Annotated in this window: 48 protein-coding genes and 1 pseudogene; 16 read left to right on the top strand and 33 right to left on the bottom strand. The window is 36.8% G+C overall.

The genetic code is table 11. From position 1 onward, the window contains the following. From F564_RS0112280 to F564_RS20865, 13 genes and pseudogenes are all read right to left on the bottom strand, one after another. Nucleotides 1–242: pseudogene (locus tag F564_RS0112280) on the bottom strand (hypothetical protein); the annotation flags it as partial. Nucleotide 243: 1 nt separating this feature from the next. Continuing rightward, nucleotides 244–930, bottom strand: coding sequence for a hypothetical protein (locus F564_RS0112285; protein WP_028122623.1), 687 nt, complete (start codon nt 928–930; stop codon nt 244–246). Nucleotides 931–941: 11 nt separating this feature from the next. Then, nucleotides 942–1,610, bottom strand: coding sequence for a hypothetical protein (locus F564_RS0112290; RefSeq protein WP_028122622.1), 669 nt, complete (start codon nt 1,608–1,610; stop codon nt 942–944). Continuing rightward, nucleotides 1,597–4,671, bottom strand: a complete 3,075-nt coding sequence (locus F564_RS0112295) for a TraG family conjugative transposon ATPase (protein ID WP_028122621.1) — start codon at nt 4,669–4,671, stop codon at nt 1,597–1,599. Before F564_RS0112295 ends, F564_RS0112290 begins: the two co-directional genes overlap by 14 nt. After that, nucleotides 4,643–4,957 carry a DUF4133 domain-containing protein gene (locus tag F564_RS0112300; protein ID WP_028122620.1) on the bottom strand — a complete coding sequence of 105 codons (315 nt, stop codon included), beginning with the start codon at nt 4,955–4,957 and terminating at the stop codon, nt 4,643–4,645. The genes F564_RS0112295 and F564_RS0112300 overlap by 29 nt, the downstream gene beginning before the upstream one ends. A 1-nt stretch (nt 4,958) precedes the next feature. After that, complete coding sequence (locus tag F564_RS0112305) at nt 4,959–5,279, bottom strand: DUF4134 domain-containing protein (RefSeq protein WP_371462110.1); 321 nt, start codon at nt 5,277–5,279, stop codon at nt 4,959–4,961. Between the two features lie 135 nt (nt 5,280–5,414). Next, entirely contained in the window at nt 5,415–6,008 is a 594-nt protein-coding gene (locus F564_RS0112310; RefSeq protein ID WP_028122619.1) for a hypothetical protein, read from the bottom strand. Nucleotides 6,009–6,042: 34 nt separating this feature from the next. Beyond that, nucleotides 6,043–6,738, bottom strand: coding sequence for a ParA family protein (locus F564_RS19225; RefSeq protein WP_051259641.1), 696 nt, complete (start codon nt 6,736–6,738; stop codon nt 6,043–6,045). A 48-nt stretch (nt 6,739–6,786) separates the two neighbouring features. Then, nucleotides 6,787–8,274, bottom strand: a complete 1,488-nt coding sequence (locus F564_RS0112320; RefSeq protein WP_028122618.1) for a relaxase/mobilization nuclease domain-containing protein — start codon at nt 8,272–8,274, stop codon at nt 6,787–6,789. Further along, entirely contained in the window at nt 8,271–8,633 is a 363-nt protein-coding gene (locus F564_RS0112325) for a hypothetical protein (RefSeq protein WP_028122617.1), read from the bottom strand. Before F564_RS0112325 ends, F564_RS0112320 begins: the two co-directional genes overlap by 4 nt. 37 nt (nt 8,634–8,670) lie before the next feature. Continuing rightward, entirely contained in the window at nt 8,671–8,994 is a 324-nt protein-coding gene (locus F564_RS0112330; RefSeq protein ID WP_028122616.1) for a bacteriophage spanin2 family protein, read from the bottom strand. Between the two features lie 10 nt (nt 8,995–9,004). Further along, nucleotides 9,005–10,096 carry a hypothetical protein gene (locus tag F564_RS0112335; protein ID WP_028122917.1) on the bottom strand — a complete coding sequence of 364 codons (1,092 nt, stop codon included), beginning with the start codon at nt 10,094–10,096 and terminating at the stop codon, nt 9,005–9,007. A gap of 85 nt (nt 10,097–10,181) precedes the next feature. After that, complete coding sequence (locus tag F564_RS20865; protein WP_028122918.1) at nt 10,182–10,976, bottom strand: hypothetical protein; 795 nt, start codon at nt 10,974–10,976, stop codon at nt 10,182–10,184. Between the two features lie 196 nt (nt 10,977–11,172). Between F564_RS20865 and F564_RS0112345 the strand changes: the two genes are divergently transcribed. The 7 genes from F564_RS0112345 to F564_RS0112380 all read left to right on the top strand — a co-directional run bounded on the left by F564_RS0112345 (nt 11,173) and on the right by F564_RS0112380 (nt 16,914). Next, on the top strand, nt 11,173–11,499 hold the full coding sequence (locus F564_RS0112345; protein WP_002981116.1) for an ArsR/SmtB family transcription factor: 327 nt from the start codon (nt 11,173–11,175) through the stop codon (nt 11,497–11,499). A 55-nt stretch (nt 11,500–11,554) separates the two neighbouring features. Next, nucleotides 11,555–12,028: a DUF6428 family protein gene (locus F564_RS0112350; protein WP_028122919.1), complete on the top strand. Its 474-nt coding sequence runs from the start codon at nt 11,555–11,557 to the stop codon at nt 12,026–12,028. Between the two features lie 52 nt (nt 12,029–12,080). Beyond that, nucleotides 12,081–13,142, top strand: a complete 1,062-nt coding sequence (locus F564_RS0112355) for an ArsO family NAD(P)H-dependent flavin-containing monooxygenase (RefSeq protein WP_028122920.1) — start codon at nt 12,081–12,083, stop codon at nt 13,140–13,142. A gap of 1 nt (nt 13,143) precedes the next feature. Next, on the top strand, nt 13,144–13,917 hold the full coding sequence (locus tag F564_RS0112360; RefSeq protein WP_027381130.1) for a metallophosphoesterase family protein: 774 nt from the start codon (nt 13,144–13,146) through the stop codon (nt 13,915–13,917). An 18-nt stretch (nt 13,918–13,935) separates the two neighbouring features. After that, the gene (gcvH, locus tag F564_RS0112365; RefSeq protein ID WP_028122921.1) at nt 13,936–14,313 is read left to right on the top strand and encodes a glycine cleavage system protein GcvH; all 378 of its coding nucleotides are present in this window, start codon (nt 13,936–13,938) and stop codon (nt 14,311–14,313) included. A gap of 3 nt (nt 14,314–14,316) precedes the next feature. Continuing rightward, complete coding sequence (gene arsB, locus F564_RS0112370; RefSeq protein WP_028122922.1) at nt 14,317–15,348, top strand: ACR3 family arsenite efflux transporter; 1,032 nt, start codon at nt 14,317–14,319, stop codon at nt 15,346–15,348. Nucleotides 15,349–16,008: 660 nt separating this feature from the next. Beyond that, the gene (locus F564_RS0112380) at nt 16,009–16,914 is read left to right on the top strand and encodes a hypothetical protein (RefSeq protein ID WP_028122923.1); all 906 of its coding nucleotides are present in this window, start codon (nt 16,009–16,011) and stop codon (nt 16,912–16,914) included. Nucleotides 16,915–16,938: 24 nt separating this feature from the next. Here F564_RS0112380 and F564_RS0112385 read toward each other — a convergent pair whose 3' ends face one another. From F564_RS0112385 to F564_RS0112425, 9 genes are all read right to left on the bottom strand, one after another. Further along, nucleotides 16,939–17,643 carry a GNAT family N-acetyltransferase gene (locus tag F564_RS0112385; protein WP_028122924.1) on the bottom strand — a complete coding sequence of 235 codons (705 nt, stop codon included), beginning with the start codon at nt 17,641–17,643 and terminating at the stop codon, nt 16,939–16,941. Between the two features lie 28 nt (nt 17,644–17,671). Then, entirely contained in the window at nt 17,672–18,370 is a 699-nt protein-coding gene (locus tag F564_RS0112390; RefSeq protein WP_228373901.1) for a DUF6904 family protein, read from the bottom strand. A 570-nt stretch (nt 18,371–18,940) separates the two neighbouring features. Further along, a complete protein-coding gene (locus F564_RS0112395; protein ID WP_028122926.1) occupies nt 18,941–19,747 on the bottom strand; it encodes a PRTRC system ThiF family protein in 807 nt (268 codons plus the stop codon). After that, entirely contained in the window at nt 19,747–20,469 is a 723-nt protein-coding gene (locus F564_RS0112400) for a PRTRC system protein B (RefSeq protein ID WP_028122927.1), read from the bottom strand. The genes F564_RS0112395 and F564_RS0112400 overlap by 1 nt, the downstream gene beginning before the upstream one ends. Then, nucleotides 20,466–21,632 (bottom strand): hypothetical protein, encoded by a 1,167-nt coding sequence (locus F564_RS0112405; RefSeq protein ID WP_028122928.1) that lies wholly within the window; start codon nt 21,630–21,632, stop codon nt 20,466–20,468. Before F564_RS0112405 ends, F564_RS0112400 begins: the two co-directional genes overlap by 4 nt. A 17-nt stretch (nt 21,633–21,649) precedes the next feature. Then, nucleotides 21,650–21,868, bottom strand: coding sequence for a PRTRC system protein C (locus F564_RS0112410; protein ID WP_028122929.1), 219 nt, complete (start codon nt 21,866–21,868; stop codon nt 21,650–21,652). Nucleotides 21,869–21,901: 33 nt separating this feature from the next. Continuing rightward, the gene (locus F564_RS19230) at nt 21,902–22,459 is read right to left on the bottom strand and encodes a PRTRC system protein E (RefSeq protein ID WP_051259662.1); all 558 of its coding nucleotides are present in this window, start codon (nt 22,457–22,459) and stop codon (nt 21,902–21,904) included. Nucleotides 22,460–22,468: 9 nt separating this feature from the next. Then, nucleotides 22,469–22,900: a hypothetical protein gene (locus tag F564_RS0112420; RefSeq protein ID WP_028122930.1), complete on the bottom strand. Its 432-nt coding sequence runs from the start codon at nt 22,898–22,900 to the stop codon at nt 22,469–22,471. A gap of 25 nt (nt 22,901–22,925) precedes the next feature. Then, nucleotides 22,926–23,321, bottom strand: a complete 396-nt coding sequence (locus tag F564_RS0112425; protein ID WP_028122931.1) for a single-stranded DNA-binding protein — start codon at nt 23,319–23,321, stop codon at nt 22,926–22,928. 549 nt (nt 23,322–23,870) lie between these two features. Between F564_RS0112425 and F564_RS0112440 the strand changes: the two genes are divergently transcribed. Both F564_RS0112440 and F564_RS0112445 read left to right on the top strand, forming a co-directional pair. After that, complete coding sequence (locus F564_RS0112440) at nt 23,871–24,353, top strand: helix-turn-helix transcriptional regulator (protein WP_034981529.1); 483 nt, start codon at nt 23,871–23,873, stop codon at nt 24,351–24,353. Then, nucleotides 24,353–25,009: a nucleotidyl transferase AbiEii/AbiGii toxin family protein gene (locus F564_RS0112445; RefSeq protein WP_228373902.1), complete on the top strand. Its 657-nt coding sequence runs from the start codon at nt 24,353–24,355 to the stop codon at nt 25,007–25,009. The genes F564_RS0112440 and F564_RS0112445 overlap by 1 nt, the downstream gene beginning before the upstream one ends. Here F564_RS0112445 and F564_RS0112450 read toward each other — a convergent pair. The 6 genes from F564_RS0112450 to F564_RS0112480 all read right to left on the bottom strand — a co-directional run bounded on the left by F564_RS0112450 (nt 25,004) and on the right by F564_RS0112480 (nt 31,481). Further along, on the bottom strand, nt 25,004–25,855 hold the full coding sequence (locus F564_RS0112450) for a toprim domain-containing protein (protein ID WP_028122935.1): 852 nt from the start codon (nt 25,853–25,855) through the stop codon (nt 25,004–25,006). The two genes, F564_RS0112445 and F564_RS0112450, sit on opposite strands and share 6 nt — an antisense overlap. Before the next feature lie 431 nt (nt 25,856–26,286). Further along, nucleotides 26,287–27,384 (bottom strand): hypothetical protein, encoded by a 1,098-nt coding sequence (locus F564_RS0112460; protein ID WP_028122936.1) that lies wholly within the window; start codon nt 27,382–27,384, stop codon nt 26,287–26,289. Nucleotides 27,385–27,431: 47 nt separating this feature from the next. Next, nucleotides 27,432–28,145, bottom strand: coding sequence for a hypothetical protein (locus F564_RS0112465; RefSeq protein WP_028122937.1), 714 nt, complete (start codon nt 28,143–28,145; stop codon nt 27,432–27,434). Nucleotides 28,146–28,148: 3 nt separating this feature from the next. After that, nucleotides 28,149–28,400: a DUF3853 family protein gene (locus F564_RS0112470; protein WP_028122938.1), complete on the bottom strand. Its 252-nt coding sequence runs from the start codon at nt 28,398–28,400 to the stop codon at nt 28,149–28,151. A gap of 482 nt (nt 28,401–28,882) precedes the next feature. Beyond that, entirely contained in the window at nt 28,883–29,728 is an 846-nt protein-coding gene (locus F564_RS0112475) for an RteC domain-containing protein (RefSeq protein WP_028122939.1), read from the bottom strand. Between the two features lie 49 nt (nt 29,729–29,777). After that, nucleotides 29,778–31,481, bottom strand: a complete 1,704-nt coding sequence (locus F564_RS0112480; RefSeq protein ID WP_028122940.1) for a helix-turn-helix domain-containing protein — start codon at nt 31,479–31,481, stop codon at nt 29,778–29,780. Between the two features lie 271 nt (nt 31,482–31,752). Here F564_RS0112480 and F564_RS0112485 point away from each other — a divergent pair, with 271 nt between their 5' ends. From F564_RS0112485 to F564_RS0112500, 4 genes are read left to right on the top strand one after another with little or no spacing between them, the layout of a single operon-like run. After that, complete coding sequence (locus F564_RS0112485) at nt 31,753–32,004, top strand: hypothetical protein (RefSeq protein ID WP_028122941.1); 252 nt, start codon at nt 31,753–31,755, stop codon at nt 32,002–32,004. A 34-nt stretch (nt 32,005–32,038) separates the two neighbouring features. Next, nucleotides 32,039–32,203, top strand: a complete 165-nt coding sequence (locus F564_RS20650) for a hypothetical protein (protein WP_154656867.1) — start codon at nt 32,039–32,041, stop codon at nt 32,201–32,203. An 11-nt stretch (nt 32,204–32,214) separates the two neighbouring features. After that, a complete protein-coding gene (locus tag F564_RS0112495; RefSeq protein WP_028122942.1) occupies nt 32,215–33,729 on the top strand; it encodes a MauE/DoxX family redox-associated membrane protein in 1,515 nt (504 codons plus the stop codon). A gap of 32 nt (nt 33,730–33,761) precedes the next feature. Beyond that, nucleotides 33,762–34,028 carry a DUF6520 family protein gene (locus tag F564_RS0112500; protein WP_154656868.1) on the top strand — a complete coding sequence of 89 codons (267 nt, stop codon included), beginning with the start codon at nt 33,762–33,764 and terminating at the stop codon, nt 34,026–34,028. A 29-nt stretch (nt 34,029–34,057) separates the two neighbouring features. Here the strand turns inward: F564_RS0112500 and F564_RS0112505 are convergent, their stop codons facing one another. The 3 genes from F564_RS0112505 to F564_RS0112515 are packed head-to-tail and all read right to left on the bottom strand — an operon-like array spanning nt 34,058 to nt 41,037. Further along, on the bottom strand, nt 34,058–36,565 hold the full coding sequence (locus tag F564_RS0112505) for an alpha/beta hydrolase family protein (RefSeq protein ID WP_084406815.1): 2,508 nt from the start codon (nt 36,563–36,565) through the stop codon (nt 34,058–34,060). Nucleotides 36,566–36,582: 17 nt separating this feature from the next. Next, nucleotides 36,583–37,968: a RagB/SusD family nutrient uptake outer membrane protein gene (locus F564_RS0112510; protein WP_225875416.1), complete on the bottom strand. Its 1,386-nt coding sequence runs from the start codon at nt 37,966–37,968 to the stop codon at nt 36,583–36,585. A gap of 24 nt (nt 37,969–37,992) precedes the next feature. Then, nucleotides 37,993–41,037, bottom strand: coding sequence for a SusC/RagA family TonB-linked outer membrane protein (locus F564_RS0112515; RefSeq protein WP_028122946.1), 3,045 nt, complete (start codon nt 41,035–41,037; stop codon nt 37,993–37,995). 663 nt (nt 41,038–41,700) lie between these two features. On the opposite strand from F564_RS0112515, the gene F564_RS0112520 reads away from it, so the two are divergent. After that, nucleotides 41,701–42,027, top strand: coding sequence for a hypothetical protein (locus tag F564_RS0112520; RefSeq protein ID WP_154656869.1), 327 nt, complete (start codon nt 41,701–41,703; stop codon nt 42,025–42,027). A gap of 166 nt (nt 42,028–42,193) precedes the next feature. On the opposite strand, the gene F564_RS0112525 is transcribed toward F564_RS0112520, so the two are convergent. Further along, a protein-coding gene (locus tag F564_RS0112525) for an IS3 family transposase (protein WP_394330635.1) occupies nt 42,194–43,551 on the bottom strand; the annotation gives its coding sequence in 2 pieces (ribosomal slippage) (nt 42,194–43,213 and nt 43,216–43,551; 1,356 coding nt in all). A 221-nt stretch (nt 43,552–43,772) separates the two neighbouring features. Between F564_RS0112525 and dinB the strand changes: the two genes are divergently transcribed. Both dinB and F564_RS0112540 read left to right on the top strand, forming a co-directional pair. After that, nucleotides 43,773–44,915, top strand: a complete 1,143-nt coding sequence (dinB, locus tag F564_RS0112535; protein WP_028122950.1) for a DNA polymerase IV — start codon at nt 43,773–43,775, stop codon at nt 44,913–44,915. Nucleotides 44,916–44,925: 10 nt separating this feature from the next. Then, the gene (locus F564_RS0112540) at nt 44,926–48,000 is read left to right on the top strand and encodes a DNA polymerase III subunit alpha (protein ID WP_028122951.1); all 3,075 of its coding nucleotides are present in this window, start codon (nt 44,926–44,928) and stop codon (nt 47,998–48,000) included. Nucleotides 48,001–48,074: 74 nt separating this feature from the next. On the opposite strand, the gene F564_RS0112545 is transcribed toward F564_RS0112540, so the two are convergent. Then, nucleotides 48,075–48,308: transposase (locus F564_RS0112545; protein ID WP_028122952.1), on the bottom strand; the 234-nt coding region annotated here is incomplete at its 5' end.

Genomic DNA, 48,308 nt, shown 5'->3' on the forward strand with positions numbered 1-48,308 from the left:
ACATTTTTCAGTTGTTGATAGATGTATTCCTGAATCGCAATGATCTGCGTGATTTTATTGTTGATATCATCATACAATTCTTTTTGCTTTTCATAGGAATCCAGAAAAGCCTGTTCGCTTCCTAATCGAACACCGTGGTTTACGGTGATCTGTGACAGAAGTTTGTCGTTAATCACTATTTGCTGGCTTTTTACAGATGCAACAGAGAAGAAAAAAACTCCGGAAAAAAATAGTTTTTTCATTTTAGAAAGATTTGATGTTATCCATGATGCTTTCAACTACTTGCTTATCCCTATTGACATAATATTGAAAGGCTCTTTTGTTACGTTTTACTTTGGCTTTAATATCTCTTATCTTGAGCAGCATATGCGTAGAATTCCTGCTTATTGCCTTTAGTTCCCCTAAAGCATAGTCCAATAATACTTTACGTTCTGATTTTTCCATTTGGTTGATGGCTCCGTAAGACAAAATGATCCCTGTTACTAACCTTGTTACCATTTGCAGATCATCAACAAATTGAACCTGGGAAGGCAATACCGCAATAATTGAATAAGGAGCATCACTTATTTCATTGATAATAGCAGTCTGATTGTTTGTTATTTTGGTTATTTCCCTGCTCATTGCTATTCCTGTCGGTACAGCTTGAATGGCAAATGAAATAATCCGCAATCTGTCCTGAACTTTGGTAATCTTTTCCTTGAATTGGTTCCATTGGGTTCTATTAGCTGTTTCTACGGTAGCATTGGCAATTTGTTTTTGGCGCATTTCCTTTTGCCTGTCGTGTTCTTTCATAGTGGCATTGATTTCTATATCCATCATCGGAAAAGAAACATTTTCCTGTTGCCAGGCAGGTGTAGAACCGCCACCGGAGGATGTCAACACAAAATAAACAGCCGGAATAAATAGGCTAAGAAGAATCTTCTTTAACATTTTGTAATTTTTTAAAAATTCCGTTTGTACCTGTTCATTATGTTTTCAACAATACCTTTGTCGGTATTGATATACCCTGCAAATGGATTAATTGAATTCCAGAATCCTAATCGATTGGCTTTTTCCAATCGTAACTTTATCGCCAAAAGCCAAAGCTTCAGATTTTTCACATTACCGGAAATATTATGCAGGATTTTATATCGATCTCCTGCAGTAGCAAAATTCAGTTCTCCGGATGCGAGAATATCAGATACATCGGTCACGATCTTTAGACTTTGCTCATAGGTTTTTTGTGAAGCTTTCACTCCGAATATTGCATATTCAGGATGTTCTGATGCTAGTTGTACAACCTGCGATGAATAATTGTAGCATTTATTAAGCTCAGAATAGATTTCCTGTGCCTGAATTCCATTTTGTAAAGTGCCGGAAACTTCTTTTAAACCCTTCAAAATTTTATTCTGAATATCATTAGCTGCAACCATCTGGGTTCCCACCCAGGTTTGTGCGTCCTTTAACTTTGAAGTTTCCTCAATGACTTCGTTCTGTTTGGCTTTCAGATTTTCAGAATAGAGAATCATTGCCGCCGTTACGGTTGGGTCGATGTAGGTGTTTTGAGCGAATGCCATTGTCCCATAAAGTGGGAAAAGAAGCATTACTATTTTGAGACTAAATTTTTTCATATAGCTCTTGTTTTTGGTTGATTAATTCTAAAAAACTGAGATTTCGGTCTTCCAATTCCTGCGAGATGACTTTGAAAACATTCTTTCCTTTGTGTTCTTTTTTCATCATTCTGTAAAAGGAATTGATTTTTTGATCCAGAGGATTTTGATATAAGTTCACGAGTGACACTAAGTTTTCGAGACTATCTCCGAAGGTTTTTAAGTCACCAACTATCCTGTGCAATGCTTCGTCATAGTCTCCATATTGATGCACATAGTACTCAACTGCTGACTTTTCGGGCTTTTCCGTGGTATAGGTCAAATACTGTTCAAGGGACACTTCATTTCCATACACTTCTCCTTTTGAACCTCGTTTCAGATAAAATTCCTTGAATCGGCTCCTCCCGAATTTGTTGTTAAGATTGTTGATCGTAAAAATCTTGTTTTGCTCTACTTTATTGAGCGAAAGCAGTGATGCTATTTTATCAAAGTTGTCTTTGAACTTCGTCTGGTCAAGCAATATAAACGTGTCCGAATTATTGATGATGGAATCTTTAACCACTGCATTTCCAATAATATCATCCAACTCCTGCGTTACCACTACTGCTTCTCCCCAAAATTTCCTTACCGTTTTGTATAAATAAAGAATGTAGCCTCCCATCAGTTTACTCGCAATGGCTTTCCAGGCTTCTTCGATAATCAATGCTTTCCTGCGGTCTTTTCTAAGGCGCATTTTCTGAATAAAAGTGTCCATTATAATGAGTGTTACGATCGGAAAGAGTTTGGGATTATCTTTTACATTATCAATTTCAAAAACAATAAAAGATTCGTCAAACAGCGTATTATCTGCATTTTCATTTAACGTAGTGCCGTACCTTCCGCCTTTGTAAAAATCTTTCAGTACAAATAAAAAAGTGCGCAGATTAAATTCCTTTTCTATAATATTGTGTTTTTTGTTATTCAGGTAGATAGGAAGAAATTGATCACAGTAATCATAAAACCCATTGAACGAAAGTTCTGCTACTGTTAGCTTTTCTTCTAATTCTTTGATTTTTCTGATGATGGCTTTTCTAAAGGATTCATTCCATTCATCAGCTGATCTGGGTTGTCTGATGATGTCATTCGACTTGATTAAAATCAACTGCGTTTCATTGTATATTTTCCTTCTTTCTTCATCGTTAAGCGTGTCATACGCTTCATAAACCTTGTAAAAATTTTCGCTTTCATATTCCGGATTATTGATGTTCTTATCAGGATGATAAAATTTCAACAATTTTCTTCCTGCTTCTTTTATTTCATCGGAACTGGCATCGAAAGTAATTCCCAAAATGTCATAGTAAGTATGCTGTCCTTTGGCTTCATTCTCATATTCAGAAAAAAGATCCTCTTCGTGAATGTTGTATTTACCCAAATATAGAATGAGTTCTTCAGATGTTTTATTTTCATACCACTGTGTTCCCGAGTTGAAATACTGATGGTAATACGACATCAACACATTGTCTAAAATGGATTTTTGTGCGGATGACATTGCAGCATCCGGACCTTGCCAGATCAGGAAGATCAGGTTGGTCAAAAATTCGATTTTTTCGATATTAAATTCTTTCTTATTCATCAGAAAAGGATTCATAGTAATCGGTTTTTCTTCAGTGTATTGGATGTATCTTCCTCCCTTATATTTGCAGGTTCCCGAATAGGAATCTCCCGTATCAACAATGACTACATCATAATTGTAGGTCAAATACTGCTCGATAATATTGTTCATTAAAAAACTCTTGCCTGACCCACTAGGTCCGAGAACGAACTTATTTCTGTTATTAATTCTTCCTATTTTCATCGGTAGATCCGAAGGATCTACTTTTAGTGGAACGCCTTGTCTGTCTGTAAACCTCAGATAGAAATTGGATTCTTCATTGACGGGGTAACTTTCTTTAAAAAAAAAACACAAGGCCGCTTCGCTTGTCGTCATAAACAGATCATACTCCCTGAGTTCTGTTCCATTACCAGGAATGGCTGATCGCCAGAGTTCCAATTGGTTGTAGGCATTTTTTGAAACAATGATTCCTTTTGTGAATAATTTGTTTTCTATCATCGATTGGATGTTCTCCATTTTTTCCAGTGTCTGTGCAGAAAAAAGGATGGAAAAATGAGCGTTAACAACTAGCTGTCCGTCAATGGCTATGTTATGAAGCAGGGTCTGAATCTCGTCTGCTATGATCGCATTGGAAGGAGAATTGTTGGCTGCTCCCTCGTGCTTTTTCTTCTTTTTGTCGAGTTCCCTCTGCTGCTGTGCCTGAAGCGGAATCACAATGATCTGATTATAGACAATCGTTTCGTAGTCTTCCAGTTCATTGATAAAACTAAAATTATCAACCGCCGTCTCAGCTGCCGCGCCATTACCGCCGAGAACAGAATAAGGTTCGATTTCTGAAGGTAAATCGATGTTTTCTACATCCACGTAAGAAATGTTCTTCACGAATCGGTTCCCAATCTGCAAAAATTCGTTGGTGCTTTTGATATTATCAAATAGGGGAGATTCGGAAAACTGCATCGACAAAACACCAGAAATGTAATATTCAAAATCTTTCTCAAACAAAAACTGCGGTTCACAGTCATTCTGCTTCAAAAGCATCAATACTTTTTGGCATTTGTCCCGTAGTTCTTTATAGCTTTTTTCAGAGAAATTGTAATGCTTTTTTTTCTTTTTCAGTTTATCATCAATAATATCTGTAAAGAACAGAACCGTTTCAATGGTTTTGAAAAGCCTGCCGTCAAAATGTTCTGAATATTTTTGTTGTAGAAATTGGTTGGATTGCTCTGCAGTATATTTCTTCTTAGAAAAAATATCGAGCTTCTGAACAATTCTTCCCTCTCCAATGATCGATACCACCTGATTTAACACCGTGTGGAAATTAAGATAGCTATCCGGGTCTGCCGAATATTGCTCTACAATATTTTTTATCTTGATCCCGATAATCGGATTACCATATTGTCCGAAAAGGACATCAAAATCCCAATTGAAATCTTTTCCATAATCATAGCCTATAAATGGGATGCTAAATGCTTGTTTTTTTGTTGTTGCCATTCTTTAAAAGTTTATTACTGTCTAACCTTTTTGGAAAAATTAAGATGTGATCGAAGTTTTTGGTCTTGTCATACAAACCATACTTATCCTGTCTTTTGAAAATGAAGTAAACACCTCCCGCAGTGACTGCAAGACCAAGCAAAGAGCCTAAGAGACCAAACTTCGAGAGTACCAATGCGGAAATGATCCCGCCTCCGATGACGCCGACTGCGTAAAAGATGTATTTCCCTTTGAGTCCGAAGAATACAAGAGGCTTTTTCAGCCCCTTGTAGAGATAGAATCCCATATTAGGCAAAGAATGCTGTTACGAATTCCGGAACTACAATCAGGAATATCATTGCTCCACCATAACCAAGGATCTCTTTGTTGACATCCTGATCACCATTCGTCCATTTGTTGTAAACCCGAAGACCTCCGATGAAACCAACCAATCCTCCTACTGCTTTCAAGATCAGTTTGACCGGATCCCAATAATCAGTGATATCACTTGCTGCATTCGAAATTGCTGTTGCACCACCTTGGGCAAATGCGGGGGTTATCGCCATAATTGCCAAGGCCAGGGTTAGAACTTTTTTTGTTGTCACGTTTTTTGTGAAAAAATTTTTCATCATAATTCAAAAAATTTATAAAGGGTTAATAATCAATTGAGTGTTAAATTTTGGGCATAGAAGTCCCGGACAACGGATGGAAATCCGCTGTTAATTCTAATAATCAGTGCGTTAGATTTTGTTTAAGTTGGCTAACTACATGGTGGATTGATAAACTTTGTATCCATCGTAGTTCGCAACCATTTGAACCAAGGTTTCAGAAAGATTGAGCATCGCCTTCCAATCTTTTATTCTGGAAGTTTTCTGGTCTGCACTAACCGTGATCGGGTTTTCGCTAATCACTTCATTAGGTTTCTGATTTTCCTTTTCGGTTGATATTTTTTCCTTTTGTTCAAAATACTCTTCGCTTGATTCAGCATTTTCAGGATGTGATTGGTTTTCAATTTCGGTAAAATCCTTTTTTGATGGATTATCGAATTCATCCAGATCTTGTTCAGATTCAAATTGTTTTCTTAAATACTCCAGATCTTGTCGTTCTTCATTTCCTTCAGTGATATCAGAATGGATTACATTTTTATTAAAGGACTTGGGAGTGTTGAGATTTTCTACATCTTCAATCCCTATAGTTGCAGTAAGATCTTCGTACTGTTCGGAAATTTCGGACAAAGAAAATTCCTCCGTCTCTTCTTTATAGGTTTCTCTTTCTTTTTTCAGAAACAGATCGTATAAGATATTACCTGCATAATACATCAGATAAACAGCCAGAATGGTAAGTGAGATTTTTATCATTTTTTATTGATTTAGTTGTCAGTCGATCGTTGTTTTATGTTGGTATTGAATCTTTTATTTTTTCCTTCTTTTTAATCACTTGTATTTTGATTTTTGAGGTTTCATTGATGTATTTTATAAGTTCATCGAATGTATGTTCTACTGCATATTTTTGTTTGCTTATCAGGCTTCTGGTATTAATAGTTTGTAGGCAGTTTCTTTTGAATACCGGACTTGGCAGCAGCATTCCATATTTTGCGAGCTCAATGTCCATTGCTTCCTGATTCAGATACTTGTAGCCTTTATCATATTTGGAACGGATAAATACTCTTTCAGCCTCACTTTCCAATAGTCCCAGCATATTGATAAAGACCAAAGTCGATTTTACAGAAACATCGGAATACTCAAAAGGTGTTACGATAAAATCACTGTATATGAGCAAATCACTGTATTTTGCATCGAGCGTTCCGGCCAAATCAAAGAGGTTAATCTCATCGCTTTCTTTTAAATTAATGAGAGTTTCAAAGTCTGAAAAAGGCTGCTCTTCTTCCTCGCCAATAATTTCTACATCGTACAATTTTGGAATGTCCAATAGCTCATCATCTTTCCATTTGTAGTAAAATGATTTCTGATAATCAAAATCGAAAACATTGATTTTCCTTTCTGAAATAGCGGTAATGTAATTGGCAAAAGCTATGGCTAATGTCGTTTTTCCGGTTCCTCCTTTTTGGGTAGCAAATGTGATGATCATAGGTTTTAGTTGATTTTTACTGGACTGAAGACGATTTTTCCATCAACTTTATCGTCTCTTTTTTTGTCTTTTTTTGAGTTCATTTTCGGCAGGGTCTTTTGCAGTTCCAGAACTTTTCATCAACTCAAAAAGAAGTTCGTTGACGGCTTTGTTTAATTCTGTTTTTTCATTATTTTCAGTCCGGTTTTCTGTTTGCACTTCATTTACGCTTATGGGATTCAGAAATTTTTGATATTCCTTTTCTCCGATTAATGGCTGAAGTTCACCCACGTAATGGAACTTGGTATGAACAGCATACAGCTTTCCGTCTTCAGCAGTCGTTATAGAAATATCTTTTTTTTCATCATTTGTGTTTTTGTTATTTCTAATAAAGTCCTTTACTTCAAACTGGACTTTTCGATAGGTTTCCAGATCTTTTTTACCCCGGTTTTCAAAAAGCATAAAGTCCTTGATTTCTGCTTCCGGATTATTCTTCTTAAAAAATTCAAGCAGGATCTTTTTTGTTTCCTGGCTGCGAATATTATAATCCTTCAGGATTTCAAAAGTCTTCTTATCCAGCTTTTCAGAAGTAAATTCAAATACTTCATTCATTTTCAGTAGATCACTACCTTTATATACTTTTTGTGTTTTATGGTCGATTACAGTGTAGCCAAAAGGATTTTTTTCTTTATGATGAAAAACCATATCGATCCCGAAAACATCTCTCAACTTTTTTTGAAGTTCACTTTCAAAAGTGATTTTTACTTTTAAATCATTTTCTTCTAATTTTTCTTTTGGGAGCATCGATTTCAGTTGCCTATCATCTTCTACTTTAAAAACCTTGGTGGAATACAATTCTTTGTATTTGCTTAATATACCTTTGATCTGCTTTGCCCTTTTATCATTTTTGCTGTTATCAAAAACAATCTGACTTCCTGAAAGTGTTTGCTGTATTACCCCGTTTTTTAAAATTTTAAAAGAATTTTCATCATTTGTGTTTTTGCCTATCTTATATCCATTTCTATTGAGTAGAGTTTCCAACTGATTAAGCGAACTTATTTTGTAGTTCAGCAGTTTTTCCAGTTCTTCTTCCGGTTTCTGACCATACAATTTTTCCATTGTAACGCTTAATGCTTTTTGGGCTTTAAGCCTTTCATAACTGTCATTGATCTTTTTCCCTGTCTGTTTATCAACTCGGGTAGAAACTATGTGTACGTGATTATTATCTGTATCCTTATGAAACACCACAATGAAAGGCTGTTCGCCATATTTCATTTCATCCATAAAATTCGCCGCGATCTTAGTCAGCTCTTCTTTCGAATGTCCTTGAAATTTCGTAGAGATCATTGCGTGAAATTGAGGTTTCTGCACTTTTTTGTTCCCAATCGAAATAGCTCTCAAATAGTTTCTTACTTCTTCCTTGCTGCTTGATTCGTTAATGAAGGAAGGAAAATTTTTCATCAGCTTTAATTCTCCGGTTCCATTATCAATTTTCTTATCGTTATAATGAACTCCTGGAAAACTCGGACCTGCCGGATCCATGATCTTAACAATCATTTTGATAGCTTTGCATAGATTTTCATAAATATTTCGTTCTGTTCTTTTTTCAGAATTAAGATCTCTGCTAACTTATCCGAAAAATTTCTGAGCTCTTTTTCGCTGATGAACTTTTGACCATTTGCTATTTTTGCTACCTGATTGATGTTGGTTTCAATTTTCCCGAAAATGTTATCCTGTTTTTCAATGAACGCCAATATTTTTCTCCTCTCATCATTTAAAATCCTGTTCTCAACAGAGTCGATGATTAAGCTTGTCAGAGAAATTTGCTTTTTGGAACAAAGATTTTTCCAGTCTTTCTTTTTTTGACCCTTGATCCTGATCAAAATCACCTCATCTTTTGCTTCATCAGTATTCATCTTTCAAATTCAAATTTGATTTTCTAAATGTTGTTTTCTATATTGGAACAAGGATGACCGTTGCAATTGCCATAATGCCTACAACGATAGAACTCACGACCTTTACTTTTTTCACTTCCCTGATTTGTTTTTTATCGATTGAGATAGTCTCTCCTTTTTTGGAAATGCCATAAATACTTTTATTATCAATTAATGTGATTTTTATTTTGTGGATTTTTGCAGTGAAATCCTGAACTTCATATTTCTGATTTATTTCTAGAGAATTATCTTTTAATGGTTTGCCCGGATTCGAAATAATAGCTCTACAAGATGTTAGCGAAACGATAATTATTAGCGATAAAGATTTAAAAAAAATTTTCATAGTTTTATGATTATGGCGTTACCCAACTTGTTACGCCGTTAACACTTTTCAGAATATATGTTCCGGTAGACGGAGGGTTAGGAACCGTTTCTGTTGCGAAACCAAATGATCCATCAGCTTTGGCAACCACTTTTTTTGTATAGGATAAATCTCCGTCTGCATTGGGCATTTGGGAAGGTGTTACGCTGAGCTTGCCATTGATATTTAACCATCTTTCAGAAAAATCCCCCGAAATCAAAGCAAATTTGTAATCCGTATAATTGTTCGTGATACTATCCCAAAAGCTGGTTGAACTTGTTGTGACGGGGGTTGAATGTATAGCCAGTTTATTACTTATGCTTCTGTTTCCTGTGGCTGGGCTGCCTGCACCAATACCAATGAAAATATTGTTAGATCCTGTTCTGTTTCCTGTTCCTGACAGGTAGCCGATAGATATGTTATCGTTTCCTGAAGTGATGTATGACATGGCTCCAGGACCAATTCCGATATTTCTGCTTCCGGAAATCACTCCATTTAAGATTCCGTTCAATGCTGAAACTCCTGCTCCATAATTAAGTTTACCTGTAATTTCGCCTTGAGACATTGCGTAAGCGCTGGCTGAATTTCCCTTTCCGGACGTTATATTTGAATCGGTGGCAAAAATAGAATTGTAATCACCTATGATTGGACTTCTGGAAATGCCCAGTATGTAATTTTCTTTCTCATCAAAATCAAGATGCAGACTGTTCTTGACAATAAGTTCAACCGTAGAAGTGTTGCCCTTGAGCGCAACTGTATCTAGTGGGTCTTCTTGTATAAATGACTTCCATAGATCACCGTCAAAATAATACAACCCGGACTTTGTGATATGAATGACCTGACCGGATAAATTAGTAGCTGGAGATGTTACAAACACGATCGCTCCTTTTTTTGCAGATGAATATGTTTTTGTTGCGAGTTGGTTTCCTGTAATCCTTGGAGGAATAATCCCGTCATAATGATTGGTGTCATTTGGTTTCCCTACAACTTCTAAAGTAGCCTCGGGCGTCTGGGTGTTGATGCCAATCTGTCCCTGTATTGATATTGCTATGAAAGGCAGAAAAAAATAAATTAATGTTTTCATTTTGTTTTTTTAATTAAAATTCATTTGGTCTTAAGAATCGTATTAACTGTGTATAATTTATATTAATTGCTATAATTTCAGCATCCTATTGTAGATAGGGTCTGATCCAATTTGAGTAGCCCTGAAGTTCTCCATAAGTAAAATATGATGTTGATATTGCGCCTAAAGAAGCTTGAGGAATTTTTATGGTAAAATTTTCAAGCAAGGCAGGAATAAGCATTGTTGAATTCTCAGGATGTAAAAAAACAATCTGGTTAGGAATATACCCTATGTCACTAAAGATGTCCGGAATATTTATAAGTGCGTCTGAAGTAATTGGTTCTGAATCAGTCGACCTGAATATTTGAAATTTTACATTGACGATACCATTAACTTTTCTGAATGATACGGATCCTTTTAAGCCTCCATAATTTTTGGTCCCAATGGTATAGTATTTAGAAGCGGTTAAATAATTATTTGTATTTCCATTATAATTAACCGGAGCGGACCATGTAGAAGTTGCACTAAGAGCCGCAGTGCTGGTATGGTCAAATGTCAATAGAATTCTATATTCAGTGGGTTGCTTTTCTTTTGAAAATGTTTGCCACAAATTGCCATCAAAATAATACAATCCGGGTTCGGTTATTTGAATGACTTGTCCTGATAAATTGGTAGCCGGAGATGTTACAAAGACGATAGCTCCTTTTTTTGTAGATGAATAGGTCTTTGCAGCGAGTTGGTTTCCTGTAATTCGTGGAGGAATAATTCCGTCATAATGATTGACATCATTTGGTTTTCCTACCACTTCTAAAGTCGCCTCTGGAGTTTCGGTATTGATGCCGACCTGACCTTGGATTGATACTACTATTAATGATAGTAGAAGATGACTCAATTTTTTCATTAGTATTTTGATTAAAAATTCTGTGACAAAATTGGGTGTTAAAACCTTCCAAAACAATAGTATTCAAAGGGTTTGGGCTAAATAAGAATAATCTGGATTAGTCTGGAAACTTCAGAAGATTAAAAAAGAATAATCTGGATTAATTTGGATTCTTCAAAATATTAATCGTAATATTGCAATATTAAACATTGCAACTATGGGAGCTACTAAAACAGAACATTTTACAGATAAGCAAAATCAAATTGCAACAATTGCAAAAGCATTAGGGCATCCAGCCAGAATAGCAATTATTGAATATCTGATGAAAGTCAATGAGTGCATCTGTGGGGATATTGTGAACGAATTGCCATTAGCTCAACCAACCGTTTCTCAACATTTGAAAGAACTGAAAAACGCAGGGATTATAAAAGGAAACATTTCCGGAAACGCTATCTGCTATTGCATAGACGAAAAGACTATCGAAATTCTAAACACTTATTTTTCCGCAATAGTACAAACTGTTACCAAATCAAAATGCTGTTAGCATTTTTTTATCTAAATATATCGCAATATTGCATTTAACCTATAAACATTTAATTATGAAATTATCAGAAATAAAACAAATTTTACCAACATTAGAAAATGTTGAATTCCAATTAGAAAATGGAACTTTTGTTCCGGAACATTTTCACGTTACGGAAGTAGGAATGATAAATAAAAACTTTATTGATTGTGGCGGTGTCATCCGTTCAGAGAAGGTTGTCAATTTTCAGCTTTGGAATGCAGACGATTTTGAACATCGTTTGAAACCTAACAAATTACTCAACATTATCAAACTTTCTGAAGATAAATTAGGAATCGAAGATTTTGATATTGAAGTTGAATATCAAAGTGAGACAATCGGTAAATATGATTTAGAATTTAACGGGAAAACATTTATTCTAAAAAATAAGACTACAGCTTGTTTAGCACAGGACGCTTGTGGAATTACATCAGAAAAAGAAAAGAAAAACTTATCCGAACTTAATGTAAATCAAAACAATTCTTGCACACCAGGTGGAGGATGTTGCTAAACATAATTTACTCACTAATCTGCCATTGTAAAATAATCAAAACCAAAGATTAATGGATGAAATATACGACGTCGTTGTTATTGGAGGAGGACAAAGCGCTTTAGCCTGCGGATATTATTTGAGAAGAGCTAAACTGAATTATGTAATATTGGATAAACAAAATATATCTGGAGGTGCCTGGCTTCATACTTGGGACAGTCTAACCCTTTTTTCACCAGCCGATTACAGTTCCTTGCCTGGCTGGGCGATGCCGAAATCTAAAAATAAATTTCCTCCTAAGCAAGAAGTAATAAATTACTTACAGCAATACGAAGCACACTATCAGCTGAATATAAGACGGGGATTTGAGGTTAATAATATCAAAAAAAATGGAGATTTTTTTATCGTTGATATACAACAGAACACTATAAAAGCTAAGTCAATTATCTCAGCAACCGGAACCTGGGGAAACCCTACTATTCCAAACATAGATGGCATCGAAAGTTTTAAGGGAATACAAATTCATTCCGGAAACTACAAAAATCCAGAGGACTTTATAGGAATGAAAACTTTAGTCATTGGTGAAGGGAATTCCGGTGCACAGATTGTAGCTGAAGTTTCAAGATTTACTGAAACAAAATGGTCTACAAAAAGAGAACCTCAATTTCTTCCAGACAATGTAGATGGTTATTACCTATTTAATGTTGCGTCAGCGAAATACAAAGCGGAAAAAGAAGGAAAACCCTTTGATGCATCGCAGTACAATTTAGGAAATATCGTTATGGTTCCTCCTGTTAAAGAAGCTCAGAAAAGAGGTGTTTTAGTTTCAAGCGGTTCATTTCATAAGATTTATGATCAAGGCGTGGTATGGGATGATGGAAATACAGAAGAGTTTGATGCTTTTGTCTGGTGCACAGGCTTTGGTTATGACACCGCCTACTTAAGATCAATCGTCCGTATAGATGAAAGAGGTATCGCTAAAACCACAGATAGCAGATCTTTGGAAATGGAAGGTTTATGGTTTGTTGGCTATGGTAACTGGACAGGCTACGCATCTGCAACATTAATTGGTATAAACAGATCTGCAAAACAAACAATAATTGAAATAGAAGAATTCTTAAATAAAAATAAATAAAATGAAAATTGCATTATTCAGCGACATTCACGCTAATCTCCCTGCATTGGAGGCATTCTTTGCAGATGTTGAAAAAAGAAATCCCGACAGCATTTATTGCTTGGGAGATTTAGTAGGTTACAATATTTGGCCAAACGAAGTGGTCAATGAAATCCGTAAAAGAAGAATACCAACTATTGCAGGCAACTACGATTTTGGCATTGGGAGAATGAGTAATGAATGCGGTTGCGCCTACAAAACAGATGCTGAGAAGGACAACGGAAATATCTCCATTTCATTTACCAATTCTTTGATGAAAGATGATGAAAGGGCGTACCTGCGAACACTTCCAGCACATATAAAAGTAGAATTTCAACTGAACGAAGACAAACTGAACCTGCTTTTGGTACACGGGAGTCCGAGAAAAATAAATGAATATCTTTTCGAAGACCGTGAAGAAAAAAGTATGCTTCGTATTATGGAACAAGCCGATGCCGACATTATGTGTTTCGGACATACACACAAACCATATCATAGAGTTTTAAATTCGGGTATTGATGGACAAGATCATTTTCGTCATGCTGTAAATATCGGTTCTGTTGGGAAGCCGAAAGACAATGATATCAGAGGTGGTTATGTGATGTTGACAGTTGATGAAAACAGTTCTGTTTTGAACAAAGAAAGCATCAGTGTAGAATTTATCCGCTTCGACTATGACTTTGAAAAGGCAGCAAAGGCAGTGGAAGACAGCCCTCTTCCAAACGAGTATGCAGAAAATCTAAGACGTGGCTATTAATTGTTAAAATCTAAAAAAATGGAACTTCCAAAAGATCTACATTATTCAAAAGAACATACTTGGGTTCGTATTGAGAACAAAACTGCAACTGTCGGTATTACAGCATTTGCTCAAAAGGAATTGGGAGAAATCGTATATGTTGACTTGCCGAATGTTAATCATAACTTCAATCAAGACGAAGTATTTGGCTCTGTAGAAGCAATTAAAACCGTCAGCGACCTATTTATGCCTCTTTCAGGAAAAATTATTGAAACCAATGAGCACCTTTTAAAAGAGCCAACGCTTGTAAATTCTAATCCATTTGATAATGGCTGGATGGTGAAAATTGAAATTGAAGACCTAATAGAAACTGAAAATTTATTAACTGCGGAACAATACGCTCAACTCAATAATTAGACGATGCAACCAAAATTAAAATTCCTCGACCGCTTTCTTACCCTATGGATATTTTTAGCAATGCTGTTGGGCGTTGGGTTGGGATATTTATTTCCTAATATTTCTACTGTCACAAATTCTTTATCTGTCGGAACAACTAATATTCCATTAGCGATAGGCTTAATTTTAATGATGTATCCACCTTTGGCAAAAGTGGATTACTCCCTGTTACCAATGGCTTTTAAAGACAAAAAAGTAATGTCGGTATCATTGCTACTCAATTGGATTATCAGTCCTATTTTAATGTTTGTTTTAGCTATCATTTTTCTACGAGATGAGCCAGACTATATGATTGGTCTAATTTTGATTGGTTTGGCAAGGTGTATTGCGATGGTAATTGTCTGGAATGATCTTGCAAAAGGTAATCGGGAGTATGCAGCTCTGCTAATCGCATTAAACAGTATTTTCCAATTGGTGTTTTATAGTTTTTATGTTTGGCTTTTCATTAATGTATTACCACAAAAACTAGGCTTAGGAAATTTTAATATTGCGGTACCAATGAAAGATGTTGCCGAGAGTGTATTCATTTATTTAGGAATTCCATTTATTGCAGGATTTTTGAGCCGCTATTTCTTGATTAAATTAAAAGGAAAAGATTGGTTCAATAGAAAATTCATTCCGGCTATTTCACCTATTACTTTGTATGCTTTGCTGTTTACTATAGTATTGATGTTCAGTTTAAAGGGAGACAAAATTTTAGAGCTACCAATGGACGTTGTTAAAGTTGCCATCCCATTAGTAATTTACTTTGTTCTTACATTCTTCATCAGTTTTTTCATTAGTAAAGCATTGAAAGTACCTTACGACAAAAATGCATCGATTGCTTTTACGGCAACAGGAAACAATTTTGAATTAGCCATTGCTGTAGCGATAGCGGTTTTCGGAATCCATTCTTCACAAGCATTTGTTGGGGTCATCGGCCCTCTTGTGGAAGTACCCGTATTAATTTTATTGGTTAGGGTTAGTTTATGGCTAAAAAGAAAATACTATACTTAAAAAAAATATTAGCTGAGACTCTAAAAAAACAAGTTCCGCAGTTTTTTCCCCTTTTTGCAAAAAAGGCAAGAGCGTCTTAGGATATAAAACTTGTAAAAGTTTGTATATACAAAGACACATCTTGCCATAAAAGTGTGCCGTTTTTTTCAGAGCTCTGAAAAAGAATTTTTGTACAATTTATAACGCTGATAATTATTCATTTATATTAAATCAGCATTGTCATAGAGAGAAAAAAAATCACAATATTATAAGAAAATATTATCCTGTATTCTAATTTTGCAGGTATAGATTGAACCTTTATCTTTTTCACGCAGGTTAAGTAATGACCTGTATTTAAATTACACAGGCTGATAAAAACAAATCTTGTATTTTCTTCACGAAGGCTTAAGCTGTAGTCATTTTACGCAGGCTTACAATCAACCTTACTATTTTACCTAGGTATAAGATTACACCTGTGCTTGTTTTACACAGGTTCCAGAATGAACTTATATTATTTTATACAGGTAGGATATTAAATCTATAGTTTCTTTACGCAGATACAAGAAGGACTTAAGTTCCATTTATAATACCCAAAGTTGAACAAATATCTAAATACAACAATGAAATCAATAAGATATAAAATGATAATTCAATAAATTTGACTAAATAAGCAGAGAAGAAATGGATTTAGGAAAAGAGACTACTTGGGTATTAGAATTTTACAAGTTGTACGAAAGCAGAAATATTGACGAAATAAAGAAGAGGCTGTTCGACATTTCTGATATTATGATATATCTACACGAAATCTTAGCGGAAAAAAACCTAAAGCTACAGGAGAAAGATATGTACTCGGAACAATTGGTCATTAAATTGCACCTTCAGAATTTAAGCTTGTTAGAGCTATCAAAAGGACATTCAATCAAATCTAATTTTTACGAGAACAAAGCTCCACATATTAAGTTTTTAGATCTGTCTTCGATTATTACAATTGTGAGGTCACAGTATGAGTCTCTTTTAATGTATCAACATTTATACATTAATTCCGATTGTGAAAACGAACAAAAATTAAGATTTGAGTCGTGGATTATGTCTTCTATGATGCTAAGGTCTAAAGTATTCTCTCGGTCGACAGCAATTGACAAGCAGAGGTTTGAGAATGAACAAGAAGCAATTATGAGATTACGCAAAAGTATTTCAAACAATGAAATTTTTCAAAAACTTTCCGAGAAACAACAAAAAAGCTTGCTGGAAAATGGTTCCGGAAAATTGTTTAAAAGTTGGGATACTCTATTTTTAGAATCAAAATTCAGTGAAAAGGGCGTATTCTCAAAACTCTATTATACGGCTTCTGTTTATGCTCATTCAGAAGGCATTCTTGCCTTTCAGTTAAAAGAGACCAAACATCTGATGGAACACGAACATATGAAGGAAACCCTTTACCTTATGCTTTTTTATTCCTATCTGATGACCAGTATAATGATAAAAAATATTACAAATAAATTTCCCTTGGTCAAGGAAAGGTATGATAAATTGGATGAAAAGAAAAAGTTTGAAATTGATTTTAATTATCTTCTGTCATTTAAGTAATCATAAAACTGATGATATATTATTCTACCGAGAATTATTATCGGTATTTCTTGACCACCAAAAATCCTCCAGTTTCCAGGTATGATTTCTAATTTCGTGGACTAAATCCTTTAGTTCGTCAGAGTAATCAGTTTGTCCAAGCTTCATTTCAATTTCAGTCTGTATTGTCCAAAGAGACCTGCTCAAAAAATTGATATGCTTTTTTAACTCATTCATTCTGTCATAGGAAATCTCAGAATCATTGCCGAAATTATAATCCTTAGCATTAGAACAATTATCTGACAAAAGATATTCACCATCATTATCATCACTCTTTATAAAGCCCAACCTGAGCGCCACTTTTTCGGAAGCTGTAAAATTATCTTTACCTATTTCAACTTCGTTAATCGTTATTCTCTGTTCATCTCTCTTTAAAAACAAATGAGGAATAATGCTTTGCTTCAAGGCATTTGTCAAATGTCCCATTCCCCGATATTCCGGTAGTACAAACCAATGTAAATCTCTTACCATATCATATACAATGGCTACAAAAATGTTCTCTGCATTTTTTATCAGATAAAAATTGTCAGGTCCATCAGAAGAAGTTACACTATCTGTCAATTTGGGTATATCATCCCATATTTTGGCAAAATCCACATTTGAACTTAGAGGTCTACGATAAATTAGACTAGATATTTGGTTATTTTCATTTAATCCTTCAAGCAAAGATTGTAGTGATTCATTTGTCATTTTTTATTTATTGGTTTAGCTGAAAGACCTACCACTCTATTTCATATATTTTATCATCATCACTTAATTCCAGATCTTCTATCTTACAATTATACTTTTTCGCCTCCGACTGAAGAAAAATTAGTAGGTCATTATACTCTTCTGAAGAATATATAGAAACTCTCATTAGATCTGCTAATTTTCTATAAGAATTCTTGCCGCCGTTCATTTCAAAAAATGACGCATTAATATGTCTCATAAACAGATACAAATATTCATTCCCCGCATTTACAGCACCATTGAGATAAGGTAAGAGCTTTTTGGTGCCGACAGAATCATAATTTTCCATCGCCAATTCTATCCAGTATTCGAGATGTAGAAACATTGCAATGTCAGCTTTATTACTATCGACCATTCTCATATTGTATCTTAGTGCAATAATGGAAAAAACAATATGCGGCCAGGAAATTTTGAACCCGACATAAGGAATTTCTTCAATGGAATAATGACTATTGTCTTTTGTTAATCTGCTTCCGTAGGATGCTTTTCGTATTTCATACGAAAAACTGCTGATCAATTTGTTTTTGTCTTCGTAACCTTTGATATGATAAAAAGATTCGTCATTCCAGAATTTGGAAATAATTTCATAAAGGTATTCTAAATCATCACGGGTTCCCCATATTTCAACTCCTAATCCTTTTTTTGTCGGTACAGCATAGATCATTTCTGATGGTTTTGTTTTGAACAAATTTAATCAAGAAAATCTATCTTTAAAAGTTTATTATTAGGTTTACTGCTTAAATGTGAATCTGCAACTTTTTTTCAAAACCAGACCTAAAAACGCTCGGAATACCCTCCAAGTCGATTCAGGCGAAGTTTCTTTTAAAAAGCAACCTATAGAGTCGCCTATAATAAATAATCCCCGGGGCAGAGCCCCGAGGTATTCAATGGAATAGATTCTATTTTTAGTTTTATGAAAAACCATCCGTTTTTCAACCTTTTCCTCTTTTAACCCCGAGGCAAGCCTCGAGGTATTCTCTTCGAATAAAACCTTATCGTTAACAGTTTAGTATGATACTCACTGCACTTACTTAATTGGACTGCTTTGTGAATAAAAAAGAAGAGGAAGTAAGTGCTAAATACAACAAATGGGATAATGAATATCCCACGCAAAAAACTCGCAATCTGTTTGGTAAAATGTACGAGAGGGGTATTGTGTAGCTGTTCATTTTGACAAAGTGTTGCATCCGCTTTAAATCGCAAAAATGCTTTTCCGACCGCAGGGAGGAATCGCATTTTTGCCCGCCGATTCCGGCTTTTAGGCGACTTTTATCGGGTGGGTGCGGAAATCTTTCAGATTGTGAAAAAATCCCTTGTATTCGGTCATTCCCTTGCGAAACAAGTTCCACAACAAAGAACATCCCATTTGTGCCAATGATGAATTGATGAACAAATCTTGATGTTCCAATGCTTCTGCAAGTGAGCAACTTGGCGTGTTGTCTTCCTGTTCGGATTGCTTCAGCAATTCGCCCAATTCATCGGTAATAAATGGCAGACTTGCCACCGTTTCGTACTTTTCGGAATTGGGTTGCTTAATCTCTCCGATGGTAGAAAATATAACTTGTCCCGTATCTCGGCTGTTGCCAAAATCCAGCCAATATCTTGGCTCGTCTTGGTAGTGCCTGCGGTAGCTTGTTTCTTTAAGAATTTCAGCTACGTCAAACCTCGCCTGTACATTGTCCACACAAGTAATGGTAATTGTTGCCCTTGATTTTTCGGGCAGTCTGCCAAAATTGTCTTTTTCAAATTTTACCGTTTCGGCTTTCCAATTTGTACCTGCCCAGCGATTGCACCGATTGATTAAAGCAACGGATTTGTATAATCCTGTTTCACTTTCTGCAAAACGCTGTCTGCCTAAATTAGCACTCGTGATAACATCATCATCCCAAAGACGGACTTGCAACCCTGCGTGTCCCAATGCTATCAAACTCTCGTTTATCTCCATTAAGGCGGTCAATACTTTTGATCCTGTGCCACCTGCTCCGATAAGGTTTACCGAAATCGGGTTGGTAGGATTGAGTAAATAGTTGTCCGTAAAATGAACTGCTGTTTTTGTCGTATTCATCACAATAGATTTTTAAGGGTTTTATTATTCTTTTTCAATGCTTCTTTGGGAAAGGGTTTATCGGTATTGATAAGGTCTTTCCAAAGGTTCACAATGTTTTTTTTCGTCAAGTTTTCGCATAATGAATGGCTGAAATAGGAATTGAAAAAATAATGTTCCCAAGCTTGTATAAATTCCTCAACCGAAGCCGAATTTGTAATATCAATGCTCACCGTACCCATACATACATTGCCTTTTTCGTAGATATTGAAAAAAGGCGCATAATGCAATGGCGTTTTTTCCGTTGGTCTTCTGTCGCTTGCCAAAGCAAATACACTAAGACTGCTTTTGCTCGCTAACCACAGCATTGGCGGTACTTGTGCCATTCCATTAGGTATGCCCAAACTATCCACAAAATATAGTTTTCGTTGTTCTGTTTTGGTGTACCATAGCGCCGTACCTTTTTCAGCATTCGGATTGATATGCAGGATATTGGTCGGCAAGATTCCCTTTGGTTTTAAAAAGGCTTGGTTCTTTTCTTCATCGGTCTGTAAGGACTTGGCTAAAACGTTAGCTTCCTTTACGGTTAATGGATGGGCATTGATAGGTATTCCATTGCTGTCCATATCAAAATGCTCCACATACATATCGGTTTCAGATCCTTTGGTTTCATAGAAAACCAAAGCGGATTTTGGATAGTACAATGTGCCAAAATGGTCGGTTATATCTGTTGTATTTTTCATTTTTCTACCGTTTTGTATTCGTATAATAATCCACTCAAATCATTCAATAAGCCGAACAAACGGTTCTCAAAATCGAGGGTGACTGTTGGGATTTCGCTTCCGTCAAATCGTTTGGAAATAGTTGGTTCTTCCATTGCTCCATACTCGTTAAATTCATTGTTGATGGTATCTGAAAGGCTTTCGTACAACCAGCCTTTTGTATCTGCAATAAATGAAATGTACTTTTCCATTCCGATTACTTCATTTTCGTCATCATCATTACAAGGGTCTTGTTCTGGCAAAGGTGCGTTTCTGAAAATGGTTGCGTTCGGATATTCTGTAAGAAGTGCAAACGCATTGTGAGCAACTTGCCAGCATTCGCTATCGAACGCATCAGCAATTTTAAATCGGTTCAAACGCTGTTCAAATACCTTAAAATTGATACGGTTAAATAGCTTTTGTTCTATCTTATCGCCTGTATATTCGGCATTTCTTAACTCACATTTATACTTTTCAATATCGTCTGTTTGCTCGTCCTGCTCCACCCAATCTTTGTGCATTTCATATAACCAATACAAATAACTTTTTTCCTGTCTGTAATACGGAATTTGGGCAATGTGGTAGAGATAACTACACACCGATAGTAGGAGCTGTGCGGTCTTTTTACGCTTTAGGTCTTTAAGCATTTTAAAGAGTGGCACAATAGGAATATAGTACAAGGTTGTACCTGTGCTGTATCGTTCCTCGCTTGTGAAGTAGGTTTTCTTGCTATCCTGTATCAATGTAAAACCATTCCAATTGCTATTCTTTCGTTTTACTTTGGTTTCCATATCCCACATAGCCAAGGTTATATTGTAGGGAAAATCAAAATCTTTCGTCTGCATTGGCTCAATGCTGTAATGCGCGGCAAGTGTGGAAAGGGACTTGTAAAAATCCCTCTCCGTTTTCTGACAAGCCTGTACGGATTGTGCTGTTTTCAGTTTTGGCAGAAACGTACACTTTAGAATACCATTGGTAACATTGCTATCGGTACGGATTTCTGCTTGTCTTTCTGCACTTGGTTTGCATCTTTTGGTCTTTGCATCCAATTGGCGAACTCGCCCAACTGTCGGTGCAATTGCCGTTGCCGTTTCTGTTCTGGTATACTGATAACTCCCGATATAATTTGGCGTTGCATAATTCATCGCTTTATAATTTTGTTTTAACCTTTCGTACCCATTACGCTCTCAAATTTGTACTCTATTGCATCATCTTTTATTTGCGGTGCAGATACTTTTGCAGTTGTCAAAATCGGGTACATATTGGCGTAAAAATTCATTACCGATTCTACGTTCCATTTTGGTTCGGGGTCGTTCAGTCGGATTTCCTGTCCGTTGTCTTTAAGTATAAAAACTCGTTCTAATTGCGTTGCTAATAACATAGTTTAGAATTTTTGGGGGTTAGGATTCTGGGGTTAAGAAATGGCTTGATTTTCCGTAAAATTCTCAGTCGTGGTTTCTGTGAAAAGACTTGGTGCAAAATGTCTTTCGTACTCATCTTGCTTTTTACGGATAATATCTGCGTATTCGGGAAAATCCGAACCTTTCGGAAGCGCAGACCACGCATCCTTATACTTGCCTTCTTTCTCCAATTCTTTGGCTTTCTGTAAGGCTTCATTATACTTTTTGTCTTTGGTTGCTTTTTCTTTCTTCTCCTTATCGGTTTTTTCTTTTTCCATCGCTGATTTCCTCTTGGTTTCTTCGAGTTGCTTCATAAAAGATTCCATATCGACCATCAATGCGGAAGCAGTTTGTAATGGCATAGAAATACTTTCAAAAAAACCATTATCCAATTCTTCCGCTGTTCCCCTCAAATTAAGGGGCGGAATCGTTTTCCTTGCTTCGTCCCCGCACTGCTCATTATTGAGCAATACGGAAAGGACAAAGTTGCTTTCTGTGGTCGGTCGGAGCGTGATTTGCAAATCTCCTGTGAGATTGAGTTTGGCTATCTGTCTGAAAAAATTGGTCTGCATAATCTTGTTTTAGTTGGTGAGCTGTTTCAATGAAAATTCGGATGTCCAGAACTCATCGCCTAAGTTCTTTTCAAAGCAACTGTAAACAGCGTTGCCGTTACTGAATACCTGCATCTGATAACTCGACAGTTTAAAATCTATTCCCTTCAGCTCTCGTAATTCTTCCTCATTGGTTTCGATAAAAAGAACAGAATCGTCACAAAGCCATTCTCGGATCTCAAGATAACCTTCGTTGGAATAGCGGTAAAAATCGACTGCCTCGTCATTATAATTGAGCCATTTGAATGAATCGTCATTTTCAAATGCCTTTACACTGTTGAGCCTTTCCTTTTGTATTTCTTTCCACTCTACTGTTGTATTGATAATAGCAAAGTCACAAAGTTCGGATTCGTTAAAAGCCTTTATCAAAAGGTAATCGGTTGGAATGTTGGATATTTTCATTTTGTTGATATTTGATTGTTAATAATTAGAATGGCAGATCATCATCATTTTCTCCTTCTGTCACTTTGGCGTTCTGTGGTTTTGATTTGACTGTTTCAACAGTTTCCGTTTTTTGACCACCTCCGTGCAACTTGATGTTTGATGTATGGAAATTAAGACCTGATCTGATCTCTCCGTCTTTGCCGATCCACGCATTGCAACTCACTCTGCCTGTTAGCTCAACCAAAGTCCCTTTGGTAAGGATCTTTGCCACATTCTCACTGATCCAGTACGAGCAATTGTAATACGTTGTCTCTTCTCTGCGTTCACCCTGTTTAGTCTTGTAGCTATCATTGATGGCTACTGAGAAATTCACTACTTTTTTGTCATTTTTCAAAGTGTTGATTTCTGCGTTTTTAGTAATTCTGCCTACGATGTTCATAATTTTCGGTTTTAAATGTTAATAATTGACTTTTGTTAATTTTAAATTTTCAGATCTGATTGATTTGGTTCCGAGGACACTCGGCTTTTCTTTTCTTTTACTGAATTGGAAAAGCATTTTTTTCGTTTTTTGATTTATTGCTTTTCCGCTGATGTCAAAGACCGTCTGTGATGTGATTGATTCGTATAACTGAGGTTCCGGCTTTTTCTTTGCCGATGATCATAGGAAAGTATCAGGCACATAAAACCGCGAGCCTCCAACACTTTGGAGGAGAAGGCTCGAAATATTTTTGTCCGCAGGATTCAGGAGTGTCTGGAAAAATTATTGGAACGTGTGGAAAGAATTTTTATAGAAACCCAAAAATATTTTTTGGTGTGACTAATGCTGTCCTACATTTGCATTAGTAAAAAGCAAGACATCAATTGTACTTAATTACATAGATGGTCGATGATATTTCGGAATGTAAAATTCAATATCAGAAGCTGGCTTATTTCAATTTCAAAATATAAGCCTTCAAAATATGTAAACAAATTTGTTTATATTTGTATTATGAAATCACTGTTAAAATATAAAGGGATACACCCAGGAATCGTTCTTGAACGGGAGCTGGAGAAGCGTTCGCTCAAAAAGCGTCCTTTTGCTTTATCTATCGGTGAATCTGCTCAGGCCATTAATAATATCACCAATGGAAAAAGAAAGATTCCTGTTGCCCTTGCACTGAAGATCGAGAAAGAACTCCAGCTGGAAGAAGGGAGCATCGTTATCCTTCAAAGTTATTACGACATCAAGCTTGAAAAGGATAAAATGAAAGAAACTCCAAAACTTTCAATTCTTCGCAGGTCTTTGTTCTGGGATACCGATATCAACCGGATTGATTGGAACAGACAGCACAAGGCAGTTATAAAAAGGGTTTTTGAACGCGGTAATGATGATGAAAAAAATGAAACCATCCGTTTCTACGGAAAAAGAAAAGTTGAATCAGCATTAAAGTCAACCACTACGCAACCAATGAAGCTGCATAAAAAGTCATAATGAGCAATATGTATTACAATACCGTCAATGAATTACTGAAAAATAGCCTGCAGATTCTGATGGCTTCAGAAGTCTTTAAAGATTTCAGGCTTGTGGGAGGAACCTCTTTAAGCCTTCAGTTGGGTCATCGTATGTCTATAGACATAGACCTGTTCAGTGATGCAATTTATGGAAGTATTGATTTTAATGAACTGGACATTTTTCTCAGATCTGCTTTTACTTATGTAGACTCTTCCAATGATCTTGATCCGGCAATGGGAAAATCCTATCTCATAGGAACTGATAAAGATAATACCGTGAAACTTGATATTTATTACACAGATACGTTTATACGGCCAGTACTAACAGTTGAAGCAATAAGATTGGCAACAATTGAGGAGATCATTGCAATGAAAATAGATGTTGTTCAAAGAGGCGGTCGTAAAAAAGATTTTTGGGACTTGCACGAGTGCCTCCCGAATTATGGTATCGGCAAGATGCTGGAGCTTCACGAAGAGCGATATCCGTACGGTCACGACAGGGATTTGATCTTAAAGAATTTTATTGACTTCACATCTGCTGATGACGATTTCGACCCTATCTGTCTTCAGGGAAAGTATTGGGAGTTTATCAAAGAAGATATTGAAGAGGCAGTCAACAAGTATCAGAAGTCATAATTTTTCATTGAAATTACAGAACCAATCGTTCAGATCTTTGAAATCGATATACAATAAAGAACAGTCTTCCACATTTTCATAATCATTTTGAATCATTTTTTTGGTAGCTCTTCCATTAAGATCATTATCAAGGAAAAGAGAAATCTTATGATAATCCTTTAATTTTTGCTTCACTTTAAAAAGCATCGCCGTGGAATTCAGGATCAGATGATCCGGAATTGAATTTTCTTCTTTTTCTAACATTCTGTAGGTGAGATAATCAAAAAAACCTTCAAAAATGAGAACTTCATTATTTGTATGACACCCATTTTTTATCCAGGTCACATCCTTTTGGCCCAAACAGATCTTGGTATATTTATTTCTGATTTCATATCCTCCGGAATCATTCAGAAATCCTATTCCGAAGAACTTTCTACCGTCGAATCGATAAACGATCTCTTTCACCAAATGTCTTTGCTCAAAGACCTTACGGGATTTTAAGTATTCGACCAATGCTGGATGTCGGACATTTCCAACTTGGATAATTTCATAATTTTTACTGTAATCAATCTCTGCGACACTCTCCTTTTCTAAAACGGAAAGATCAAATTTATGAAGATATTTCAATGCTTCAGAAACAGAACATTTGTTGATCTGTTGGACGAGCGAGATCACATCATAACTCTTCCCTGTCCCAAAGTCAAACGCTTTATTTTTTACAAAATCAACCGATAAGCTGGGAATTTTCTCTTCTCTGTCCAAAGCAAAATAGAAAGCAGTTCTCCGATTTTCTTTTGCAGGCAAAAGATTGAATGATTCCAGAACCGTTCTGATGCTAACGCTCTCTTTTATTTTTTCGCAATTCATTTTTTTTCTTTTCAAAGCAAAATTTCTAAGCCCAGTTCCTTTTTAATAAAAAAAGACTTTTCATTTCTTTTCAGAGTACTTTTAACCAGCCGCTTTATCAGCTTCTCATAAATGGTTTGACGTCATTTTGGAACGAGTGGAATTCCGAATTACAGATCAGCGGAATTCCGAAAGATCAATGAGTGCAAATCCGAAAAACAACCTTTATAAGAATGAGCGCAATTCCGAGTTAAATTTTTGCTTTTCAATTGTTTATCCGGTTTATCCACAATGTCCTATACTTATTCACTCTCTAAACAATTTGAAATGAGCGCAATTCCGAAAACCAAACTCAAAAAATCCAAATTTTAAGACGATCTTAACTTCAGCGAGTGCAAATCCGACTATCGGATGAGTGCCATTCCGAAATACGGATGAGCGCAATTCCGAATTCATATAATAACAGGATATCCGTTCGGAAGCAATGTTCCCGTTCTGGTATTCCTGTATAGTCTGATGATGATCTCCTGAATCTCAATTAAAAATGCTTTCCCCTGAAATGAAGTTGACTTTATGCCCTTTGATCTGTTGTATCTGATGAATTCCCTGAAAGCTTTTTCGATCAGCTCACGGGTCTGCGCAATATTTTTGTACTGATAGGTAAACTGAACCATCTCATTTTCCTGAAGGCCATATCTTTTCCTGAAATATCTTAATCTTCTGGTGATTTCAGGTTGACCTGTATTTTTAACAGAAAGATCAATGTCTGTGCTGATTTTGGTATGATAAGGAAAGATGAAGATAGAATCTCCTTTGTACCTGTAATTAAATGACAAATTATTGTATTGGTGCAAGCTCAGCCTTGCCGGCTTCAGAAATTTGAAACAGAAATCATTGGCTGTCTTATAATTAAGTCCGAATTTTTTATTCAGCGTAGATAGCTTTACAGCAGTTCCATTAGCGGGCAGCTTTGATAGCCAGATGGCAAAAATGATATGTTTGTTGTTTCGGATATTATAAACCAGATTATAGAGCACATAATTGTACTCCGGAATAACCATCAGTTTCTTGAGCCAATAACTGCTTATTAAAAAGCTGGTATAACCCCTATGATCATAACTAGGCGTTGAGATAAGTCCGCCAAAAGTCTTGATTTCTTTTCCTTTAGAATTAACTGATCGGTACCAGCTCATCTTAAACTTTGCAAGAAATTCATAGGCATCAACAACCTGTTTGCTTGAACCGCTTGGAGAGATCTTGTTATTTCTGATCTTCATAGAAGCAAAGATGTTGTTATCCGTTTCAAATTCTTCATCAAATAATGAAAGCTGTTTCGGTCGGTCTTCAGGACGGAACTGCTCATTGCTTATGATGGAGATGATATTGAAGATCACCCTTAAAGCGTTGATCGGGATATCAGCGGCTTCGTGATCCTCAAAAATAAAATCATCTACAAAATGATTCCCCAACCTGATCCTCTCGGGATTGTTTTCGGTCTTGACTTCAAACTCTTTGCGGATCAGCCGCAGATCCTTTTCCTGAAACGCCATAAAATTTAAATTTTGAACTGCTTCCTTCTTAGTATTTAAGCCTATTGCTATTTACCAAAGTTGGACTTTGGCCTTTTAATATCCGGAATGGTTTGTAGTGATAGCTGATCATCGTGAGCAACAATTTTAAAAAAAGGCAGGGTACTTTTCAATGAAGATTTCCAATTGGTGATGAGCCTGTCAGAATTGTTTTTCCACCCGCTATCTTTCCAGCTCTGATATTTATCTTTGATCAGTTCATCTAATTCAGATTGATAAGCTGCTAATGTCCGAGCATACGCCAAGAACTCTTCTAACTCAGGAATCTTACTATTTTCATTTGCAGGTTGAATGGATGAAGCGTTGATTTTCTGATCTATATTGCTGGAAGGGATTTTAACTCCTGTATTTAGGAGATCCAGATTCAAATCATCTTTAAGTTCTTTAAAAGATGGTGTCATCTGAAGTTCAGAACTCTTCATTTCTTCGGGTGCTGAAGCTTCTAAAGGATGACTCAATATCAACCTGTAGGATCCCGAAACGCCATTTTTAGTCTGAAACCTGATCAATCCTAAATCACGGAGCTTTTCTTTTGTTGCCTTTACAGTTTGTCTGGTCAATCCAAGCTCTTTGCTCAAAACAACATCAGAGACTTTGAAATCATAGCCATCACTAGCCTTTGCTGTTTTTAGTAAGTACAGGTACATTGCAATAGCGGTCGAACCTGGCTTTACCTTTTCGTTAAATATCCAAAACCTTTCAATGAGTTCAAGGTAATACATTCACTATTTTTTACCGAAAAGCTGTAACGCCTTTTCTTTATCAATGATGATGATATTTCCGTTTTGGATGATGGCCTTATTCAATATTCCCGAAGACTTCACTTCCGAGGCTTTCGAAACAGAGCATCCCAGAATCTTTGCCAGACCTTTTAAGCCATATTCATATTTTTTCTCTGAATTGACTCTCTTTGAAATCTCTAAAAATTCCGCGACGGTCAACTGAGATATCGGGGTTTGAGGATCTATATTTTTCATTTGCCATTATTTTTCTGAATTGAATAAAAGAATTGTTAATTCTAAATTCATCCAATTATAATTCGATCCACAAAATTTCAAAAATGGCCAAAATATCTTTCGGTAGTTTTTCGGTACTACCGAAAGAATTTGTTGTAAGCAGTATGAATGAAGAGATTTTAAATCAAAGTCAGACCGTTATTTCATTCTATCCTGTTAAAACTTATAAAAAAAAATGTAAACCTGCTATAACCGACCGTCAATATCAATTATTGTCTCATAATTAAAGGAATTTCTTCTTTATTATTGTACTATTCCGCTTAACTTACTTTTTTTGAAATATCAATTGAATCTAAAATCATCCAACTGCAGGCTAAAATGCATCTATTAGACATAGTAACTGCGTAAATAACAAATTATCAGGAAACATTTCGGTAGTTTAACGGTACTACCGAAGAATATATAATCTGCAATAAACCAATAGTATTAGCTTACAACAATTTTTAAATATCAAGATCATTAAGGTATTGATCAAAATTATGCTGAAGCAATGATAAAAATTTAGTCCTCTCTGTTTTTCTAAAGCGTATTTCGCTAAGAGTCTTGTGGTAATTGCCCAGATTAATGTTGAGTGAATTCTCGGCCCATCGGAAAATTTCGGCTAAATCTGAATGACCTCCATTAAAGCATTTTGTTTGATGGAGAGCATATAGCAATTCAACAAGCGCAACTTTTGGCGCAGTCCACTCTAGATTCTTACTATTTTCAAAAGAATTTTCTTTTCTGTCTTTAGAATCAATTTTATCTGTCAGATACTGATCCAGAAGATCATTCGCCATAATTTGAGAGACAATATGGTCGTGGGATGTTGAAAATTCCTCATCATAGCTGTACAGTTCCGGACTCAGTTTTAACTTGAAGTCAAATTTAAAACGCACGAAATATTTTTTATCGAGATACGATGATTTACGACGGTAGTAGCTGATAAAGTCCCTTTGCTCATTATAGAAATATAAAAGATGAGCTCTCTCATTTTCATAGTATGATTTTAAAGCTTCCGGATCTGCATAAGGTTTTGAAGCCTCTATGGATAACACTTTGGAGTAATAGATATAGATCGATACAAATTTTGGTTTAGTATTCTTAAAGAAATAGATCTCTTCACTCCAGTCCGGAAACTTATACTGACGCAATATATCTTTCAATTGCCTTATCGACGAGTCAGTTTCCATCAGTATCTCTTCAGCCCGCATCACGATTTCATTATTACTCCTGTTGATCTGATCTACTGCCGTTGTAAGTTCTCTCCAAAGCTGATCCACTTTTTTCTTAAAATTTTGTCCGTTCATACGTTTTCAATTTATTGTTAACGTAAAAATCGGGTTAAAAAATAAAAAATCAGATCTTCTTCAGTTCCTCCTGTCGCTTTCTTATAAAATCATTCGGCTTGATCCCATTGATTTCCAGAAAATGTGCTGTAAAGAGCTGCCTGTTTGCCATCCCGCATTTCTCAGCAAGTGCCTCGATCTTGTAACTGAGGTATTTGTGATCCTCTAACAGTAAATTGGTAATATATCTTATCCTTAAAGCTTTAAGGTAGGTTGGAAATGTTACATCAAAGTGTACATTGAGTACATACGATAAATGAGTACGGTTGCTTCCTATCATCTTGGCAACAATCGGAAGCGTTAAATTAGGCTTTAAGAAATCTTTTTTATCCTCGAAAATCTTAAGGTCTGCCTTGATCTGATCGATAAGTTCTTGACTATACAAGCTGGTTTCACCTATGGCAACAGATGACAAAACGTCAAAGCTGGATATGTCTTTTTGGGCATTAAACTTTTCTAACAGTTCGTGATAACTGGCGGTCAGTTTCTGTTCTCTTTTTCTGAATCTCCAGATTAAAAAACTAATAATCGAAACTCCCGCACTGATGGAAAAGTACCAAGTGATCTGATGGTCTCTGACCAGCTTTCTTTTCTCATCCAGTAAAGTCTCCGTATCATACTCCCGGTAAATTTTTGAGGAGAGCATTGCAAAGTCCACATTAATAATAGAGTCCGCCTTTAAAAGCTGATTGGTGTAATAAAGCTGGTCTTTTGAGTTTTTTCTTTGTTTCGAATCGTTGATGAGGTATTCATAATTTGATCTGATCTCCGGCGTGACAAACCAAAATTTATTGACAAGGGAATCGACTTTTTTAAAATAGTTTAATGATTCATTTTTATGACCTTTTGCCCTGTATAGTTTTCCCATATAAAAATAGACGGTCGTCAATGATGCATAGTCCTGATTACGGATCAAGATATTGCGTGACAGTTTTAAGTGCTCCAATGCGCCGTCCGGATTTCCTTTTCGAAGTAGCTGAATTCCCTTTCCTTTCTGAAAATAACCCAGTTCCGCAGAAAGTCCGCTGACATTCTTAAGCCTGTCCAGGCCGATATTAATGAGAGAGTCTTCTTTATTATAGAATTTCAGATTTTTGTAACATGTACTCAACCGGTAAATACTGTTAAAATATCCGGATTCGTTATTCAGCCTGATATTCCGGTCATCACTCTCTTTTGCATTTTTTTCAAAGAATTCAGCTGCCTGCTCAAAATGGCCGGCTGCTTCCTTATAGTAACCCAGATAACTTTTAACCATTCCCAGATGATAAATAACTTTATTCTTCAAGTAATCATCCTCTGAATTTTTTGAATATTTGAATGCTTTCAGATATTCATCTAAGGCGGGCTTATACTGTCTGCGGTTGTAATAATAAATAATCCCCTTTCCCAGATATGCTCTGGAAATCTGATCGGGATCATTGGCTTTTAGAGCAGTAACAATAGTGCTGTCTGCATACGATAATTTCCGGGCAGATTCTTTGGAGTAATAGATGGCTTCTTCATAACCACGGATCAACTTTTTAAGGTTGTGGTCATTCTTTGCTTTCTCAACGTAAAGATTTACAAATACCATTGCCCTCTCATCATTTTCAGGGTATGCCTCAAACAACGCCGAGATTTCCTTATAAGATCTTTGCTGTTGTTCCTGACCGTATACAACAGATAAAAACAAATTAAAGATGAGCAGTAAAATCCTATTATGATAACGCATTATGATAAGATAAACTCAAATTTAGCGAAAAACTGATAATTAAACACGTGTTTTAACTTCACCATCAGCAATCTTGAATTAACGACTGATTTACAATATTTTAGATTTGAATTTAGAAGTAAAATGGATACATTTTTACATCGAAATGGATCCATTATTCCATCTATTCCTTTTTTCAAACCTCTAACTCTTCTAATTTCGACATCAGAATTCTAATCAAAACCGGCCGGGATCACTTTTTTAAAACCATTACAAATCATTACAAACTATTATGAAAAAGTATATCTCACTTTTATGTATTTCGGCTGTATTCGGTATACAGTCCTGTGAAAGAAACGAATCTGTCTCTAATGTTTCGGAACAGATCCAGGAAAGAAATGAAGTTCAAAACAACAAAGAATCTGCGAGGGTCCAGAACATCCTGAATGAAGAAGAAGGTTATGAAAATAAGGAAACGGGCGACGATGACGAACCGAAGAGGGATAAGCAGCACTGGAGGGTTGTCAGAGATACGATCTGGTAATTAGGATTTCTGTACAACGGATAAAATTTCCAAAATGGAAAACCAAAAAGTAATATTAAACACAGGAAAGAAATGTACTGTGAGCGGAGAATGGGAAATTGAAGGTCGCATCAGCACAGTTGTATATGTCTCAAAAGGCGAAGCAATGCCCGGATATTGTGGGAAGAACGTCAAATGGATTTTAGTCAGAAAAGGATAAATACGAAAGTTATGAAAACCATCAGAACAAGATTTGTAGAATTCACAAGCTATTTCTTTATACTGCTGTTTTGTTACGCCAGCATCAGTAAGATAATGGATTTTGAAAATTTTCAGATTCAAATCGCCCAATCTCCTCTCCTAAGTGCATTTTCTGATATTATCAGTTATGGAATTCTAGCTTTAGAGTTCGCTTTAAGTATACTTTTAATATTTGAGCATACGAGGAGAGCAGGATTATTAAGTTCTTTCGCTCTGATGATTGCATTCACTGTATATATTTATTTGATTTTAAACTACAGTGAATTTATCCCCTGTTCATGTGGTGGTATTTTGGAAAAAATGGACTGGCGAACGCATTTAATTTTTAATATCATCACTGTATTTCTTGCCGCAATCGCTGTAATTTTACAAGAAACAGGTAATAGAAAACAAATAATAAGATCTGTTTATGAATTAACTGGCATAGCTTTTTTTAGCATTACTGTAATAATCTTCCTATATCAAAAGTCGGAATTTATGATCAAGAGTGAAAATAATTTCATCAGAAGATTTTTGCAGCATCCTATTAAGGAAGACGCCAGGATTAATTTAGGATACAATTCTTATTACTTTGCCGGAGTGTCAAAAGATTCTATTTATTTAGGAAACTACACCACTCCTTTTACCTTAACATCACTGAGTATTGATTTTATAAAGTCAAAGGAAATGAGGGTGATTCCTGACTCTTACAAATTTCAGTTTAAGCGAGCTCAGTTTCAGGTTAATGCTTCCGATTATTATTTATTTGATGGAACTGTTCCTATTATCTATCATGGGATCATCGGTAGTAAGAAAGTCCAAACTTTGAGTTATGGTCAGGCGTATTTCAGCCAGTTGATCAATAAAGATCAAAATACGTTTGCCATAAGTACATTCTATGAACCTAAGAAAATTCAGGCGTTAGGATTGTTATTTCCGAAGGGGAGCAAAAATCTGTTAATTAAAACCGAGCTTCTTAAAAAGCAAAACGATCCTGTTTTTGATACCGATGGCCAGCTGCATTATGACTATGACAACCATCAGTTTGTTTACATGCACTATTACAAAAATCAATTTATCGTAATGGATGAAAACTTGAATCTCAAAGCAACATTCAAAACTATTGATACTGTTGCTCAGCCAAAGATTACTATTTCAGAACTATCCGATGGGAAGAGAAAAATGAGTCAACCTCCTTTAGTTGTAAACAAGAAATCAACAGTAAAGTATGGTTTAGTATTTAACGAATCTAATCTGATAGGTCGTCATGAGAACAAAGAAAGTTGGAACAATTCAGCTGTTATCGACGTTTATTCAACATTTGAACAAAAGTATATTGGCAGCTTCTATCTTCCAAAGCCAAAAGAAATTAAAAAAATTCAGTTTATGATAACTGATCAGTACCTAGTAGTATTGATAGGTAATGAAATTGTGAGGTATCGTTTTGCGCAGAACTTATCTCAATATTTCATCAAAGGGAAAGCCGAAAACCTTGACAAAGAGTAGGCACCAATAACAAATTCAGTATCATGAAAAAAATGAGAAAAATCGCATTGCCTGTTGCAGTCCTTTTATTAGGAGCCGGAAGTGCGTATGCTACAACAGCATTTAAATCACAAGCAGTAGAACAGCAAGGTTACTTTTACGATGACTTGGCACCTGCAGAAAAATGTATTCTTACAGAGAAACGATGTACAACAGAAGTAGGACCAGTCTGTAACTGGAATGATGGTTCGGCTGATCATGAACTTTTCCAGATCAGTACAGGTACTTCATGTGTAAATCAAATGTTTGAAATCCAGTAATTCACATTAATTATCAAAAGTGAAGGATGCTAAAAAGCATCCTTCATTTGTTTTTTGATCCAGGGAATATCTTTCTTTTTCATTAGAAAATAATCGTACCATTCCAGAATTTTTAAGGACAGATCTTTTTGTGCAGCATCTTTTCCCAGAGAATGACCTTCATTTCTATAGTTAAGCAGTACCACCGGTTTTTGATATTTTCGGAGTACATTAAATAATGATTTGCTTTCTTCCGGGTCTACGTTCTTATCAGATGTACCTGCCCACAACAACATGGGGGCTTTTATATTGTGTGCAGAATAGATTGGATTATTGTCAATATATTTTTGTTTATTGTTAACAAAACTTCCTTTCATTCTGAACTGACCTTCTTCATACCGCCAATAATCAGGCCCGTCAAAATTGTAATTATAGGCGTAAGAAGTATGAATAATGTCAGAAATTGAATTGCCGGAGATAAAAGCTGAAAAACGATCGCTGTGACTCGCAATAAAGTTGGTTTCATAACCACCAAAAGATTGGCCCATTAGCCCAACTTTGTCTATATCAGCATAAGTTATTTTTTTAATTTCGTTCAACAGATTATTAATGCAAAGCAGCGCTGATCTACCCGGCCCCTCTTCGCCATAGGTTATATCCGGGAATACGACTAAATAGCCTGACTCTAAAAGCAATCTTGCATTAATACCTCGACTGTTTTTAAAAGTCGGAAGCAAAAACTTGTTCATAAATCTCTGTTGCTGCTCATAGATGGACAAAACAACAGGATATGTTTTCCGAGCATCAAAATTCGCAGGAAGGTAAAGGCTCGCTTCCAGTTTTTCTCCTGCAGGTCCCTTATATTCTACCTGTATTTTCTTGATCTGTTTTGAAGCCGTATCAGAAATATTTGAATTAAAGATAGGGAAAGCTTTAGCTGATTTATTTTTAGTCATGATCGTAAAAGCTTTATTATAATTATCCTCAATCCAAAAAAACTGCTCTTTACTATTTCCACTGAAATACTGAATTCGGTCTGAAGTGTCTTCAATGACCGATTCAATCCTTTTATTTTTCCAGACCAAGTATGAGGAGGTGCGCAGTTCTTTATTTTTGGCAATCAATACTAATGTTTCATCATCATTTAAGTATTCTGATAATCTGTAAGTACCAATACCGGTATATATTTGATTTGGCTTATACAGCTCGATCTCATCAGTTTGTAAACTCATCAGTCTTTTCTTTTTAAGACTTTTGATCTCCTGCTGCCACAATTCATTTCCAGAGATCCACAGAATTTTGTCGCTTCCTAAAAAATAGGGCATTGATTCTTGACTCCAGCCCAATGGTTTGTAACTTCCACTGCCAACATCAAACATGATCCAACCCTTATCCTTTACACTACTGATCAATAATAACTTACCTGCAGGATCAATATTGATATGACCATCGTCTAATGGCAATAATACATCCTTTTGGGTCTTTGAATTCCATAAGTATATTTCTTTATTATTGGGTAGAAAGTGGCGATCATGTATATCTACCAGATTTTTATCGATCTTCATTTTCACAAACATATTACTTTTTCCAATTGCTGTAAAACCGGTAAAATTATTGTCCAACATAAAAAATCTATTCTCCTTCGGATACCATAGAATATCGTGTTTTTCAAGTTGTTCTTTGGTGTAATTGCTCAGATCCTGCTCATTTCCATACCAAATATCAACAATGCTATTATTTTTAGATTTCACTTTCTGTATTCTCAGGTAAATGGCATCTTTATCGGACGATGGATAGACTTCCGTATAGGTAAATCCTTGCATAGACTGATCACTAAGCTCAATTGGAAAAACCCCTTCCTTAATATAAAAAAACCGAAGTCCCGAGTTTGATCGGGCGGAAACGACAAAGCCTCCCAAACCCGATTTTGATTCACCCATTGTGAAAACCTCATTCTGTGTTGACCACAATTCTACTCTTTTTTTTCCATTGTCTTTTAGTTGATAAATCCGGGATAACTTCTCTTTTTTCTCATCTTTTGACAGAACAATAATATCTTCCTTACCGATATCCCATCGATTGACATTTTCAACGGTTTGAACAATTTTCAAGCTATGGTCATAAATCTCAAGCCTGTTGTTTTGAACACTATTAAAATGAACCAGCAGCAGATTATTTCTTTTAGCGAAATCTATCTTATTGACATCACGTATTTCTTTGACTGTTCCAGATTCCAGACTGATCAAATTCATAACATGACCTGAGAGCACCACAATCGTATGATTATTTACAAAATAATATTTTGAAACTTTCTCCCGCATTATCTTTTTGAATGGAGATTTTGTTTCGACAATGGTCAATGTGGATGACCGGCTTTCATAATTTGTGACATATGCTGCCCATCTGCCATCCGGTGAAGGATTGATGGAGATTACTTCTTCTGCCGATTCACTCAGCTTCGTCAGATGCTCCATATTGTGTTGGGCTTTGATCCGGGGCATACTATTAATGATCAGCATTAAAATCAGTATACATAGTATGGTCTGTATTCTTTCCATAGTTTAGAATGTTGATCTTAGTAACCTGTATTTTGCGGATTGAGATTGGGATTGACGAGCAGTTCTTTTTGAGGGAGCGGCCATTTTGCGTGACTGCTTTTCCAATTAGGTTTTACACTATTGAGCTGATCCAGCATTCCCCATCTTTTCAGATCAAAAAAACGAATCCCCTGTTCTGTAAAAAACTCTCTTCTTTTTTCCTTTCTCAATTCTGTCATTGCATCTGTAACGCTTAATGTTGAGGCTAAAGCAGCTAATCCTGCTCTCTGTCTCGACCTATTGATCATAGGTATTGCTTCAGATATTTTATTCTGTTGTAAGAAGTTTTCTGCCTGCATCAGATAGATTTCATCAAGACGATAGATCACTGAGTACTCTGTCGGGTTATTCACAGCAAGGTTTTTATATTTGGCAGGCTTATAATTGACCTGCGCACCAAATGGGACTGCTGTAAAATAATGCTGACGCCGAAGGTCTGCTGCTGAAAAAGAATTAACGAGATCCTGATTCATGGCAAAAGACATTGGTGCTGCCGTAAAGTTGTACAAGGAAGCTTCTTTTGTGGCATCGTTGGTATTCTTTGGCTTCAACTGCCAGATAATATGGGTTCCGCTTTTCTGAAAAACCTTTGAAATATCATTTTGATAGGAGAATAAGGATGACTGCATGATTACCGAACATATGACTTCTGCTTCATTCCATTTTTTAAGAAGCATTTTCATCTTTGCAAGAGCGACATATCCTGCATATTTATTGGGATAAATACGCTCCGTGTTACGATAGACAGCCGGGAGAAGAATGACTGATTCAGAAAGGTCGGTTTCAACTTTAATAAGGAACTCGCCTTCAGGCATTCTTTTCAGGGTACTGTTGATGAGGTAATCGGTAGTGTCTGTATAAGGAACTTCCCCAAAGATCTGAAAGAGGTCCATATAAAGCATTGACCTTACCAGCAATGCCTCGCCTCTCACTCTGTCCTTCACGGCCTGAGATAAAGATTTGGATTTACCTACCCCTTCAATAATACTGTTTGCAGAATAGATCAACTGATAGGCGTTTGTCCAGAACGCGGTTACGGCAGTATTGGTCGGTAGCTGCTGATTAAGGTACAGATCCAGGACTCCATTAGAGGCGCTGGTGTAAAAACACGTCAGATCATCGGTATAGGTTCCCAGTAATGCTCCCTTTCCATTAATACCTCCCGAATACATTGAAGCTTCCCACATTCCCGAGTAAAGTCCTGCCAAAGCAGCTTCCGCAGTCTGCTCATCTTCAAAAACAAGATCTGAGGCGATCTGATTGTTCGGGAAATCGGTCTCTATCAACTTTTCGCAGGAAACCGCTGACCCTAAGATGATGGTCAGTATAACTGCCGTAATGATATATTGTATTTTAAAGTTCATTTTCATTATTTTAAATTGATGTTTTTAGAATGTCATTTGAAAGCCAACTGAGTAGGTTTTCAGCGGGGGCAAAAAACCGGTCAGTATAAACTCAGGATCAAGACCAAAATATTTAGTGATGGTCAGGAGATTTTGACCCTGTACATAGATCATTGCCTCTTTAATGCCCAATTGATTAATAGGAATGCTGTAATTAAGCTGAACATTTTTCAACCTGATATAAGAAGCATCCCCTATGGCAGCTGTTGAGTTCTGAAAGAACGAGTGTGCTGAATTCTTTGCTGCAACGGTTCCTGAGCTGTAAGGCATATAGGTGCCGGATGGATTGGTTGCCGACCAGACATCAAGGACCTCTATCGGCTGATTATTCATTGACCCCGGGATGATCATCTGTCGGTTGTAGTTCCAGTTCCTCTGTTTCACGAACTGCCATAGGAATGAGGCAGACCACTGCCCATACCTGAAATTATTTGACCATCCTCCAAAGAAACGTACCCCCAATCTTTCGATCACTTTATTGTCATCCGGAGACGTAATCTTGCCGTCACCATTGTAATCAGTAAACTGATACAATCCGGTTGCCGGATTGATACCTTCATACTGATACACTTTCACCAGTGTGGTCGGATACCCTATGACGTACTGATTTGTATAGGTAGACCCTTCAAGATTGGGAAATTCCAGAAGTTTACTTTCAGGAATTGACAGATTTAAGGAGGTGTCGTATTTAAATTCAGACTTTCTGAAAACCTGAAATGACGTTTCAAATTCCCACCCTGAATTCTGCACTTTCGCCGGAAGGTTGGATTGGATGGTTGAAAAACCTGTCGTTGCAGGTAGCGGGATTCCCACCAGCTGATTCGATGAGGTGTTTTCATAATAGGTAGCAGACATATTCCATCTGTTCTTAAAAAATGAAAATTCAGCGGCCACCTCTTTTTTCAAGGTCTTCTCCCAGCTGAAGTTCGGATTGTACAATCTTGATGGATTAAGGGCAGTGATGTTATTGTAAATATTTGACGATACGGTGTAGGTATCCAAATACTGATAATCACCGATCCGGTCATTACCCGACGTTCCGAAACTGCCTCTCAGCTTCGCAAAGCTCAGCCAGGAAATATTTTTCATCCAGTCCTCCTCTGAAACCAGCCAGGCTGCTCCTACGGCACCGAAGTTTCCGAAACGGTTGTTGGGACCAAATCGGCTTGATCCGTCTCTTCTTCCGGTAACATTAAGGATGTACCTTTTCAGGTATTTGTAATTGAACCTTGCAAAAACTGCCGTATAATTGTACTGATTGATAATCTGGTCGTTGATAATCTTCGTTTTTGCCGCGGCAATGTTCTGAATGAGCGCATTGCTTTCAAAGCCTATTCCCTGCATGGATGACTGATTGGTTTCAGACTTCTGTAAGGTGGCACCGATCAGCATATCGATACTGTGGTTATTCCAGCTGTAGTCCCCTGTGATCTGCGGTTCCAGAATGTAAGAAAAATTTGAACTGTTATTCTTAGAAGACGTGGAATTAGCACTCGTCAGATTTGCCGCAGGATTGGATACTGTGTGCGGACGAAGTGAGAACTCTTCAAAATTCTGATAGGTAATTCCACCATTGAATTTCAAGGATACAAATGGAAAAAGCTTATAGGAAATCTGCGTTCCCGTATTGATAAAACTCGTTGAGTTAAGGTATTCACTTTTAAAAGCACCCAATGGATTGGTAAAAGTACTGTTCTCCCAATTCAAAGATCCATCTGCATTATACAGTGAAGGTGCGTTTGGACTTAATGTGATACTTCTGTTGGTCACTTCACTGTTCAGGACGTTATTATTCTGAAACGAAAGCGAATTCGTCAGATTGACCTCCACTCTACGGTCAGGCGTTCGATAACTGAAGTTTCCGGTCAGGTTATTGGACTTGTACTGAAAGCCTGCCGGCAATACCGTTCCCTGCTCTGTATGACCATAACTGATCAGATACGATGAATTCTCCGAGCCACCACTGAAAGAAAGCTGCACTACAGAAGATTCTGAGGTATTACCAATCAATTCCTTCTGCCAATTCGTCTCCCGTTCCTGACTCCAAGTATTCAGATCATAAGCGTTGGAGGGAATTGTGGCAATGCCATCATTCTGATATGCAGTACGTCTCATATTCAGATAGTCAGCGGTACCCATCACCTTCAGACGATTGGTAACTGAACTAAGAGAATAAGACGTGTTCAATTTCAGGTCAGTCCTGCCCTTTCTGCCTTTCTTAGTGGTCACAATAATGACTCCATTCGCACCCCTGGAACCGTAAATCGCCGTAGCATCAGCATCTTTCAATACCTCAAAGCTTTCAATATCATTGGGATTGATTGCATTCAGAGGATTGATTGAGGCATAAGGAAGGATTGCTGCACTGTAAATGGAAGGCGTTTCTGAAATAACAGGAACACCATCAATAATATACAGAGGCTCATTCCCATCACGACGGATACTGTTCTTCCCTCTGATCTGAATATCAAAACCCCCTCCCGGTGTTCCAGAGTTCTGGGTAATCGAAACCCCGCTCATTCTCCCCTGTGCTGAAGCAAGAACGTTTGTGACGGGCTGGTTCTCAATATCCTTTGCTGACACCCGGGAAATACTTCCCGTTCTCTCCTTATCCCGAACCTTATAATACCCTGCATTAAGAACGACCTCCTCTATTGCTTTCTCATTCTCATTCTTTCTCTCATTCTCACTCCCAATTCCTTTATCATTGTCTTTCTCATCACCCAATGATACATCGACAGCTACTCTATCTCCTAAAGAAACTTTTCGCTCAGGATAATCAGGATGCTTAAAGATAAGGACAGGATTCTCTCCTGATACCTGAACCCTATAAATACCTGAACTATTACTAGTAGCAACCGCATCACTACCCTCCTGAAATATACTTACCCCTGAAATGGGTTTATTATTAGTATTATCTGTAACAGTGCCTGTGATCACACGCATCTGCCCTATTGCTACGCCGGAGGCGAGCAAGGTGAAGCCAAAAGCCAATTGAATATGACTCAGGCTACAAAAGTTTTTTTTCATACTTTTGAATAGATTTAATTCGTTAAATTTTAGGCTCTCTTCTGCACTGCGTAAATTCCACAATACTTATAGTGCTAAGAGGGCTTTCTTGTTTCTATGGCTAGTTCTTCTATTTTATACTCTCTTTTTCTTAAAAATTCAGTTTTATTTTTAGCATAGACATAGTTTACCGCGATGATGCTCGGGAGGAAGTCTCATTAAAGACATAGCAAAAACCTCCTGCCCCAGCACATCTTAAAAAATTAATATGAATGAAATTTGTGTCCCTTGTAAGCTTTAAAAGCCGCAATGAGTTGTACACCCCATTGTATCGTGCAGTCTGTTATTATACTTTTAGAAAGCAGCTTAGGGTGTAGAGAGAATATCGGACAACATTGTAAATAAAACGGCGTGGAACTCTACAATATCCGCCCAGAGGTACTGCCATACCCATAACAACAGATAGAGAGAGCCCACGCCTAGGTCGTGAGCTTTCTGCTTATCCTCTCGTTGTTATTTGAAAATTGGCAGTTTTCTTAGGCGAGATTCTAAGCGAATAGCTTCTAATATTTTTGAAGGTTCGCAAAATTACAATTAAGTAACTTGTTTTACAAAGATAAGAAAAAACATTTCGGTATACAAAACTATACCAAAATATTTTTCATTATGTGCTTAATTGCATCTATGATTAAGGAAAGTGAAAAAATTATAATTTTAAAGACAGCGATTACTTTGCGTAAAATGCTCAGTAAGAATAAGAGTTATTCATCGAAAACTGATGGTAATTCTGATGTAGTTAATAGTTATGATAAAATAGCTGCAAACTCTAATTCAGAACTGACAAAGGCCACAGTAAATAGTGCCTTTAGCGGAAAGAAAAGGTCAACAATGGCAACTATTGTTCTTATAATTGAATCAATGGGTTACTTAATGAGAGACTTTGCTGAAATCTATGATAAACTTTCAGAAAAAGATGTTGTTAAATTCAGAGAAGAAGTGATGAAGAAATAATAAGATTGATTGTCAGCTAATCTCATTCATCGAAATAGTAACTGGTATACGTACAGCCTAAAGAGCTATTTGATATAATTTTTTATTTTAAAGAATAATATTCGGAATGTACGTCTTCAAACCAACTTAGACATTTTAGTTTAAATCCTTAAGGAGGATTTTCGGTTTATAAACTTACTAATTTTTGTTGATTATATATTTGTCTTCTTTTTCGGATGGATTCCGCTTTTGTTTGCTTTCTTTTTTCCAAAATCTGTTCTGATCTTCCGAAGTATACATCCCTTGGAGTTAGGTTATTTATCGACTCGTGATAGCGCTTGTTATTGTAGTTTTCTACAAATTTTTCCAGTGCCTGGATGAGTTCTTCGGGATGATAAAAATGATTTAGTTTCACTACGTTTTTCATCGTTCTGTGATAACGTTCAATCTTACCTTGGGTCTGCGGATGCATTGGTTTTCCGTGAACCTGTTTCATTCTTAAATCGTCTTTCAGATAGCTTTTCAACTCATTGGAGACGTAGCAGGAACCGTTATCTGAGAGCAGTTTCGGTTTAGCTTTGGTCTTTAATTTCGCTTTTTTAATGGCCGTGTCCACCGTTCGTTTCACATCTTCGGCCTTCATCGAGTCGCACAGCTCCCAGTGAATGATGTAGCGGCTATAGTCGTCCAAAATCGTGCTCAAATAGTACCATCCCCAGCCAATGATCTTGAAATAGGTAAAATCTGTCTGCCACATTTGATGCACAAATTCCGTTTTATCTTTGAACTCATTTGCTGCTGAAAGAAGAAAATGATTCGGTGCCGGGATTAAGTCTCTTTGCTTCAAAATACGGTAAACACTGGATTCTGAAATAAAAACACCTTGCTCATCGGTAATTTTGTAGGCCAGTTCCCTTGCAGACAATTCGGTGTGTTCCAAAGCGATCTCTACCACCAGATCTTTCTGTCTTTCAGGAATGCTGTTCCATTGTCTATGGTTTGTTCTTTTCGTAGTTTCCAAGCCATCATAGCCGTATTCGAGGTAGCTTTTATACCATTTGTAAAAACTACTTCTGGCGATTCCAAAACTTTCCAAGGTTCGCTTCACACCGATTTCACTCCTGGTCACCGTTTGAATGATCTCGTATTTCTCGGCTGCTGATAATCTCATATATTTCCTGTATTTATCGATTAATCCAGCCTGTCTAAACTTTTTTTTACAATATCATAGCGAACGACCAGATCAGCTACGATCTCTTTCAAACGTGCGTTTTCCTTCTTCAGATCTGATACTTCATCACTCGTAGCCTCGCGAGCAATATCTCCATTGAGACGCTTCTTTCCTGCTTCCATAAACTCCTTGTTCCAGGCATAAAACTGCGACTGTGCAATATTATGGTTCCTGCAAAGTTCGGCTACGGAAGTCTCAGCTCGAAGACCTTCCATCACGATTAAAATCTTTTGCTCTGCAGTGAATATTCTGCGGGTGTTCTGCCGAATATCTTTTACGAATTTCTCGGTCGGTTTCTTTTTCGGTGTTGCCATAATTAAAATTACTCTTTTTATGAAAACACTCCTTAACTCTTTAATATCTAATGTCTACTTTTTGCTGACGATTTACAATCCCTAGACTTTCTGCAAAGCTCTGCTGGGATAAATTTTTCTTATGCCTTAGAAGCCTGATGTTTTCTGAAAATATTGACATTGATACAATTTGTATCTGCAAATATAATAAAAAAGATACATAATGTATCTAATTTTGTCAAATGGAAAGAGCAATTGCACATATGGATCTGGACACCTTTTTTGTCTCCTGTGAACGGCTGAAAAACTCCGAATTGGAGAAACAGCCTATAATTATTGGAGGTGGAGACCGGGGCGTGGTGGCATCATGCTCCTATGAAGCAAGGTATTTCGGGGTTCGTTCGGCAATGCCAATTAAGATGGCATTACGGTTATGTCCTGAAGCAAAAGTGATCCGTGGCGATATGGAACATTACTCCAATATGTCCCATCTGGTGACCGAGGTCATTCAGGAAAAAGTTCCGGTGTTGGAAAAAGCAAGCATTGATGAATTTTATCTGGATCTTTCAGGAATGGATAAATTCTTTGGCTGTTACCAATGGACCAATGAAGTTGCCGATGCCGTGATGAAAAACACAGGCTTACCGATCAGTTTTGCTTTATCTACAAACAAAACAGTTTCCAAGATAGGAACCGGTGAATCCAAACCCACCGGAAGATTTGAAGTGAAAGAACAGAATATCCAGCATTTCCTAAATCCTTTATCGATAAAAAAGATACCGATGGTCGGACCTGAAACATTCAACCTGTTTTCACGATTGGGTGTCAAGACCATAAAGACCCTTTCTGAAATGCCGATTGACGTACTACGAGAACTGGTCGGAAAGAATGGAACGGTACTTTGGAAGAAAGCCCACGGCATTGATGAGACACCCGTAATCCCCTACTCTGAAAGAAAGTCAATCTCCACGGAGGATACATTTACTCAGGACACCATCGATATACTGAAGATCAGAAGCATTCTATCGGGTATGGTGGAAAAACTGGCTTATCAGCTGAGACAGGAAAAGTGGCTGACCTCAACTGTTTCCGTGAAGATCAGATATTCCAATTTCGATACTGAGATCAAGCAATGCAGAATTCCTTACACCTCAGCTGACCATACTTTGCTCAAGTATGTTTTGGAACTTTTCAAAAAAGTCTACACCAGAAGAATGAGGATCCGATTGATCGGTGTCAGATTTACCGGGTTGGTACACGGGCTTCATCAGATGGATCTTTTCGAAGACACTGAAGAAATGATCTCCCTGTATCAGACAATGGATCATATTAAAAACCGATTTGGAAGCTCAAGTGTAGGAAGGGCATCGGGGTTTTTAAAATAAATTTTCATCTATGTTTCTTAATTGCCATACTTATCACAGTTTACGTTATGGAACCATCTCTGTTGAAGACCTTGTTCAGCTGGCTGTTGACTATCAACTAAAAGTGTTGGCATTGACGGATATCAATACCGTGACCGGTATCTATCAGTTTTATAAGCTTTGTCAGGAAAAAGGAATCAAACCGATTGTCGGGATGGATATCAGGGTTGAAAATGAACAATACTACATCTGTCTTGCCAAAAACCCAAAAGGCATCGCAGAGGTCAACAGGCTTTTAACCAATTATAATTGTGGAGGAATCGAGATCGCTAAAGCTAATCCAGAACTGAAAGATAGTTTTGTAATCTATCCCTTAACAAATATTCCTGAAAAACTGCTTGAATATGAATTTATCGGGATCAGGCAGGATGAGCTCAATCGTTTGTTCGATCCTGAATTGAAAGCTTTGACCCATAAAATGATCATCCTGCATCCGGTAACCTTCAAGACGGATGAAGAATATGAACTGCATAAGGTTCTGAGGGCAATAGCAGGAAACACCTTATTTACTAAACTCACAGAGGATGATTTTTGTAAAAGCAATGAGACCTTTATCGGTAAAAGAGTACTGTTAGAAAAGTATTCCCAATATCCGGAGATCATTGAAAACACCAGATACATCGTCGATCAGTGCAGTTTTGACTTTGACTTTAAAACACCCAAAAACAAAAAGTATTATACCGAAAATAAGGAAAATGATTTTAAATTATTGAAAAAACTGGCTTATGAGGGCTTAGAAAAAAGATATCCTGATGATAACATACAGGCAAAGGCAAGGGTGGATAAAGAACTGGCAGTGATCGATCAACTTAATTTTTGTGGCTATTTTTTGATCACTTGGGATATTGTCCAGTACAGCAATCGGATGGACTTTATGCATGTTGGTCGTGGCAGCGGTGCCAATTCCATTGTGAGCTATTGTATCGGGATCACGGACATATGCCCTTTGGAACTGGACCTTTATTTTGAAAGGTTTTTAAACCTCAACAGGAAGACACCACCAGATTTTGACTTGGATTGGAGTTGGAAGAACAGGGATACCATACTGGAATATATCTTTGATAAATATGGAAAAGACCATGTGGCCTTTTGCGGGACCAATGTGGAGTTTAAAAGCAGGTCGAGATTCAGAGAATTGGGGAAAGTATTCGGGCTGCCCAAAGAAGAACTGGATTTACTTTCCAAAAAACCAAAAGACCAGCACGATCAGAATTCCATCGTTCAGGAAATTTATAAATATGAAAAATTACTGATAGGCTTTCCCAATCAGAGAAGCATGCATTCCTGCGGCATCCTGATCTCTGAAGAACCGATCACGAATTACTCCGCTTTGGAATTTCCTCCAAAAGAATTCCCTATCGTGCAGTTCGATATGCATACGGCTGAAGATATCGGACTTGAAAAGTTTGACATTCTATCTCAAAGAGGTTTGGGAACCATTAAAGATACCGTCAAACTGATCGAAGAAAAAAGAGGGATTATTGTTGACATTGAAGATACAAGGATTTCCAAAGGTGAGACCAGGTGCAATGAATTCCTGAGTATTGGAAAGACCATCGGTTGCTTTTACATAGAATCCCCGGCGATGCGCGGTTTACTGAGAAGACTGAAATGTGATAATTATAAAGTATTGGTTGCGGCTTCTTCCATCATCCGCCCCGGTGTAGCACAGAGCGGAATGATGCGGGAATATATATTCCGGCATAATCATCCCGATCAGTTCGAATATTTTCACGAGGTCTTTGAAAAGGAGCTCGGTGAGACCTATGGAATCATGGTTTATCAGGAAGATGTGATCAAAATAGCTTTGCATTTCGGCGGCGTTTCGGCGGAAAACGGTGATGTGTTAAGAAGAGCAATGAGTGGTAAAGGCCGTTCATTATCAGCATTACAGAAATTGAAAAATGATTTTTTTCAATCCTGCAGGAAAAAAGGACATCCTGAACAATTATCTCAGGAAGTTTACCGGCAGATTGAATCCTTTGCAGGATACTCTTTCTGCAAGGCACACTCTGCTTCCTATGCGGTGGAAAGTTATCAGAGCCTTTATCTGAAAGCCTACTACCCTATTGAATTTATGGTTTCTGCCATCAACAACGGCGGTGGATTTTATAGGACGGAAGTTTATGTGCACGAAGCTAAAATGGCAGGAGCGACCATTCATAATCCTTGTGTCAACCTCAGTGAATTTCAGACGACGGTCTATGGTACTGATGTGTACATGGGATTTTTGCACATTGAAAAGCTTGAAGCTGCGGTCAAGCAATTTATTGCTGAAGAACGAAAAAACAATGGAGAGTACAAGTCGCTTGAGGATTTTGTTAAACGAATATCTATTGGTATTGAATCATTACAGACACTCATTTTTATCGGAGCCTTCAGGTTTACAGGTAAACAAAAACACGAACTGCTGATCGAAGCCAGATTCTTATTATCAAAAGGGCAATACAGAACAAAGATCATTTCTTTATTTGACGAGCCTCAAAAGAACTATCACTTACCAGTTATTCAGAGGGACAGATTTGAAGACGCTTTCGATGAAATTGAAATCTTAGGTTTTTCTGTTTCCTTCTCTATATTTGACCTGCTTAAAACAAAATACAGAGGTCACGTTTTGGTAAAGGATCTTCTTAAATATCATAAGAAGCAGGTCAAGATGCTGGCTTATTTGATCTCAAGAAAACACGTTCCCATCAAAAAGAAAAATCATCCCGGAAAGAAAGATGATATGTATTTCGGGACGTGGATTGATGCCGAAGGACAGTATTTTGACACAGCTCATTTTCCTGATAGTCTCAGAAAATTCCCATTTAAGGAAGGAGGCATCTATCTGTTGCTCGGAACGGTTGAGGTCGATTACCATTTTCCTACAGTTACCATTACCAAGATGGCAAAGATGCCGCTGATTGCCGACCCCCGATATTCCATGGATGAGGAAAAATCACAGGCAATTGAAAGGAGCCTTAGGGAAGACGTGAGTATGACCTCTCGTAAGCCTTATCCGCAGGAATTCGAGATCGGATTGCCGAGACAAAAAATGTTGTGATGATATCCAAGAGCAGTTGGAAATATGTCATCAAAATTTAATCCTAATATATATTAATAACTCGTAGTGCATTATCAAACTAATGCAATTTTAATATTATTCATTTTTCTATTAAATACAAAAACATTTACAAATTGAATGAAAGTTAATGCTGTTATTTTGCTCAATATCCTTGTTTTAAAACCTTCAAATGATTTTGCGTAGTTGTTTCTGATTTTAAATTGGTCACAAAGCTGAGAGAATAATGTCTCTATTCTTTTTCTCGATTTTCTGAAAATATATTTTTGTTTTTGATAATTTTTTTGGTT

Origin of the sequence: Epilithonimonas tenax DSM 16811 (genome assembly GCF_000428485.1) — a bacterium.
Classification (GTDB): Bacteria; Bacteroidota; Bacteroidia; order Flavobacteriales; family Weeksellaceae; genus Epilithonimonas; species Epilithonimonas tenax.

Excerpts from the sequence above, each read along its gene's own strand:
- F564_RS0112350 (WP_028122919.1), top strand. The coding sequence starts at position 11,555 with ATGAAATTATCAGAAATAAAACAAATTTTACCAACATTAGAAAATGTT.
- F564_RS19225 (WP_051259641.1), bottom strand. The coding sequence starts at position 6,738 with ATGATCATCACATTTGCTACCCAAAAAGGAGGAACCGGAAAAACGACA.
- dinB (WP_028122950.1), top strand. The coding sequence starts at position 43,773 with ATGGAAAGAGCAATTGCACATATGGATCTGGACACCTTTTTTGTCTCC.
- F564_RS0112460 (WP_028122936.1), bottom strand. The coding sequence starts at position 27,384 with ATGGCGTTTCAGGAAAAGGATCTGCGGCTGATCCGCAAAGAGTTTGAA.
- F564_RS0112360 (WP_027381130.1), top strand. The coding sequence starts at position 13,144 with ATGAAAATTGCATTATTCAGCGACATTCACGCTAATCTCCCTGCATTG.
- F564_RS19230 (WP_051259662.1), bottom strand. The coding sequence starts at position 22,459 with ATGCAGACCAATTTTTTCAGACAGATAGCCAAACTCAATCTCACAGGA.
- F564_RS0112465 (WP_028122937.1), bottom strand. The coding sequence starts at position 28,145 with ATGTATTACCTTGAACTCATTGAAAGGTTTTGGATATTTAACGAAAAG.
- arsB (WP_028122922.1), top strand. The coding sequence starts at position 14,317 with ATGCAACCAAAATTAAAATTCCTCGACCGCTTTCTTACCCTATGGATA.
- F564_RS0112405 (WP_028122928.1), bottom strand. The coding sequence starts at position 21,632 with ATGAATTATGCAACGCCAAATTATATCGGGAGTTATCAGTATACCAGA.
- F564_RS0112470 (WP_028122938.1), bottom strand. The coding sequence starts at position 28,400 with ATGAAAAATATAGATCCTCAAACCCCGATATCTCAGTTGACCGTCGCG.
- gcvH (WP_028122921.1), top strand. The coding sequence starts at position 13,936 with ATGGAACTTCCAAAAGATCTACATTATTCAAAAGAACATACTTGGGTT.
- F564_RS20650 (WP_154656867.1), top strand. The coding sequence starts at position 32,039 with ATGGAAAACCAAAAAGTAATATTAAACACAGGAAAGAAATGTACTGTG.
- F564_RS0112425 (WP_028122931.1), bottom strand. The coding sequence starts at position 23,321 with ATGAACATCGTAGGCAGAATTACTAAAAACGCAGAAATCAACACTTTG.
- F564_RS0112485 (WP_028122941.1), top strand. The coding sequence starts at position 31,753 with ATGAAAAAGTATATCTCACTTTTATGTATTTCGGCTGTATTCGGTATA.
- F564_RS0112325 (WP_028122617.1), bottom strand. The coding sequence starts at position 8,633 with ATGAATACTGATGAAGCAAAAGATGAGGTGATTTTGATCAGGATCAAG.
- F564_RS0112330 (WP_028122616.1), bottom strand. The coding sequence starts at position 8,994 with ATGAAAATTTTTTTTAAATCTTTATCGCTAATAATTATCGTTTCGCTA.
- F564_RS0112335 (WP_028122917.1), bottom strand. The coding sequence starts at position 10,096 with ATGAAAACATTAATTTATTTTTTTCTGCCTTTCATAGCAATATCAATA.
- F564_RS0112445 (WP_228373902.1), top strand. The coding sequence starts at position 24,353 with ATGAGCAATATGTATTACAATACCGTCAATGAATTACTGAAAAATAGC.
- F564_RS0112345 (WP_002981116.1), top strand. The coding sequence starts at position 11,173 with ATGGGAGCTACTAAAACAGAACATTTTACAGATAAGCAAAATCAAATT.
- F564_RS0112515 (WP_028122946.1), bottom strand. The coding sequence starts at position 41,037 with ATGAAAAAAAACTTTTGTAGCCTGAGTCATATTCAATTGGCTTTTGGC.
- F564_RS0112410 (WP_028122929.1), bottom strand. The coding sequence starts at position 21,868 with ATGTTATTAGCAACGCAATTAGAACGAGTTTTTATACTTAAAGACAAC.
- F564_RS0112505 (WP_084406815.1), bottom strand. The coding sequence starts at position 36,565 with ATGGAAAGAATACAGACCATACTATGTATACTGATTTTAATGCTGATC.
- F564_RS0112520 (WP_154656869.1), top strand. The coding sequence starts at position 41,701 with ATGATTAAGGAAAGTGAAAAAATTATAATTTTAAAGACAGCGATTACT.
- F564_RS0112420 (WP_028122930.1), bottom strand. The coding sequence starts at position 22,900 with ATGAAAATATCCAACATTCCAACCGATTACCTTTTGATAAAGGCTTTT.
- F564_RS0112395 (WP_028122926.1), bottom strand. The coding sequence starts at position 19,747 with ATGAATACGACAAAAACAGCAGTTCATTTTACGGACAACTATTTACTC.
- F564_RS0112285 (WP_028122623.1), bottom strand. The coding sequence starts at position 930 with ATGTTAAAGAAGATTCTTCTTAGCCTATTTATTCCGGCTGTTTATTTT.
- F564_RS0112310 (WP_028122619.1), bottom strand. The coding sequence starts at position 6,008 with ATGATAAAAATCTCACTTACCATTCTGGCTGTTTATCTGATGTATTAT.
- F564_RS0112440 (WP_034981529.1), top strand. The coding sequence starts at position 23,871 with ATGAAATCACTGTTAAAATATAAAGGGATACACCCAGGAATCGTTCTT.
- F564_RS0112540 (WP_028122951.1), top strand. The coding sequence starts at position 44,926 with ATGTTTCTTAATTGCCATACTTATCACAGTTTACGTTATGGAACCATC.
- F564_RS0112355 (WP_028122920.1), top strand. The coding sequence starts at position 12,081 with ATGGATGAAATATACGACGTCGTTGTTATTGGAGGAGGACAAAGCGCT.
- F564_RS0112295 (WP_028122621.1), bottom strand. The coding sequence starts at position 4,671 with ATGGCAACAACAAAAAAACAAGCATTTAGCATCCCATTTATAGGCTAT.
- F564_RS0112400 (WP_028122927.1), bottom strand. The coding sequence starts at position 20,469 with ATGAAAAATACAACAGATATAACCGACCATTTTGGCACATTGTACTAT.
- F564_RS0112320 (WP_028122618.1), bottom strand. The coding sequence starts at position 8,274 with ATGATTGTTAAGATCATGGATCCGGCAGGTCCGAGTTTTCCAGGAGTT.
- F564_RS0112480 (WP_028122940.1), bottom strand. The coding sequence starts at position 31,481 with ATGCGTTATCATAATAGGATTTTACTGCTCATCTTTAATTTGTTTTTA.
- F564_RS0112475 (WP_028122939.1), bottom strand. The coding sequence starts at position 29,728 with ATGAACGGACAAAATTTTAAGAAAAAAGTGGATCAGCTTTGGAGAGAA.
- F564_RS0112500 (WP_154656868.1), top strand. The coding sequence starts at position 33,762 with ATGAGAAAAATCGCATTGCCTGTTGCAGTCCTTTTATTAGGAGCCGGA.
- F564_RS20865 (WP_028122918.1), bottom strand. The coding sequence starts at position 10,976 with ATGAAAAAATTGAGTCATCTTCTACTATCATTAATAGTAGTATCAATC.
- F564_RS0112495 (WP_028122942.1), top strand. The coding sequence starts at position 32,215 with ATGAAAACCATCAGAACAAGATTTGTAGAATTCACAAGCTATTTCTTT.
- F564_RS0112305 (WP_371462110.1), bottom strand. The coding sequence starts at position 5,279 with ATGAAAAATTTTTTCACAAAAAACGTGACAACAAAAAAAGTTCTAACC.
- F564_RS0112300 (WP_028122620.1), bottom strand. The coding sequence starts at position 4,957 with ATGGGATTCTATCTCTACAAGGGGCTGAAAAAGCCTCTTGTATTCTTC.
- F564_RS0112385 (WP_028122924.1), bottom strand. The coding sequence starts at position 17,643 with ATGACAAATGAATCACTACAATCTTTGCTTGAAGGATTAAATGAAAAT.
- F564_RS0112290 (WP_028122622.1), bottom strand. The coding sequence starts at position 1,610 with ATGAAAAAATTTAGTCTCAAAATAGTAATGCTTCTTTTCCCACTTTAT.
- F564_RS0112450 (WP_028122935.1), bottom strand. The coding sequence starts at position 25,855 with ATGAATTGCGAAAAAATAAAAGAGAGCGTTAGCATCAGAACGGTTCTG.
- F564_RS0112510 (WP_225875416.1), bottom strand. The coding sequence starts at position 37,968 with ATGAACTTTAAAATACAATATATCATTACGGCAGTTATACTGACCATC.
- F564_RS0112380 (WP_028122923.1), top strand. The coding sequence starts at position 16,009 with ATGGATTTAGGAAAAGAGACTACTTGGGTATTAGAATTTTACAAGTTG.